The sequence below is a fragment of the Streptomyces tanashiensis genome (genome assembly GCF_014648895.1).
Taxonomy (GTDB): domain Bacteria; phylum Actinomycetota; class Actinomycetes; order Streptomycetales; family Streptomycetaceae; genus Streptomyces; species Streptomyces tanashiensis.
Genome location: NZ_BMRZ01000010.1, coordinates 57,672 through 115,342, shown reverse-complemented (window position 1 = coordinate 115,342; position 57,671 = coordinate 57,672). Strand labels below are relative to the sequence as shown.

Genomic DNA, 57,671 nt, shown 5'->3' with positions numbered 1-57,671 from the left:
GCCCCGCGTCGACAAGCTCCGGCACTACTTCAACCACCCCGGCTTCGTCGAGCCGATGATCGAGGGCGTCCTCGCCTCCCTCGCGGAACTCGACCCGTCCGTGCGGGACGGCGCCCACCTGGCCTTCACCACCCACTCCATCCCCGACTCCGCCGCCGACAGCTCCGGCCCGGTCACCGAGCACGGCGAGGGCGGGGCCTATGTGCGCCAGCACCTCGACGTGGCACGGGTCATCGCCGACGCGGTCCGCCGGGAGACCGGCATCGACCACCCCTGGCGGCTCGTCTACCAGTCCCGCAGCGGCGCCCCCCACATCCCGTGGCTCGAACCCGACATCTGCGACCACCTGGAGGAGCTGCACGGGGCCGGCGTGCCCGCCGCCGTCATGGTCCCGATCGGCTTCGTCTCCGACCACATGGAGGTCCTCTACGACCTCGACACGGAGGCCACGGCCAAGGCGGCCGAGCTCGGCCTGCCCGTGCGGCGCTCGGCGACCGTCGGCGCCGACCCGCGCTTCGCCGCCGCCGTCCGCGAGCTCGTCCTGGAGCGCGCCGCGAACGAACGGGGGACCAGGGCCGAGCGGTGCGCCCTCGGCGCCCTCGGCCCCTCCCACGACCTCTGCCCGATCGGCTGCTGCCCGGCCAGGGCGGAGCGGCCCGCCGCGGCCGGCGCCGACAGCCCGTACGCCTAAGGAGCCCGCGTGACCGCCGTATCCGACCCTCTGCTCACCGAACTGCTCGACCTCGCCCTGGAGGCCGCCCGGCGGGCCGGAGCGCTGCTGCGCGACGGCCGGCCGGACGACCTGGCCGTGGCGAAGACCAAGTCGAGCCCCATCGACGTGGTCACCGAGATGGACATCGCCGCCGAGAAGCTGATCACCGGCTTCCTCTCCGAGCACCGCCCGCAGGACGGCTTCCTCGGCGAGGAGGGCGCGTCGAGCCCCGGGACCAGCGGGATCCGCTGGGTGATCGACCCGCTCGACGGCACCGTGAACTACCTGTACGGCCTGCCCACCTGGGCGGTCTCGATCGCCGCCGAACGGGACGGCGAGACCGTCGTCGGCGTGGTCGAGGCCCCGATGCGCGGCGAGACCTACCGGGCCGTCCTCGGCGGCGGCGCGTACGCGGGGGAGCGGCGCCTCGCCGTCCGCCCCTCGCCCCCGCTCGACCAGGCCCTCCTCGGCACCGGCTTCGGGTACGTCCAGTCCCGCCGCGCCCACCAGGCGGACGTGGCGCAGCGGGTCATCCCGCGCGTCCGCGACATCCGCCGCGGCGGCTCGGCCGCCATCGACCTCTGCGACGTCGCGGCCGGCCGCCTCGACGCGTACTACGAGCGCGGCCTCAACCCCTGGGACCTCGCGGCGGGCGCGCTCATCGCCCGCGAGGCGGGCGGCCTCACGGGCGGCCGCCCCGGCGAGCAGGAGTCCGGCGAGCTGACCGTCGCGGCCTCCCCGGGCCTCTTCGCGCCGCTCCAGGAGCTCCTGGAGGAGCTGGGGGCCTGGCACGACTGACGGGCCGGGAGGCGGACGCACGGAGGCCCCGGTGCCGGGACGGCGCCGGGGCCCACGCGTGCGTACGGGTCGAACAGGTGGGACGGGTCAGACGCCCGGCGCGGAGACCTCCACGCCGTGCTCGGCGGCCAGTCGGTGCAGGTCGTCCAGCTCCGCCTGCTCCATCTCCGCCAGGTAGTCGTCGCCCGTCTCACGGGCCCGCGTGAGGTCTGTCTGCGTGGTCCTGATGCGGTGCAGCAGTCCTGCGGTGAAAGCGTCCATCGTGCGCCCCCTCCTCGTGGGTCCGGTGGCACGGGGGTGTGCCGAGGGTGGGTGGATCACACACTGCGAACTCTGGGGGACAGAGAGCGGTAGGTGGCGCGCCACATACAGGGCGTGATCACGGGGTGTGCAGTCGTCCTCCCCAGCCCCTTCCTCAGAGAAACCTCAACTGGCCCGAGAATCCGGTGAATTCTTCGTTCCGGCCCGCGCGCCCCATCGCGCGCCCCCCGCTCACCACCCTCCCGCCCCCGGCCCCCGACCGCCGTCTTACAGCCGGTTTACGCGCGTACGGGGCAGGATGGACGCGCACAGTCAGTGCTCAGGTTTCAGCCGGTCCCCACCCCGGACAGCGGCTCAACGGGAAGGATGTACGACGTGCGCGTACTCGTCGTCGAGGACGAGCAGCTGCTCGCCGATGCGGTGGCCACCGGACTGCGCCGGGAGGCCATGGCCGTCGACGTCGTGTACGACGGCGCCGCGGCGCTGGAGCGCGTGGGGGTCAACGACTACGACGTCGTCGTCCTCGACCGCGACCTCCCGCTCGTCCACGGCGACGACGTCTGCCGCAAGATCGTCGAGCTCGGCATGCCCACCCGCATCCTGATGCTCACCGCCTCCGGCGACGTCAGCGACCGCGTCGAGGGCCTGGAGCTCGGGGCGGACGACTACCTCCCCAAGCCCTTCGCCTTCACCGAGCTCACTGCGCGCGTGCGTGCCCTCGGCCGCCGCACCACCGTCCCGCTCCCGCCGGTCCTGGAGCGCGCCGGCATCAAGCTCGACCCGAACCGCCGCGAGGTCTTCCGCGAGGGCAAGGAGGTCCAGCTCGCGCCCAAGGAGTTCGCCGTCCTGGAGGTCCTCATGCGCAGCGAGGGCGCCGTCGTCTCGGCCGAGCAGCTCCTGGAGAAGGCCTGGGACGAGAACACCGACCCCTTCACCAACGTCGTCCGCGTCACCGTCATGACCCTGCGGCGCAAGCTCGGCGAGCCGCCGGTCATCGTCACCGTCCCCGGTTCCGGGTACCGGATCTGACCTGATGGCCACGACTCCCGCGCCCCACCCCCAGGCGCCGCCGAAACCGACCTGGGACCCCCGGGACCCCGTCCGGCCGCTGCTGCGCCCGACCATCCGGATACGGCTCACGCTGCTGTACGGCGGCATGTTCCTGATCGCCGGCATCCTGCTGCTGTCGATCATCTACCTCTTCACCGCCCAGGCACTCAGCGACAGCACCTCCCAGCTGCCCTTCAAGGTCGTCAACGGCACCGTCCAGCCCACCACCTCCTGGTGCAGGCTGCCCGAGTCGCCCACCGGCGACCAGCTCAACGACGCCGTGACGCTCTGTCTGCGGCACCAGAGCGACCTCGCCCTCGACGACCTCCTCCGGAGGTCCCTCTTCGCCCTGCTCGGCCTCAGCATCATCGCCTTCGCCTTCGGCTACGCCATGGCGGGACGGGTGCTCTCCCCGCTCGGCCGGATCACCCGGACCGCCCGCCAGGTGGCCGGCTCCGACCTGTCGCGGCGGATCGAGCTGGACGGCCCCGACGACGAGCTCAAGGAGCTCGCCGACACCTTCGACGAGATGCTGGACCGCCTGGAGCGGGCCTTCACCGCCCAGCAGCGGTTCGTCGCGAACGCCTCGCACGAGCTGCGGACCCCCCTCGCGATCAACCGCACCCTCCTGGAGGTCCACCTCTCGGACCCAGGGGCGCCGGTGGAGCTCCAGCAGCTCGGCAAGACCCTGCTCGCCACCAACGAGCGCAGCGAACAGCTCGTCGAGGGCCTGCTGCTGCTCGCCCGGAGCGACAACCAGATCATCGAACGCAAACCCGTCGACCTCGCCGAGGTCGCCGAGCGGGGCGTCGACCAGGTGCACGCCGAGGCCGTGGCCAAGGGCGTCGAGATCCGGCGCGAGCTGGATCCCGCCGTCGTCCAGGGCAACGGCGTCCTGCTGGAGCGGATCGCGCTGAACCTGCTCCAGAACGCCGTGCGGTACAACGTGGCGGAGGACGGCTGGGTCGAGGTCACGACCGAGACCAAGGACGGTCAGGCGGTCCTGGTCGTCTCGAACACGGGGCCGGTGGTCCCCGCGTACGAGATCGACAACCTCTTCGAGCCGTTCAGAAGGCTCCGGCAGGAGCGGACCGGCAGCGACAAGGGGGTCGGTCTCGGCCTGTCGATCGCGCGGTCCGTGGCCCGCGCCCACGGCGGCCGTATCATCGCGGAGCCGCGCGAGGGCGGCGGACTCGTGATGCGCGTCACTCTGCCGATCTGACACACTGCACGAGCCGACCGGTTCCGTTCGCTTTGCGCGGAATTCCGGAGCCCCGATCCTGAGACGCTCATGTGTGATCGATCACAGGAGAGGGTGTCCGGCCCTCCACTCTCCGTGACCGAGAAATCCCTCGGAAAACCAGGAAAAGTCCGGGTTTCCGGGGCCCGGAATGACGGGAAGTACACGGGGTGGCGCCCGTGAGGGCCGCCCGGAGGACCGTGTACGGTCCGGTTCGCCACCCGAAGCCGATCACTCGCGAGAGTGCGCGACGGGTGTCGATTGAGTAACAGACCTTGATGTGAGGCAAAATCTCCGCCTCAGGTCGGGCACAAGTCCGACCTCTCACGCGTTACGTGCGCTGGAGACACCGCAACCACCCAGAGGGGGAGAGCGACATGGCAACGGATTACGACACCCCACGCAAGACCGACGACGACGTCGACTCGGACAGCCTTGAAGAACTGAAGGCCCGCCGGAACGACAAGTCGACCTCGACCGTCGACGTCGACGAGTTCGAGGCCGCCGAAGGCCTGGAGCTTCCCGGCGCCGACCTCTCGAACGAGGAGCTGGCCGTCCGGGTCCTGCCCAAGCAGGCCGACGAGTTCACCTGCATGAGCTGCTTCCTCGTGCATCACCGCAGCCAGCTGGCCCGGGAGAAGAACGGCCAGCCGATCTGCCGCGACTGCGACTGAGAACGCTCGGCCGTGGCAGGCGACACACCGTCCCGGAAGCGGCGTCTACGGCTCCCCAGGAGCCCGGAGACGTACAAGGGCGGCTCAGGCCCGGCAGAGGGCGCCCAGGAGGCTCCTGAAGCCGAGCACAGCGCCTCCCTGCCCTCCCTCGGCGCACGTGACGACGAGCGAGGCCTCCCGGCCTCGCTCGAGGCGGTCATCGAGGTCGCCGAGGAGGATCCGGCGCGCCTGCCGGTTCCGCAGGGACAGGGTGAGGCGCCGGCCGGGACGCGGCGGGGCGGACGCCTCGGCGCCGTCAGGCGGCTGGCCGACCCCGCACGGACACAGCTCGACCGGATCAAGATCGACTCCGATCGGATCGACGCCGTCCGGCGCGGCGTCACGCGCGGCGTCCGGCAGGGCGTGAAGCGCGGCGGAGAGAGCGCCAAGGCCGGCCTCGGTCATCTGGCCGACCGGCTGATCGACCTCGCCCCGCGGATCCCCGTCCGCGACCTGGCGACCCTGCGCAGACAGTTCCCCGGGCTCGGCCCCGAGGAGCTCGCCGACAAACTCGTCGCCGGAGCGGCGAACGCGAGCTCGACCGTGGGCGCGGGCGTCGGCGCCGCCGCCATGCTCCCGGTTCCCCCGGCCATGCCGGCCGAACTGGCGGCCGAGATCACCGGCGTCGCCGCCGTGGAGCTCAAACTCATCGCCGAACTGCACGAGGTCTACGGGCTGCGGCCCCCCGGCCGGCTCCCCCAGCGCTCGGCGGCCTATCTGACCTCCTGGGCCGAGGAACGGGGCATCGACCCCACGAAGCCCACCACGGTCAACGCGGCCCTCGGCGGTCAGCTCAAGCGCGAACTGCGCCAGCAGATCATGAAACGCATGGTGCGCAACCTGCCGAACCTCATGCCCTTCATGGTGGGCGCCACCGTCGGCGCCGTCATGAACCGCCGCGACACCAAGAAGCTCGCCGGGCACATCCGCAAGGACCTCCGCGGCCGGCAGGTCCCTTGGGACGCCCTCACGGAGCTGCCCCCGCTGGAGCAGCCGGAGAACCCCAAGGAACTGGGCTTCTAGCCCGAAGGCGGGCTTCCAGCCCCGGCGGACGGCCGGGGCCGGGCTGAGCCGCCGGGACGGGCTGACGCGCCGGGCCGGGCTGAGCCGCCGGGACGCGCGGACGCGCCGCTCGGGGCTGACGCGCCGGTCAGGCGCGCTCCGCCTCCAGGGCGGCGACCAGCGCCTCCGGCACTCGGCTGGACAGGTACACGTACGGCGTCGGGTCCGCCGGGTCCGTCACCGCGACCCGTACCGCCCCCGGCACGTAGCTGCGCATCAGCATGAAGGCGCGCGGGTCCGCCTTGTGCGTGCGCCAGGCGCGCGCCTCCTCGGCGTCGAGTACCTCGGCCGCCCCGAGCGCCGTGACCGGGATCCGGGCGTCGCCCGCCACCAGGGAACCGGCCACCACGCGGATCCGGGCGGAGCCGTACGAGGAGACCGCCACCCCGGCGAGCACCGTCGCCGCGATCAGGCCGCCCAGCGTCGGGACCGTGCCCAGCGGGAACATGATCAGGCCGCCGGAGAGACCGAGCAGACCCACGATCGCCCACCACGAGCGGGGCGCCGTCAGCCGCTCGTCGAAGCGCGGCGCGGCGGAGGGCGCGGGGGAGGGGGCCGGGGACGATGCGGAAGGCTGCATGCGTCCAAGCTTGGCACGGCGCGACCTGCGCCCATCCGCGCGGGTAAGGTCTGCGGCTGTGACTGCAACATCTGCCGCCCTCACCCCGCCGGCCGACGCCATACCGCCGGTACGCCACCCCGACGCGCCGGCCCCCGGCGAGCTGCTCGGAGCGCACTACGAGTACTGCTTCGGGTGCGGCGGCGGGCAGCCCCACGGCCTCCACCTGGAAGCGCGCGCGGGCGAGGGCGTGACCGTCACCGCCGAGTTCACGGTGACCCCCGACCACCAGGGCGCCCCCGGCCTCGCGCACGGAGGCGTGCTGGCCACCGCGCTCGACGAGACCCTCGGCTCCCTGAACTGGCTGCTGCGGGTCATCGCCGTGACCGGACGCCTGGAGACGGACTTCGTGCGGCCCGTCCCGGTCGGCACGGTCCTCCATCTGGAGGCAGCCGTCACGGCCGTGCACGGCCGCAAGATCTACTCGACCGCCGTCGGCCGGATCGGCGGGCCCGAGGGCCCCGTCGCCGTCCGCGCCGACGCCCTCTTCATCGAGGTCAAGGTCGACCACTTCATCGACAACGGCCGCCCGGAGGAGATCCAGGCCGCCATGTCCGACCCCGACCAGGTCCGGCGCGCCCGCGCCTTCGAGGTGAACCCCTGATGCGCAACCCTGTCGACGTACTGATCCGGCGAGTGGACCCGGAGGTGCCGATCCCGGCGTACGGGCATCCCGGCGACGCCGGGGCCGACCTCGTGACCACCGAGGCCGCCGTGCTGGCCCCCGGGGAGCGCGCCGTGCTGCCCACCGGGGTCTCCATCGCCCTGCCGGACGGGTACGCGGCCTTCGTGCACCCGCGCTCCGGTCTCGCCGCCCGCTGCGGAGTGGCGCTCGTGAATGCCCCGGGGACGGTGGATGCCGGGTACCGTGGAGAGATCAAGGTGATCGTGGTCAATCTCGACCCGCGCGAGGACGTGCGGTTCGAACGATTCGATCGGATTGCCCAACTTGTCGTCCAGCAGGTCGAGAAGGTGCGCTTCCACGAGGTGGCGGAGCTTCCCGGTTCGGCGCGGGCCGAGGGGGGCTTCGGGTCCACCGGCGGTCACGCCGCCGTGGACGGCACAACGGGTGGGAATCGATACGCTTCGGTCGTATCCGACCGGGAAGGACAGTGACGTGTTCGGACGTCGCAAGAAGAGCGGTGCCGCCGAGGACGCGGCGAGCGAGGCCGAGCAGGTCGTCGACGCGGTGGAGGACGAGGACGGCGCCGAGGCGCCGCGCCGCGTGAACCTTCCGCCGGCGCCCCGGCCCGACGGGCCCTGGGACATCTCCGAGGTCGCCAAGCCCGACGAGGGCCGCGTGGACCTCGGCGGGATCTTCGTGCCCGGAGTCGAGGGCATGGAGCTGCGGGTGGAGGTGGCGGGCGACGCGATCGTCGCGGCCACCGTCGTCCTGCGCGACAGCGCCGTACAGCTGCAGGCCTTCGCCGCGCCCAAGAACGAGGGCATCTGGGGCGAGGTCCGCGACGAGATCGCCACCGGCATCGTCCAGCAGGGCGGTGTCATCGACGAGGTCGAGGGCCCGCTCGGCTGGGAGCTGCGTGCGCAGGTCCCGGTGCAGCTGCCGGACGGCAACCGCGGCGTGCAGCTGGTCCGCTTCGTGGGCGTCGACGGACCCCGCTGGTTCCTGCGCGGAGTGATCTCCGGGCAGGGCGCGGTCCAGCCCGAGGCGGCCGGCCTCCTGGAGCAGATCGTCCGGGACACCGTGGTCGTCCGCGGTGAGGGCCCGATGGCCCCGCGGGACCCGATCGTCCTCAAGCTGCCGAACGACGCGCAGATGGTGCCGGACGGCGTGCAGCAGGAGGAGCAGGAGAACTCCCGCTTCTCCGGTGGCATGGGCCAGCTCCAGCGCGGTCCGGAGATCTCCGAGATCCGCTGAACCCCGCCGGACCGCCCCCGGGCGGCCCGGCGTGATCGAGACAGGGCCGGTGGGCCGCTTCCCGTACGAGTGGTACGGGAAGCGGCCCACCGGCGTTTTCCACAGGTCCCGGGTCCGGCTCTGGTTTTCGGGACCGGCCGCGGACCATACTGGCGGCGCACATGTTCGAGGAGGGGGAGCACAGGGTGAGTGAGAGCAGCACCAGGTCCGCTACTGCCGTCGTCGAGAACCCGGCCGGACCGCCGATGGTCCGTGTCGAGAATCTGCGCCGCTCGTACGGCACGGGCGAGGCCGCCGTCCACGCCCTGCGCGGAGTCTCCTTCGACATCCCGCGCGGCGAGCTCGTCGCGCTCAAGGGCCGCTCGGGCTCCGGCAAGACGACCCTGCTGAACCTCGTGGGCGGCCTCGACAGCGCCGACGGGGGCCGCATCGTCATCGACGGCACCGACCTCTCCACCCTCGGCGAGAACGGCCTCCTGGAGCTGCGGCGCGACCGGATCGGCTTCATCTTCCAGTCCTTCGGACTGCTCCCGATCCTCTCCGCCGCCGAGAACGTGGGCGTGCCCCTGCGGCTGCGCAAGGCGGACCCCAAGGAGCGCGAGGAGCGGGTCGCCCTGATGCTCGGGCTCGTGGGCCTCGCCGACCACGCGAACCAGCGGCCGGGCGAGCTCTCCGGCGGCCAGCAGCAGCGCGTCGCCATCGCCCGCGCCCTGGCCAACAAGCCGGCGCTGCTGATAGCCGACGAGCCGACGGGCCAGCTGGACGCGGAGACCGGGCTCGCCGTCATGCAGCTGCTGCGCGCCGTGGTGCGCAGCGAGGGCTGCACGGCCCTGGTCGCCACGCACGACCCCCAGCTCCTGGTCCTGGCGGACCGGGTCCTGGAGCTGAGCGACGGCGAGATCATCGAGCACTGAGCCGGCCGGGTCCGGGCGGCGCGCACCAGTGGTTCGGTGCGGGCCGGCGGGAGGCGAGCGCCGCCGGGGTCCGGTGCGGGCCGGCGGGCAGGGAGCACCACAGGCGGGTGCACGCCACTGGCCGACGCCCGCCAGGGGCGCGCCGTCGGGTCCGGTGCGGGCCTGTCCGGTGCGGTGCGGGCCTGTCCGGTGCGGTGCGGGCCCGTCCGGTGCTGGCCCGTCCACGACGTGACCGCACCGGACTTCCGTACCTCCGCTCACGCCTCCGTCGGGGGCGCGGACATGACCTCGCGCACCTCGATCGGCATGTTGATCGGCGCGCCGCCCGGGCCGGGCGCCGCCGAGACCTCGGCCGCGATCTCCAGGGCCCGCTGCTGCGAGGGGACCTCGACGATCCACCAGCCGGCCAGGAACTCCTTCGTCTCGGCGAACGGGCCGTCGGTCACCACCGGGGCACCGCCCGCGTCCGCCCGGACGATCAGCGCCGTGTCCGGCATCGCCAGCCCCTGAGCGTCGACGAGCTCGCCCGCCGCCGCCAGCTTCCCGTTCGTGGCGATCATGAAGTCGATGTGTGCCCGGACCTCCTCCGGCCGCCACTCCGTGATCGAGGGGACGTCGAGCGTCCGCGAGCTGAACTGCATCAGCAGCATGTACTTCATGAAGTGCTCCTCGAGTGTGCGCCGCGGCGGCCCGGTGGCCGGCCGTCGCCCGGTGGTCGGAGCCGGGTGCCCGTTCTCGACACGGGGTCCGCCATCAGAATCACGTCAATACCGCACCGGGCCCTCTCCCCGCGTACGGAATGTCCGATTGGCTGGACGTATGGTCGTCCCATGGGACGCGGCAAGCTTCGGATCTACCTCGGCGCTGCGCCGGGCGTCGGCAAGACCTACGCGATGCTCTCCGAGGGCCACCGGCGGGTCGAGCGCGGCACGGACTGCGTGGTGGCGTTCGTGGAGCACCACGGACGGCCGCGCACGGAGGTCATGCTGCACGGCCTGGAGCAGATGCCGCGCCGCACCCTGGAGTACCGGGGGACGACCTTCACCGAGATGGACATCGACGCCGTCCTCGCCCGCCGCCCCGCGGTCGCCCTCGTCGACGAACTCGCCCACACGAACGTCCCGGGATCCCGGAACCCCAAGCGGTGGCAGGACGTCGCCGAACTCCTCGCGGCCGGCATCGACGTCGTCTCCACCGTCAACATCCAGCACCTGGAGTCCCTCGGCGACGTCGTCGAGGCCATCACCGGCGTGCGCCAGCGGGAGACAGTCCCCGACGAGGTGGTGCGCCGGGCGGACCAGATCGAGCTGGTCGACATGTCCCCGCAGGCCCTGCGCCGCCGGATGGCGCACGGCAACATCTACACCTCGGACAAGGTCGACGCGGCCCTCTCCAACTACTTCCGCCCCGGCAACCTCACCGCCCTGCGCGAGCTGGCCCTGCTCTGGACCGCCGACCGGGTCGACGAGTACCTCCAGCAGTACCGGGGCGAGCACAACATCCGCTCCACCTGGCAGGCCCGCGAGCGCATCGTCGTCGGCCTGACCGGCGGCCCCGAGGGCCGCACCCTCATACGGCGCGCCACCCGGCTCGCCGAGAAGGGCGCCGGTGGCGAGGTCCTCGCCGTCTACATCGCCCGCAGCGACGGGCTCACCGCGGCCTCCCCGAAGGAGCTGGCGGTCCAGCGCACCCTCGTCGAGGACCTCGGCGGAACGTTCCACCACGTCATCGGCGACGACATCCCCTCCGCGCTCCTGGAATTCGCCCGCGGGGTCAACGCCACCCAGATCGTCCTCGGCTCCAGCCGCCGCCGGACCTGGCAGTACATGTTCGGCCCCGGCGTCGGCCAGACCGTGGCCCGCGACTCCGGGCCCGACCTCGACGTCCACATCGTCACCCACGGCGAGGTCGCCAAGGGCCGGGGCCTGCCGGTCGCGCGCGGGGCGCGCCTCGGCCGCTCCCGGATCCTCGGCGGCTGGATCGTCGGCGTCGCGGGGCCGCTCGGCCTCGCCCTGCTCCTCACGCACGTCGACGCCGACCTCGGGCTCGCCAACGACATGCTGCTCTTCCTCGCCCTGACGGTCGCCGCGGCGCTCCTCGGCGGCTTCCTGCCCGCGCTCGCCTCGGCGGCCGTCGGCTCCCTCCTCCTCAACTGGTTCTTCACCCCGCCCCTCCACCGGCTGACCGTCGCCGACCCCCTGAACATCGTCGCCATCGCCGTCTTCTTCGGCGTCGCGATGTCGGTCGCCTCCGTGGTGGACCTGGCCGCCCGGCGCACCCACCAGGCCGCCCGACTGCGTGCCGAGTCCGAGGTGCTCTCCTATCTCGCGGGCAGTGTGCTGCGCGGCGAGACGAGCCTGGAGGCCCTCCTGGAACGGGTCCGCGAGACCTTCTCCATGGAGTCGGTGGCCCTCCTGGAGCGCACGGACGAGGTCGAGCCGTGGACACGGGCGGCGAGCGTCGGCACCCACCCGGCGGCACGGCCGGAGGACGCGGACGTGGACATGCCCGTCGGCGACCACCTGGCCCTCGCCCTGACCGGCCGGGTGCTGCCCGCCGAGGACCGGCGGGTGCTCGGCGCCTTCGCCGCCCAGGCCGCCGTCGTCCTCGACCGCCAGCGGCTCGTCGGCGAGGCCGAGGAGGCCCGGAAGCTGGCCGAGGGCAACAAGATCCGTACCTCCCTGCTCGCCGCCGTCAGCCACGATCTGCGGACCCCGCTCGCGAGCATCAAGGCCTCCGTCTCCTCCCTCCGCTCCGACGACGTCGAGTGGTCCGAGCAGGACCGGGCCGAGCTCCTGGAGGGCATCGAGGCGGGCGCCGACCGCCTCGACCACCTCGTGGGCAACCTCCTCGACATGTCCCGCCTCCAGACCGGGACCGTCACCCCCCTGATCCGTACCGTCGACCTCGACGAGGTCGTCCCCATGGCCCTCGGGGGAGTACCGGACGGCAGCGCCGAGCTCGACATCCCCGAGACACTGCCCATGGTCGAGGTCGACAAGGGCCTCCTGGAGCGGGCCGTCGCCAACATCGTGGAGAACGCCGTGAAGTACAGCCCCGGGGGCGTCCCCGTCGCCGTCGCCGCCAGCGCGCTGGGGGACCGGGTCGAGCTGCGCGTGGTGGACCGCGGCCCCGGCGTCCCCGACGAGGCCAAGGACGGCATCTTCGAGCCCTTCCAGCGCTTCGGCGACGCCCCGCGCGGCTCCGGCGTCGGCCTCGGCCTCGCGGTCGCCCGCGGCTTCGTCGAGGCCATGGGCGGGACCCTCGGCGCCGAGGACACCCCCGGCGGCGGCCTCACCATGGTGCTCACCCTGCGGGCCGCGCCGGGCGGGCCCCTGGCCACGGCCACCGACCTCCCGGCCCACGCCGTGACCTGACCGTCGTGACGTGACCGCCGTGGTCTGACCGCCGGGTCCGCAACCGCAACCGCAACCGCTCCCGTAGGCGTATCCGTACGCGTACGGACATCCGTAACCCCCGACACGACGAAGAAGGTAGGCCCCCTCCATGACCCGGGTCCTCGTGGTCGACGACGAGCCGCAGATCGTCCGCGCCCTGGTGATCAACCTCAAGGCGCGGAAGTACGAGGTCGACGCCGCGCCCGACGGCGCCACCGCCCTCCGGCTCGCCGCCGAACGCCACCCCGACGTCGTCGTCCTCGACCTCGGACTGCCCGACATGGACGGCGTCGAGGTCATCAAGGGCCTGCGCGGCTGGACGAGGGTGCCGATCCTGGTCCTCTCCGCCCGGCAGACCTCCGACGAGAAGGTCGAGGCGCTCGACGCGGGCGCCGACGACTACGTCACCAAGCCCTTCGGCATGGACGAGCTGCTCGCCCGGCTGCGCGCGGCCGTGCGCCGCGCCGAGCCGGTCGGCGGTGCCGAGGACGGCGTCGTCGTGGTCGAGACCGAGGACTTCACCGTCGACCTCGCCGCGAAGAAGGTGCACCGCGACGGGCGGGACGTCCGGCTCACCCCCACCGAGTGGCACCTCCTGGAGGTCCTCGTCCGCAACAGCGGCCGGCTCGTCAGCCAGAAGCAGCTGCTCCAGGAGGTCTGGGGACCCTCGTACGGCACGGAGACCAACTACCTGCGGGTGTACATGGCCCAGCTCCGCCGCAAGCTGGAGACCGACCCCTCCCACCCGCGCCACTTCGTCACCGAACCGGGCATGGGGTACCGCTTCGAACACTGAGGCGGGAGCCGTACGGAAGGGTGGCCCGGGGCCGCCTCCGGTGACAGCGGTGGCCGGTACGCTTTCTGTATGAGTGCTGCACCGCGTACAGAGAAGCCGGCCGGAAGGTTCCGCCGGATGCTCGACCGGCTCTCCTCCTCCCCGGAGGACCTGGAGTCGGAGGAGCTCCAGGAAGACGCCGAGGCCTCGGGGTGCACGCGTATCTGCGACTGCTCCGACCGCCAGATAGTCAAGGTGACTGGTACCTTGCGCACGGTCACGCTGCGTCCCCGGGCCGGTGTGCCCGCGCTGGAGGCCGAACTCTTCGACGGCACGGCACCGCTCGACGTCGTGTGGCTCGGACGGCGCTCCATCGTGGGCATCGAGCCGGGCCGCAAGCTGATCGCCTCCGGCCGGATCTCGATGAGCCACGGCCGGCGGGTCCTCTTCAACCCCAAATACGAGCTCCGACCGCTCGGACAGGAGTAGCCGGTGACGTCCCTCGACAAGCCGACCGCGGACCGGTCGACCCCGGACCAGGACGCCCAGGCGGACAAGGCCGTGACCGAGGCCGCGCTCTTCGAAGCCTTCGGCGGCGTGCGGGGCATGATCGAGACGGTCGTGCCCGGCCTGCTGTTCGTCACGATCTTCACGATCAACAAGAACCTCCAGGTGTCGGCGATCGCCGCGCTCGCGGTCTCGCTGGTCCTGGTGGCCGTCCGGCTGATCCGCCGGGACACCGTCAAGCACGCCTTCAGCGGGGTCTTCGGCGTCGCCTTCGGCGTGGTCTTCGCGATGATGACGGGCAACGCCAAGGACTTCTACCTGCCGGGCATGCTCTACACCCTGGGCCTCGCCCTGGCGTACATCATCACCGCGCTCGCCGGAGTGCCCCTGATCGGCCTGATCCTCGGCCCGGTCTTCAAGGAGAACCTCTCCTGGCGCACCCGTAACCCGGGCCGCAAGAAGGCGTACACGAAGGCCAGCTGGGCCTGGGGCCTGATCCTGCTCGGCAAGTGCGCGATCCTCTTCCCGATGTACTGGTGGGCCGACACCACCAAGTTCGGCTGGGTGCTCGTCGCCCTGAAGATCCCGCCGTTCCTGCTCTCGGTCTACCTCACCTGGGTGTTCCTCGCGAAGGCCCCGGCGCCGATCGACGTCTTCGCCGAGATGGAGGCCGAGGAGCGCGCCGAGAAGGAGCGCAAGGCGGCCGCCGCCGCGCAGAGCCACCCGGAGGCCTGAGCACGCGGGCCCTCGGACGGTACGCGGAAGGGCCCGGACCTGTTCGCAGGTCCGGGCCCTTCCGCGTACGCACTCCGGAGATCAGGACTCGGTGGTCTCCCGGCGGACCTGGAGGAGGTCCTCCAGCTGCTCCTCACGGGCCTGCGCGGCCACGAACAGCAGCTCGTCGCCGGCCTCCAGGGTCTCCTCGGGGCTCGGCGTCAGCACCCGCGAACCGCGGATGATCGTCACCAGCGAGGTGTCCTGCGGCCAGGCCACGTCCCCGACGGAGGTGCCGGCGACCGCCGACTCCGGCGGGAGCGTCAGCTCGACCAGGTTCGCGTCGCCGTGGCTGAAGCGGAGCAGCCGGACCAGGTCGCCGACGCTCACCGCCTCCTCGACCAGAGCCGACATCAGGCGCGGCGTCGAGACGGCCACGTCCACGCCCCAGGCCTCGTTGAACAGCCACTCGTTCTTCGGGTTGTTCACCCGGGCGACCACGCGCGGCACGCCATACTCGGTCTTGGCGAGCAGCGAGACGACCAGGTTGACCTTGTCGTCACCGGTCGCCGCGATCACCACGTTGCAGCGCTGCAGCGCCGCCTCGTCCAGCGAGGTGATCTCGCAGGCGTCGGCGAGCAGCCACTCCGCCTGCGGCACCCGCTCCACCGAGATGGCGGTCGGCGCCTTGTCGATGAGCAGGACCTCGTGGCCGTTCTCCAGGAGCTCGCCCGCGATGGACCGGCCCACCGCACCCGCGCCCGCAATAGCGACACGCATCAGTGACCGCCCTCCTCGGGACCCTCGGCGAAGGCCGCCTCGACCTTCGCGATCTCGTCCGTACGCATCATCACGTGCACCAGGTCACCTTCCTGGAGCACCGTCTGCGAGGTCGGCAGAATCGCTTCGCCCAGCCGGGTGAGGAAGGCGACACGGACGCCGGTCTCCTCCTGGAGCCGGCTCACCTTGTGGCCGATCCACGCCGGGGAGGTGTGCACCTCGGCGAGCTGCACCCCACCGCTGGGGTCGCGCCACAGCGGCTCCGCGCCCGAGGGCAGCAGTCGGCGGAGCATCTGGTCGGCGGTCCAGCGGACCGTGGCGACCGTCGGGATCCCGAGGCGCTGGTAGACCTCGGCACGCCGCGGGTCGTAGATCCGCGCCGCCACGTTCTCGATGCCGAACATCTCGCGCGCGACCCGCGCCGCGATGATGTTGGAGTTGTCGCCGCTGCTCACCGCGGCGAAGGCACCGGCCTCCTCGATCCCGGCCTCACGCAGCGTGTCCTGGTCGAATCCCACGCCCGTGACCCGCCGACCGCCGAAGCCCGAGCCCAGGCGGCGGAAAGCCGTCGGGTCCTGGTCCACGACCGCGACGGTGTGCCCCTGCTGTTCGAGGGTCTGCGCGAGAGCGGCTCCCACTCGCCCGCAGCCCATGATGACGATGTGCACGTCCCCTTACCCCGCACTCCTGATCGCCTTGCTGACCTGCGAAAACACCCTGCTCACAACTTTCCTCGCCCGATCGGCCCGGGCCGTGGCGGACGACGCCCTGACGGGTCGCCCGGTCCGAGCTTAAGCGGCAACGCTGGCGGGGACCGCATCCGAGGTGGTACTCAGGGAGATTCGGTGCGGATCGGGGGTGCCGGTGCGCGTGGCTCTTTTCGAACGCTTACGATCCTCTCCGTGTCCAAACTGACCGACGTGCCCAAACGGATCCTGATCGGGCGGGCCCTGCGCAGCGACAAGCTGGGAGAGACCCTTCTCCCGAAGCGGATCGCCCTCCCCGTCTTCGCCTCCGACCCGCTGTCCTCGGTGGCGTACGCGCCCGGCGAGGTGCTGCTCGTCCTCTCCGTCGCCGGCCTGTCGGCCTACCACTTCAGCCCGTGGATCGCGCTCGCGGTCGTCGTCCTGATGTTCACGGTGGTCGCGTCGTACCGGCAGAACGTGCACGCGTACCCGAGCGGTGGTGGCGACTACGAGGTCGCCACCACCAACCTCGGGCCGAAGGCCGGACTCACCGTCGCGAGCGCCCTGCTCGTCGACTACGTCCTGACCGTCGCCGTGTCGATCTCCTCGGGCATCGAGAACCTCGGTTCGGCGGTCCCCTTCATCGTCGAGCACAAGGTCGCCTCGGCCGTCGCCGTCATCCTGCTGCTCACCCTGATGAACCTCCGCGGGGTGAAGGAGTCGGGCAGCCTCTTCGCCATCCCGACGTACGTCTTCGTCGCCGGTGTCTTCATCATGATCGTCTGGGGCGCGTACAAGGGGATCGTCCTCGACGAGACCATGAAGGCCCCCACCGCGGACTTCGAGATCAAGGCCGAGCACCAGGGTCTGGCCGGCTTCGCGCTGGTCTTCCTGCTGCTCCGCGCGTTCTCCTCCGGCTGTGCCGCCCTCACCGGCGTCGAGGCCATCTCCAACGGTGTCCCCGCCTTCCGCAAGCCGAAGTCGAAGAACGCCGCCACCACCCTGGCCCTCATGGGCGGCCTCGCCGTCACCATGTTCTGCGGCATCATCTTCCTGGCCATGGCCACCGACGTCCGGATGGCCGAGAAGCCCGCCGAGGACCTGCTGCACAACGGCGTCCCGGTCGGCGAGGGCTACGTCCAGGACCCGGTCATCTCCCAGGTCGCGGCCGCCGTCTTCGGCGACGGGACGTTCTTCTTCATCGTCCTCGCCGCCGCCACCGCGCTCGTCCTCTTCCTGGCCGCCAACACCGCGTACAACGGCTTCCCGCTCCTCGGCTCGATCCTCGCCCAGGACCGGTACCTGCCGCGCCAGCTGCACACCCGCGGCGACCGCCTCACCTTCTCCAACGGCATCGTGCTCCTCGCCGGCGCCGCCGCCCTCCTCGTCTGGGTCTACGGAGCCGACTCCACCCGGCTCATCCAGCTCTACATCGTGGGCGTCTTCGTCTCCTTCACGCTCAGCCAGATCGGCATGGTCCGGCACTGGAACCGCCACCTGGCGACGGAGCGCGACCCGGCCAAGCGCCGCCACATGATCCGCTCCCGCGCGATCAACGCCTTCGGCGCCTTCTTCACCGGCCTCGTCCTCGTCGTCGTCCTCGCCACCAAGTTCACGCACGGCGCCTGGGTCGCCCTGCTCGGCATGGTGATCTTCTACGGGACGATGACCGCGATCCGCAGGCACTACGACTCCGTCGCCGACGAGATCGCCGCCGCTGAGGAACGCCCCGACGAGTACGTCCGCCCCTCCCGCGTCCGCTCGGTCGTCCTCGTCTCCAAGCTCCACAAGCCGACCCTGCGCGCCCTCGCCTACGCCAAGCTGCTGCACGCCCACGAGCTGGAGGCGCTCACCGTGAGCGTCGACCCCGCCGAGACCAAGGCGCTCAAGGAGGAGTGGGAGCGGCGCGGCATCAACGTCCCGCTCAAGATCCTCGACTCGCCGTACCGCGAGATCACCCGCCCGGTGATCGAGTACGTCAAGAACATCCGCCGGGAGAGCCCGCGCGACGCCGTCTCCGTCTACATCCCGGAGTACGTCGTCGGCCACTGGTACGAGCACCTGCTCCACAACCAGTCCGCACTCCGCCTCAAGGGCAGGCTGCTCTTCACCCCCGGCGTCATGGTCACCTCGGTCCCGTACCAGCTCCAGTCCTCCGAGGCCGCGAAGAAGCGGGCCAGGAAGCGCCAGGAGTGGAACGCGCCGGGCTCGGTCCGCCGCGGCCCGGTGGAGAAGCGCCAGAAGGAACCGGCGGCGAAGAACAACTAGAGCCGTCGGGCCCGCGCCCACCCGCCGGGAACCCCGGGCGCCAGGAACATCTCAAAAAGAACAACTAGACTGGTGGGCTGCCGTCCAAACGGCAGCCCACCATCGCGTCCCCTTGGAGCTTCCCCACCATGCAGAACACCCCTGTTTCGTCGTTGGTCGGGGAAGAGTACGAGGTCGAGGTCGGTCCGGTCGCGCACGGCGGCCACTGCATCGCCCGCACCGAGGCGGGCCGCGTCCTCTTCGTCCGCCACGCACTGCCCGGCGAGCGGGTCCGGGTGAAGGTCACCGAGGGCGAGGAGACCTCCCGCTTCCTGCGCGCCGACGCGATCGAGATCCTCGACGCCTCCAAGGACCGCGTCGAGGCCCCCTGCCCCTTCGCCGGCCCCGGCAGGTGCGGCGGCTGCGACTGGCAGCACGCCAAGCCCGGCGCCCAGCGCCGCCTCAAGGGCGAGGTCATCGCGGAACAGCTCCAGCGCCTGGCCGGGCTCACCCCCGAGGAGGCGGGCTGGGACGGCACCGTCATGCCGGCCGAGGGCGACAAGCTCCCGGCGGGCGAGGTCCCGCAGTGGCGCACCCGCGTCCAGTACGCCGTCGACGCCGAGGGCCACGCGGGCCTGCGCAAGCACCGCTCCCACGAGGTCGAGGTCATCGACCACTGCATGATCGCGGCCGCGGGCGTCTCGGAGCTCGGCATCGAGAAGCGCGACTGGCAGGGCATGGAGGCCATCGAGGCCATCGCGGCCTCGGGCTCGAACGACCGCCAGGTCATCCTCACCCCCCGCCCGGGCGCCCGCCTGCCCCTGGTGGAGCTGGACAAGCCCGTCTCGGTCATGCGGGTGGAAGAGAAGGACGGCGGAGTCCACCGCGTCCACGGCCGCGCCTTCGTCCGCGAGCGCGCCGACGACCGCACCTACCGCGTCGGCAGCGGCGGCTTCTGGCAGGTCCACCCGAAGGCCGCGCAGACCCTCATGCTCGCCGTCATGCAGGGCCTGACCCCCCGCAAGGGCGAGACGGCCCTCGACCTCTACTGCGGCGTCGGCCTCTTCGCGGGAGCCCTCGCCGACCGCGTCGGCGACCAGGGCGCGGTCCTCGGCATCGAGTCCGGCAAGCGCGCGGTCGAGGACGCCCGCCACAACCTGGCCGGCTTCCCGCGCGTCCGCATCGAACAGGGCAAGGTCGAGGCGGTCCTCCCGCGCACCGGCATCACCGAGGTCGACCTCATCGTCCTCGACCCGCCCCGCGCGGGCGCCGGCAAGCAGACGGTCCACCACCTGGCAGGCCTGGGCGCCCGCCGCATCGCCTACGTCGCCTGCGACCCGGCAGCCCTGGCCCGAGACCTGGCCTACTTCGCGGAACGGGGCTACAAGGTCCGGACACTGCGCGCCTTCGACCTGTTCCCGATGACGCACCACGTGGAGTGCGTGGCGATTCTGGAGCCGGTGAAGAAGGACGCGTGACCTGGGGTTTTGCTGGGGTGCTTTATGGGCGGTGTGGGCGTTACGGGCGATATCTTGACGCTGAGATGACGCTCGTGACGCTCGTTCTGATGGGGCGTCAGTCGATTGTCGGGGAGGGCCGGGCTGCGGCGCGCACCGATGAACAGACGCGCTGCGGCGAAAGCGACGGAGCACGGCGAGCGAGGCTCGTCGGCTCCGTTTCGCTCTTGTGCGCTCGATGAGGAAGCGTTGCCGACCATTGCCTGAGAAGGCAGTGCCTATCGCCTCGACGCGCGGCTAATATCCAGCTCTCAGGTACCGGCATGCGTCCGGCCTTTGGCCTGCTGCACGTCTGAAGGAGATCGGAAGCCCGGTGAGCAGTGCTCGTTCTGGTGGGCGGGTGCTGGCTGCCCACCCCGGTGACCCCAAGCGCGTCGGCCCCTACCGGATCATCGGGCGCCTCGGCTCAGGGGGCATGGGCACGGTGTTCGCCGGCCTCGACGCCGCCGGTCTGCGGGTCGCAGTCAAGGTCGTCCACCCTGCCCAGGCGGACGACGCGGAGTTCCGGGCGCGCTTCCGCCGAGAAGTCCAGCTCTCCGCCCGTGTCCAGGGCCCCTGCCTCGTACCCCTGATCGCGGCTGACGCCGAAGCACCGTCACCGTGGCTGGCCACTGCCTATGCCCCAGGGCTCACCCTCGATCGGTACATCGCCGCGCACGGGCCGCTGGCCGGTGGAACCCTCTACGCCTTTGCTACGGGCACAGCCCAGGCCCTCGCGGCCATTCACGCCGCGGGTGTCGTCCACAGGGACGTCAAGCCGCAGAACGTCATCCTGACCCCGGTCGGTCCCCGAGTCCTGGACTTCGGCATCGCCCATGCCGCCGACGGCACATCCGTGACGCGCACCGGCATTCTGACCGGCACCCCAGGATGGATCAGCCCTGAGCACTACCGCACCGGTACGACGGGTCCCGAGGGCGACATGTTCGTCTGGGGCGCCCTCGTAGCCTTCGCGGCCACCGGTCGCGCGCCCTTCGGCGGGGGAGCCCCCGACGCGGTCGCCTACCGGGTCATGTCCGAGGATCCTGATCTGCGTGGCCTTCCTGGCGAACTCCACGCCATCGTGAGCAGCGCTCTCGCCAAGGAGCCGCGGGACCGAGCCACCGCGTGGGACGCTGCCGAGACATGTGCCGTCCTCCTCGCAGCACAGGCCACACAGGTCGCGCCGACGGGTGCGGAGCCGACACTGGTGGGCGATCTCGTCGCTGCCCAGTGGGCCGTCCCCACTCTGGACGACCCGAACTGGAGACGTCCTGCCCGTTCCAGCAGACGACTCGTCGGCATCGCGGCGGTGGTGGGCACTGTCATAGGTGGCCTGGCGGGTGGAGCGCTGGCCCTGCAGCCCGACAAGATGGAGACGGCTTCGACGAGTTCCCGTCCTCCCGCCAGCGCATCCCCCAGCAAGACTGCCACCATGCCGGCTTCCGCTTCACCCGCAGCAAGCTCCCAGGCTGTGGTGGAAGCCGCGTCATCCCCTACTCCTGCGAACGCGGACGAGGCGACGATCGCCACATGGCGTGCAGTTCGTCGGGCCAAAGGAGAAGCGGAGATCGAGACCGAGGCCGCACTCGGGCACGACCTCAGCTACGGCATGGGCGAGGACTACAACTACAGCGGTCAGTACGACGTGGGCTACGCCCCGGCCCGGAGAGAGCTCTACATAGCCATCAGCGGCCCGGCCGTGGAGTCACGCGTCGTGCAGGGAGTGGCCAAGAACGCCTGCCTCACCTTGCGCATGATGGCGGACATCTACAAGTCCCTTCCGTATGACGAGTACGTCCTGGTCGACAACACCACGTCCACGGCGCCGGCGATCGTGTGGGAGGACGACTTCCGTGCCAACACCGGCTGCATCACGCAGACCATCGACCGCACTGCCGCCGACCCCGGGCAGGAGCCGAGCTGGCACCCCACCGAAGAAGGACTGGCCGCGGCCCAGATCCCCAGCGTCGACAAGCGTGAAATCAGAGTGGCAACCGAGGCGGTCCACCAGCTCTTTGTCGACTGGAACGCCAACTCCCGCCTGGTCGAAGACCCCCGCTATATCAGCGACGAGAACACCAGCATCGGCTTCGCTCCGCACGAAGGCGTGATGTACGTGTGGGCCACGAAGCCCGAGTGGGACCAGAGCACGCGAGAGGAGTGGGCAGAGGCCGCCGCCGGCGTGGCCTGCCGGACTGTTCTCGCGGAATCTCGCGCGGGGCAAGGATGGGGCTACGCACAGTACGCTATGGCGGTCCTCGACGGCGCTGGAAGTGCGGAGTTTCTTCGCTGGGGCACGGCCGGCAGCTGCACGAGCTGACCTTCCCTCGGCCCTCCATGGTTGCGTCCGGTCGAGGTCAGCCGAACGCGACGTTTGTAGAAGCCGAACGCAGGACCTTGGGCCTGTCAGCTCAGCGAGTGCACCCCGCTGGGCTGGCATTGAGGTTCGGTGAGGTTCCAATTGGGGTCTTACACGCCTTTGACGTGCCGCGCAGCTTCGCTGCAGAGTGCTGAGAAGGCACTTGGTGATGGTGGAGGGGGGCGCCTATGACCTGCGGGTGCGCTCTCGAATGCTGGCTGCTGCCGAAAACTTTGGGCCTTTTCGGGACGGTCGAGCTGCCAGCGGTGGGGGCTTGCGTGCGTTGCATGGGGGCGAAGGCGACGCTACTGGCGCACGCGGACAGAGACGTGGCCTCGGCGCGCAGGCCATTGGCGAGCTGGTAAGCGAGTGCACGTCGGCGGTTCGTCCGGGTGCTCCCGGGCTCGGGCAGTCAAGACTTGCTGGCCCTTCGATGCAGTCTGCCCCTGGCTGGACGCGGTGACCGGATGCATGCGCCCTGGCGTCGGGCTGATGTCTCTTGCCCCCTGCCGTCTCAGGCTGTCCCTAGACTGTGATCAGCAACGTGGCAAACGGTACTGGGGGCAGCAGACATGGATGAGACAGAACGCAGGGCCGCGACGGCCCCCATCCGAATTCACCAGGTCCGCACTGCGCTTCTGAAGCAGTATCAGGGACTCATCTACGATGCAGACCTCAAGGGATATGACCAGAAGGGCTATGAGCAGCGCTTCCTCTCTCGGGCGCTGACGGCTGCTGCCGTGCGGGAGGTGACGGGTTGCGATCATAAGACCGCTGGCGCTTCTGTCATCGACGGTGAAGACGACCAAGGCATTGACGGGGTAGCCGTCACCGAAGGCACACAAGAGGTCTGGCTCGTTCAGGCCAAGTGGAGTGATGACGGGAAGGGCAAGCTCGACACCAATGCGGCGCACAAGCTCATCGCTGGCCTTCGCCTCATCGAGCAGCGGAGTTTCGACCGCTTCAACGAGCGGCTTGAGCCGATCGCTGCTCGAGTCAATGCTGCGATGCACGATGCCCGTCTCAAAGTGACCCTGGTCATCGCCGTCATGGGTATGGGGACGCTCAGCAAGGAGACCGCAAACGTTCTTGACGACGCCCGGCGAGAGTTCAATGGTCTTGGCCCGGTCCTTGAGTACCGTGTGGTCCACGCTGCGGACATCCTGCGTCAGATCCGTGAGGACCTGGCCCCCGACCCTGTGCGGGTGACCGTGCGGATGACGAACTGGATCCGGCGGAACACACCGCTCGTCGCCTACCAAGGAACCGTCCCGGCGAGCAACGTCGCTGACTGGTATCAGGAGCATGAAAGCCGGCTGTACGAGCAGAACCTGCGTCAATCTCTCGGTACGACCCGCGTGAATTCAGGCATGCTTGGCACCCTGGTTGACGAGCCGGAGAACTTCTGGCTCTTCAACAACGGAGTGACGGTGCTGTGTGATCGACTGGAGGAGAAATGGCCGGGACGCCGTCGTCCGGACGAGCCCGTGCATCTGCACCTCTCTGGGGTCAGCGTCGTAAACGGTGCACAGACTGTCGCGGCCGCCCACCGTGCCACGAAGACAGCTCCAGATGCGGTCGAAGATGCCGAAGTTACGGTCAAGGTGATCGTCGTCGACAAAGGCATGCCAGATCTCGCGCAGCGGATCACCGAGACGACGAATACGCAGAACCACGTGGAACAGCGCGACTTCATCGCCCTGGACGAGGTGCAGGCGATGATCCGTGAGGACTTCATGCTGTCCCTGCAAAGGTCCTATGTGTTCAAGCGTGGTGAGCCTGACCCGGCGCCCGACGAGGGTTGCTCTGTGGTGCACGCTGCCATCGCCCTGGCTTGTGCGCACCGCAACACTGAGCTCGCCGTACGAGCAAAGCGGGACACTGACCTTCTCTGGGAGCGCGGAAGTGGAGGCGCCTACCCTCGCCTTTTTGGGGAGCGGCCGGGAGCCTTCCAGATCTGGCGCTCTGTACTCGTGCACCGCGCGGTGGGTACTGCCCTCAACGAGGAACGCAAGAGGTTCCAGAAGCGAGCGGCCGACGTGAGTCAGCGAGGTGACCTGCTCGTCACGCATCTGGTCTTTCAGCTTCTTGATCAGGACCGCATCGATGATCCGGAGTACGACTGGGACGTGGCCCTTCGTGAGGTTCCCTCACTCACCAATCGCGTCCTGTCCTGGCTAATCCACCACATCGACTCCGAGTACGGACAGACCTCCTTCCTCAGTGGGACGCTCACTGACGCCGGGCGCTGCAAACGCCTCGCGGAGCTGGTGCTGCGTGACGCCCAGCGCGAAGGAGTCATCCCCGACCTGCCGGCCGTCTATAGCGCCACCAGGGGCAGCAATCGCAAGCCGCGCCGCCCTAACGCTGTACCCACCCTGGTGGACTACGGAAGGATCGCGGACGGGACGCCGGTTCGCCTGCGTTTGTCGAACAAACCTGAGATCGACGCGCTCACCCCGTGGCTTGCCGAGGACCCCAGACGTGGTCAGGCAACCTGGGTAAACGACCGAACGCGGTGCCTCGTGTGGGCGGTTGACGGGCGCGCTTACTCTCCGACGCGCTTGGTCCTGAACTTGTACGAGTTTGCGGGCTGGGACGAAGCTCCTGTGGCTGTCCAGGGACCTGCACGTTGGACGCTGGACGGTGTTGCGACTCTCTCGGAGCGAGCGCGGGCATTGCTTGACGAGCAGGCCGAACAGGAGTGAGCGTCTGTCCCTTGAGGGCAGCCACTGAGCGTAGGTGCGTCATGGCTGCTTACTCACGCCATGGCGGACGCCAGTCCAGCTTCGGACCGTCAACTGTGCCGACCTCGGCGCGATGAGAAGGTGTTAGCGCGCCGTCAGGCATGCCCCCAAGACGTGATGGGGCACCCGAGCAGTGCGACGAGGCCCGGCACCAGCACGGGTGCCGGGCCTCGTCGCGTTCGTCAGTCGACGAGGTAGTGGGCCTCGATGTAGGCGACGGTGGAGTCGTACGGTTCCCCGACGGGCTTCAACATGTACCGGCGGAAGACCGCGGCTGTGGCGCGCCGGGCGCCCCGATTGCGGGCGTCCGCGTTGTCCCATGCCTGGGCGAGGGTGCGAGTGACCACTTGGTCGATCTCTTCGGCCAGGTTCCTCTCCGTGACCGTGAGTCCAGACGGCGCGTGATCGAGGATGATCCGTGACAGCACGCCCACATGGTCGTCGTCGAGCACGACTGCTTCGTCAGGGTGCTTCTCGGCATTCACGATGGCGCGGGCGATCCGAAGTGCCTCGGACAGGAACTCCAGGGCGTCCTGTGCGTTCTGGATGATCCGATCCCGCAGCTGCTTGATCCGCTCCGCAAGGGCCGTGTACTTCGCGGACCCCGGTTCGACGCCCTTGTCGAGGGCGGCCTTGATGTGATCCAGGATTTCCGCCGCGGATGGTGGCCTCTTGTCCTCGCCGCCGTCCTTGGTGGACTTGGGGCGGACGAGGGTCAGCAGCTCCTTGAGTATGGCGATGCCCTGGGCGTCCAGGACGAGGGCCTCCTCCTGGGAGGCGACCACGGAGAAGGAGTGGACGTGGGCGTTGATGATCTCCAGGACCATCGGCCCCAGCTCGGCCAGCCGTTCCTTCCTTTCCTCGTCGGACGACTTCTTGAACAGGGTCGTGTAGACGGATCCGAACAGCGCGAAGCCGTCCCGATACTTGGCGACCCGCTTGTCGGTGTTGATGAGCGGGTACAGGCGGGCCAGGAGTCGGTAGTCCTTGGAGAACACCTCGGCGGCGCCCGGGTTGGAGTCCAGGAAAACGTTGATGGCTCGCACGGACTCGTATCCGTGGACCGCGAGGTCCAGATCGTCCACGTCTACGAAGAGGTCTTCGATCCGGGCGAAGACGGTGCGGAATTCGGCGACCAGCTCAGACAGGTCGGTGACGAACCCGCCACCCTTGCCGGCCCCCGTCGCGGTGGGGTCGGCAACGGCCCGCTGGACTTCTTCGGCCAGGCCGATGTAGTCGACGACCACGCCCGAGGTCTTCACGAACCCGGTCGGGGACACCCAGGTGCGGTTCGGACGGGTGATCGTCTGGAACAAGGTGTGGGCCTTCAGTGGCTTGTCCAGGTACAGGACGCCCTCGTTGGGGGCGTCGAACCCAGTCATCAGCTTCGCGGTCACCACCAGGAAGCACAGCGGGTCGTCGGCGGCGAGGAACCGGCGCTTCTGCTCCTCCTCCTCGGTCTCCGAGAGCTGGTACGGCCGCATAGCGGGGTCTTCGTCCTTGGAATCCGAGACGGAGATGTTCACCTCGGCGGTGATCCGCTCATGCTTCCCGACCTCGGCGAGCACCTGCGACGCCTCGAAGCCCGCCAGCAGCTCGTTGATCTTGTCCGTGTACGCCACGGCCAGCTCGCGGTTGAAGGCGACGACCTGGGCTTTGAGGCCGTTGCGGTACGCGCCGGCCAGGTAGTGGTCCACGATGTCCTGGCAGACCGCTTGGATGCGGTTGGGGTTGGCGAACACCGAGGTGAGCCGCCCGAACTTGCGGGACAGGGTTTCACGGTCGGGATCGTCGAGGTCGAAGTCGTCTGCGAACTGGTCGAACTCGGCCTGCAACGCCTGGTCGTCTATCTCGAACGAGACGGGGTGCGGGTCCAGCATGACCGGGACGGTCGCCTCGTCCAGCAGAGACCGGGACACCGAGTAACGGTGCAGCACCCTGCCCGGGTCGGCCTCCTCACCGAAGAGGGCGAAGGTGTCGGTGGCGAGGTTTCTGATGGGGGTGCCGGTCATGCCGAAGAACTTCGCGTGCGGCAGCGCTGCGCGCATCTGGCCGGCCAGGGACTTCGACTTGGCGGACTGTGTGCGGTGTGCCTCGTCGATCAGCACGATGATGTTGTCTCGGGTGGACAGGTTCTTGCCGGCGTCGGCGAACTTGTGGACGGTCGTGGAGATGACGCCGCGCACATCGTCGGCCAGCAGGGCACGCAGTTCGGCGCTGGTCGCGGGCTTGTGGAAGTAGGCGTCCCCCATCGCGGAGGTGAATACCCCAGAGGTCTGCCGCACGAGCTGGGTCCGGTCCGAGAGCAGGATGATCGTGGGAGACTCGGTTCGGGTGTCGGCCAGCAGCAGCGAGGCGGCGAACACCATTAGCAGGGTTTTCCCAGACCCTTGGTGGTGCCAGACCAGTCCCTTGGACCCGCCCTCCAGGACCCGATCGTGGATCAGGTGCGCGGCCTCCATCTGCGGATAGCGGGGAAGGTACTTCTTGTCCGCCCCGCCCCCGGAGGTGTCGAAGAGAGCGAAGTTGGCAAGCATGTCCAGGACCGTCGCCGGGTTGAGCAGCAGCTGTACGGAGCGCTGCACGTCAGCCTGTCCGGACAGGTTCTCGTCGTCGGCGGTAGACCGGAACGGCTGCCACAGGTTCGTGGGAGCGCGAACGGCACCGAACCGCAGCTTCAGCCCATCGGAAGCGACGGCGAAGACGTTGGGGGTGAAGAACCATGGGTACTCGGTGGCGTACACGTCGTTGATCTCGCGGGCGGCGTCGGCCCACCCAGACTTCGCGGTCGGGGACTTCACCTCGACCACTACCAGGGGCAGGCCGTTGACCCAGTACACGAGGTCGAACCGGCGGGAGGTCTTGCCGGGGACGGTTATGGTCACCTCGTCCGACACGACCAGTGAGTTGGCAGTCGGACGCTCGAAGTCGATGACCTTCAGGGGATGCCACACACCGTCGGCATCCCGGAACTCCTTATGTCCGCGCAGCAGGCGCAGCACCTGCTCGTTGGCACGAACCAGTCCGCCTTCGACGGCGTTGACGGTGGAGATGATCTCGTCGACCACCGCGTTCACGTCGAATCCGTCGATCACTTCGGGATTTAACCGGATTATAGTGTCCCGCAACTGACTGTTAATTACCGTCTGTGTCGTCTCGCGCAGTAGCGACCTGCCCGCTACGAAGTCCCAGCCCATTGGGAGGGACCACTGGATCATCAGGTTTTGGAACTCACGCTCCCGAATTCCTTTCGCCACGGCTCAGACCTCCAACTCGGGGGATTCGATGTCGATGGTGCGGTCCAACAGCCCTGACAGCAACCCTGCCCGAACCGTGCCGAGCCTGGCGGCCTCGGCTCGGATCGCAGCGATCTGACCCTCAATCGCATCCAGAGCCTCCGCTGCCTGCTCTTGCTCACGCCGGGACGGAACGGGAAGCACCACCGACAGGAGCTGGTCAGGATTGAGGCGCTTACGGCGCTGCACGGTGCCGACGACCCTGCTCTGCATCTCAACCCACAGGCGAGGTGTCCGACAGACGTGCTTCATCCACCCCGGGACGATGTCACTGGCAAGGGTGAAGGTCGGGAACTCATTGCTCGCCACGAAGCCGTCGAACTCCGCAGGGACCACGGTGATCGGCCCCTCCCAAGCAGTCAGCTTCCGCATCACCACCTGGTTCTCCCGAAGGACATTCATAGCGGCGTACTCGGTGTCTGCCCCGTCGAATTCATCCTTGTCTACGAGTCCCTTGCCGGCGTTGAGCACTCCAGCGAGGTGGTAGGTCGTCCCCGATTCCATCGGTGTTCGTGTGATGTCGAGGTGCATTACCTCGCCGAGAGGCCGCGACTCGGCCTCATCGCCCTGAGAGGTACGCCAGAGCAGAGATGCCGCGGCCCGATACACACCTTGCAGTGCCACAGCCTCAGCTTCGAGCGCGGTGATCTGGCCGTCGACAGCACCGATGACTTCGACGATCCGCTCCTGCAACGGCATTGGCGGCAAGGCAACGCTAATCTCGTAAGCCCGGCTGCGGGTCAGACCAGGAACGCCGGTCTGGGTGGCGAGCTCTGTCAACTTTGCGTTGACGAGTAGGAGGTGGGCGAACTCCATTCCAATCTGGGCGGAGTTCTTGACCGAAACGTAGAAAGCGGTGTCGATAGGGGAAAAGTCGCCTTGGCTGAAGTTGACAGTGCCTGAGGAGCCCGTCCCCTTCCGTCCAACGATGACGCCAGGTCCCTTCACTAGTGGCTGAGAGTGATAACCGACGATGCCGTTGCTCCCGTAAACGGGGAATCCTTGACCGTCTCGAGCCTTCTCGGGTAGCGGCTTGCCGTACTCAAGGGTCAGCAACTCACCGACCGTCGTCTGCCACCAGTCACTCATCGAAGCCCTCGATTCCAGCGTCGGCGAGAACGGCGAGCATGCGCTGCTCGGTCTTCTGGCGCTCAGCGCGGGCGATGTTGTAGGCATCGATGAGGGTGCCGAGGTCTTCCTGCTCGGCGGCGGCCTGCTTGACGTACCGCCCGATGTTGAGGTCGTACCCGCTCGCCGCGATCTCCATGGTGGGGACGAACCGAGCCGAAAGGCCGGCCTCTACGACGGGGTCGACCGGGTTGCCGCCGGCGTCGAACTTTGAGTGGTAGGCAGCCACCGTGTCAGCGATGTCCGCCGCGGCCAGGATGTTGCGGTTCTTAGCCTTGGAGAACCGCGTGGAAGCGTCAATGAACAGCACGCCGCCCTGACGCTCCGGGGCCTTGGTGCCGGGGGCACGGAACACGAGGATGCAGGTCGGGATCGTCGTGCTGTAGAAGAGGTTCGAGGGTAGCCCGATCACGGCTTCCAGGAGGTCGTCGTCCAGGACGCGCTGACGGATGGCTGCTTCCTGGCCGCCGCGGAAAAGGACGCCGTGGGGCAGGACGACGCCGGCACGCCCCTTCTTCGGGTCCATGCTGGCGATCATGTGCTGCACGAACGCCCAGTCCGCCGACGACTGCGGGGCGACCCCGCCGATGGCACGCGGGTCGTTGCTCCAAGGCTTCCACTTCAGGCTGTAGGGCGGGTTAGCGAGGATCACGTCGAACTGCGCGACCGTGCCGTCCGGCTTCGTGAAGCGCGGGTCCTTCAGGGTGTCGCCGACCTCGACTTTGAACTGGGTGAGGTTGTGCATGAAGAGGTTCATGCGTGCCACACCCGCAGTGTCCGGTACGGACTCCTGCCCGTGCAGCTTGAGGGTGTAGCCACGCCCACCGTGGGCCTTCAGCAGGCTCGCGGAGGCGATGAGCATGCCGCCCGACCCGCAGGTTGGGTCGTACACCGACTCGAAGCTCTTGGGCTCCAGAACCTCGACGATCAGCTCGACGACCTCGCGCGGAGTGAAGAACTGGCCGGCGCGGGTGCCGGACCCGTCGGAGAACCGCTTCAGCAGGTATTCGTACGCTCCACCGAGCACGTCATGGGACATGTTGCCCTCGTGCATCTTCGGAGTGCGGTCCATCGCCTGCATGACCGCAGCCAACACCTCCCCCGCCAACACCTCTTCGGAGGCCCAGGCCATGGATCCGAACAGGCGGGAGAACTTGTCAGGGTTGGCCGTCTCGATGGCCTGCAGGGAGGCGCGGACCCGCTGCCCCAAGCCGGGCTGGGTGACGGTGGCCAGGATGGACGACCAGGAGGCACGGCGCTCGGCGACGGTGCCAGGGTGGATGGAGGGGATCTTGAACGTCTGGTAGGTGCGGTACTCGACCTCGTTGGCTTCCTCGGCTGAGAGGCCGAGGTCCTCGTTCTCCTCGAGGAAGGTCTGGTGGTTGTGCTCCCAGGTGTCCGACAGGTACTTCCAGAACATCAGAGGGAAGACGACCGAGGAGTATTGCGCCTCGGGCATCGCCACGCGCAGCTCGTCGGCTGCGTCCCACAAGCGGTTCTCGATCTCCTGCTGGGTCACTGCCATCAGTCGGGGGTGTCCTTGTTCGTCAAAGGGCGGCGGCCGAGGGCCGTGGTAGTCCCTCTGTCCACCCAGTGCTGGCGTGCTCGGCATGTACATGCCGAGCACGCCAGCACTGGGTGGACACGCGCGGGGCGTCGCATGCCTGTGTGGGCGACTCGCCAACGATATCCCTCCCCAGGGCCATGAAATTCGGCAAGCGGCCCGAGCGAACGACGCGGCCAGCAGTGGGTGGACGACCCTGCTTGTTGATCTTTCCCGCTCCAGCGCGCTGCCGGTCCGCTCCCCCATGACATCGACCTGATCACCATCCGCGGTGGTCATGCGGGCTGTGCCGCCGCCCGCACGGCCACTGGCGTAGGCATGCCCAGCATGTCTGGGCAACGGGTTCACTCCATGGCAGGCCGAGAGGGTCCATTGCGTCTCATGCCGTCCCGTCGCCGGTTGGCGGTCATTGCGCTCACCTTGCGGCCGATCTCTCGATTGCGGAACGGAACCAGCCCACTGTCGCCGCGATTCCCTTCTGGATCGGCGGTGGTGTCACCGTGGGGAACAGTGCTTTTAGGCGTGCACTGTCCGCCTGAGAGTGGGGGACGTCACCGGCGCGTGGGGCTTTATTCTCCCGGTCGACGAGCTGGCCGGTCGCCGACTCGATCTCCTGGATCAGGGCCAGCAGCGAGATGCGGCTTCCGAAGGCGAGGTTCACCGGGCGGGGGTCCATGACCCGGTGGAGGAGGGCGTCGGTGAGGACGTCGCAGACCGTGCCCACGTACGTGAAGTCGCGCGTCTGGGTGCCGTCGCCGTGGATGGTCACCGGCTCGCCTGCGAGGGTGGCGCTGATCCACTTCGGGATGACGGCGGCGTAGGCGTGGTCGGCGCGCTGGCCGGGGCCGTAGACATTGAAGAAGCGGAAGGGGAGGACCGGCAGGTCGAAGCTGTGGTGGTAGGCGCTCAGGTACGCCTCCGTCGTGAGCTTGGTGACCGCGTACGGGCTCATCGGGGCGGATGCGAGGTCCTCGTGTTTCGGCAGATGGGGGTTGGCGCCGTAGACGGAGGACGAGGAGGCGGCGATCACGTGCGGGCCGCCGGCGCGGCGGGCGGCTTCGAGGACCTGGAGGGTGCCGGTCGCGTTGGCGTGGTGGCTGGCCAGGGGGTCTCGCAGGGAGCGCGGTACGGAGGGGAGCGCGGCCAGGTGGACGACGGCGTCGGCGCCGCGGAACGCCCGGTCGAGGAGGGCGGCGTCCTGGACGTCGCCCTCGAAGAACTCCACGTCGAGGCCGGCGAGGTTCGCCTTGTCCCCGGTGGAGAGGTTGTCGACGACCCGGAGTCGGGAGACCTGGGGCTGTTCGGTCAGGGCGCGGACGAGGTTGCTGCCGATGAATCCGGCGCCGCCGGTGATCACGATCTTCACGATGGTTCCCTTCGGAGAGATCAGAGAGAGTCGACGTGGGCGCCGGTGAGCCGGCGGCGGCAGTCGAGGATGTACGGGGAGTGCGCGCTGATCAGGGGATAGTCGAAGGCGTCGTGGTCCGCGAGAAGGACTACGGCGTCGGTCGTCGCGAGCAGGTCGGAGGTCACCTCGACCCGCCGGAGGCCCTCCAGACCGGCGGCGCGGGGGTGGGCGTCGTCCAGGACGTGGGGGTCGGCGGCCTGGACCTCGGCGCCCATACCGGTGAGGAGTTCGGCGATGCGGGCCGCCGGCGTCTCGCGGGCGTCCCCGGTGTTGGCCTTGTACGCCAGGCCGAGCAGCAGGATCCGGGAGTCCTTGAGCGGCTTCCCGTGTTCGTTGAGGCCCGCCACGAGACGCCGCACCACGTAGTCGGGCATGTGGTTGTTCACGTCGTTCGCCAGCTCGACGAAGCGGAAGTTCTGTCCCAGGGTCCGTTCGACCCGCCACGAGAGGTAGGAGGGGTCGACGGGCAGGCAGTGGCCTCCGACCCCGGGGCCGGGGGCGAAGCGCATGAACCCGAAAGGTTTGGTCGACGCGGCGTCGATGGCTGCCCAGACGTCGATGCCCAGGTCGTGGGCGAAGATCGCCAGCTCGTTGGCGAGGGCGATGTTCACGTGCCGGAAGGTGTTCTCAAGGAGCTTGGTCAGCTCCGCTTCCTTGCAACTGGCCACGGGCACGACCGTGTCCACGAGGGAGGCGTAGAAGTCGCGGACCGACTCCAAGGAGGACGGGGTGATGCCGGAGACGACCTTGGGCGTGTTCTCCAGCCTCCAGGTGGGATTCCCGGGGTCGATGCGCTCCGGGCTGTACCCGAGGTGGAAGTCCCGGCCGGCGGTCAGACCGGAGCCTCGTTCCAGGAGCGGGCGGAACACCTCCTCGGTCGTCCCGGGGTACGTGGTCGACTCCAGGACGACGGTCGCTCCACGGGTGAGGTGACGGCTGAGCGTCCGTGCCGCATCCTCGACGTGCGACAGGTCCGGCGCGCCGTCGTGCAGTGGCGTCGGGACGGTGACGACCGCCACGTCGAACCCGGCGCAGTCGGCAGGGTCGACGGTCGGCCGGTAGACGCCGGCGGCGAGGAGCGGTGCCAGCCGCTTGTCCGAGACGTCCTCGACGTACGACTCGCCGAGCACGAGCCGCTTGATCCGGCCGGCGTCAACGTCGAGGCCGACGACGCTGTGCCCCATCTCGGCGGCTCGCACCGCGAGCGGGAGCCCGACGTACCCCTGCCCGACGATGACGACGCGGAGTCGACGGGGCTCGTGGTTCCTGGTCATGCGGTCCACCTCGCTGTGGTTCGGGATCGGGACTGGGGTGGTGGGGGCGTACTCGCAGTGCGAGATCCGGCATGGGCGGTGGCCGTAAGATGGGGAGCGCCTCGGCCGTCCGGGACTCGCTTGGCCGCCTGTCCCGGACGGCCGAGTGCTTTTCGGGCGCGATAGGAAGGGGCGGGAAAACCCACCGGCTGGCCCCATCCCCGGTTCGATACGATGACGGTGGCTTGCAGTCCCGTTCCGTCACCATGAGTGACGCCGACGTGCGATCGGAGTGATCGCGTCGGCTGCGGCCTCCCGACCTGGGCCCGCCGTGGCAGCGCCACCGGCGCCGTACGTACGAAATGGAGCATCCAAGGATGGCTCGACACCTGGTAACCAGCGCGCTTCCCTACATCAACGGGATCAAGCACCTGGGCAACATGGTCGGGTCGATGCTTCCGGCGGACGTGTACTCCAGGTACCTCCGCCAGCGTGGCCACGACGTCCTCTACATCTGCGCCACCGACGAGCACGGCACGCCGGCCGAGCTGGCAGCCAAGGAGGCCGGGCTGACGGTTGCCGAGTTCTGCGCGCAGGCCCACGACGCGCAGAAGGCCGTGTACGACGGCTTCGAGCTCGCCTTCGACTACTTCGGGCGCAGCTCCTCGCAGCAGAACGTCGAGATCACCCAGCACTTCGCGCGGAAGCTGAACGAGAACGGCTTCATTGAGGAGCGGGCGATCCGCCAGGTCTACTCGCCGGTCGATGGCCGCTTCCTGCCGGACCGGTACGTCGAGGGCACCTGCCCGCACTGCGGCTACGACAAGGCCCGCGGTGACCAGTGCGAGAACTGCACCCGTGTCCTGGACCCGACCGACCTGATCAACCCGCGCTCGGCGATCAGCGGTTCCACGGACCTGGAGGTCCGCGAGACCAAGCACCTCTTCCTGCTGCAGTCGAAGCTCCAGCACGAGGTCGAGGAGTGGATCGCCACCGTCAGCGACCAGTGGCCGCACCTGTCCACGTCCATCGCCCGCAAGTGGTTGACCGAGGGCCTGAACGACCGCGCCATCACCCGCGACCTCGACTGGGGCGTGCCGGTCCCGGCCGACACCTGGCCGGAGCTCGCGGCCGAGGGCAAGGTCTTCTACGTCTGGTTCGACGCCCCGATCGAGTACATCGGCGCGACGAAGGAGTGGGCGGACGCCGCCTCCGACGGTGAGACCCGCGACTGGAAGTCGTGGTGGTACGAGGCCGACGACACCGTCCGGTACACGCAGTTCATGGCCAAGGACAACGTCCCCTTCCACACGGTGATGTTCCCGGCCACCGAGCTCGGCGTGCGCGAGCCCTGGAAGAAGGTCGACGTCGTCAAGGGCTTCAACTGGCTGACGTTCTACGGCGGCAAGTTCTCCACCTCCCAGAAGCGCGGCGTCTTTACCGACGCGGCCCTGGAGATCCTGCCCGGCGACTACTGGCGCTACTTCCTGATCGCCAACGCCCCCGAGTCGGACGACTCCTCCTTCACGTGGGAGCACTTCACCGCCACGGTGAACAAGGACCTGGCGGACACCCTCGGCAACTTCGTCAACCGCGTGCTGTCCTTCTCCCGCAAGCGGTTCGGTGACGACGTCCCGGCCGGCCACGAAGCCGGCGAGGCGGAGACCAAGCTGGGCGAGGAGATCGCGCGTCTGCTCGGCGAGTACGAGGAGCAGATGGAGGCCCTGCAGTTCCGCAAGGCCGCCGCCGCCCTGCGTGCGCTGTGGTCCGCGGGCAACTCCTACCTGGAGGAGAAGGCCCCCTGGCTGGAGATCAAGACCGACCCCGAGGGCGCGGCGCTGACCCTGCGCACGGCGATGAACCTGATCCACCTGTACGCGGTCGTCTCCGAGCCGTTCATCCCGACCTCGTCGGCAGCCATGCGCGGGGCCTTCGCCCTGGAGAACGACACCGCGACCTGGGTGACCGCGGAGCAGGCCAGGTCCCTGGACACCGTCCCGGCCGGCACCGCGTTCACGGTGCCGCCGGTGCTCTTCGCGAAGATCACGGAGGAGGACCTGGAGTCCTACCGTGAGCGCTTCGGCGGCGCCCCGGAGGCCTGACAGACATCCCCGCACCCGTACCGTCCCGACTCTCATCGGGCGGTACGGGAGTGGAGGAAGACGGGCAGGTCCGCGGGCGAGACGTTCATGAGCCGCACGCGAGGAACCGGGCCGCCGATCTCCACGCACGTGACCCCGGCGGACCCGGGCACGTGCTGGAGATACCGGTCGAAGCCGTTCCCGGTGAGCCACAGCAGCAGGCAGGCGATGCCCCCACCGTGCCCGACGAGGACGGTGGTTCGCCGCTCGCCGGAACAGACCTCGTCCCAGAGATCCACGTAGCGGGTCTGGACATCCTCCGACGACTCGCCGCCCGGCGTGCGGAGCCGGTGGATCGGCACGCCGTGGCGAGCGGCCTCGGCGGCGGCGAGTTCCCTGGGCTGGCCCCCGAGGTGACCGCTGTCCTTGGCGGCCAGACGCTCGTCGACGCGGACGTCTGCCGGGGCGAGCGCGGCGGTGAGGAGCTCGGCCGACTCCCGGCAACGGGACATCGGGCTGACGAGCAGCTGATCCACGGTGACCCCGGCCGCCGCGAGGCAGGCACCGACCCACCGTATGTCGGCACGCCCGCGCTCGCTGAGCCGGCCGCCGACCGCGCGGCCCTGGTGGATGCCCTGGAGGTTCTCCTCCGTCTCGCCGTGCTTGACCAGGTAGATGCGCTGGGTGTTCATGGCGTCGTGTCCCTTCACTCCGGTCAGTCCCAGTGGCGGACGTCGACGCGTGCGGAGACGGCGGCGGCGACCTCGTCGTGCTCGGCCCGGCTCATGGCGGGGAAGCGGTCGTGGTGCCACTCGACGTAGAGGACGGAGACGAGGTCGATCGTCCCGTCGACGAGCAGCTTCCTGAGCACGGGGTACTCGGCGCCCTCGATGTCCATCTTCACGACGACGTGGTCCTCCGGCGTGGCGGTCCGGCGGAGCCAGGTGCTGAAGTCCACCGCCGGCACGGCGACGGGGGAGCTGTAGTCGATCTGCTGGTCGTATACGGGCGGTACCCGCTTGCCGGGCATCACGGTGGAGCTCTCGTGGTGGCCGAGGAAGAGGTCGATCGTGCCGTCCTCGGTCCACACCGCACTGGGGGAGACCTCGACCAGGCCGGCGTGCTGGGCCTGCTCCACGTTCGCCGTGATGGAGGGGAGCAGGGACGGGTTGGGCTCGAAGGCGTAGAAGTCGTGGTCCGGGAGCTCGTGAATGAAGCGCCTCAGCACGATTCCGAGGTTGGCGCCGCAGTCGACGAAGATCTTGCGCATGTGAGTCAGTCCTCCAGGTGGGTCATCGGAGCGCTGAGGTCGATCTCCCGTACGACGCGATCGGCGAGCAGGACGAAGTCGCCGGTCTGGGGGAGGTAGCAGCGCTCCTCGTAGCGGATGGTGATGCGGCGGACGGGTTCCTCGCCGCGGTAGGCGGGCAGATCGCCCCACCGGTAGAGCTGGCCCCCGGGCGCCTTGAGGCGCCGTAGCCACAGGGGCAGGGGGCTCTTCCGAGCACCGGCGTTGAGCCGGGTGAACATGGCGGTCAGGAAGGCGACGTGCTCGGCCGAGCGTTCCTCGTCCCTGTGCGTTCGGCCGTACATCTGCTTGAGCGTGTGCAGCTGGTCCCGGTCCCGGCCGGCCTGGACGAGGAGATCGCGGATCCGCCGGTCCCAGACGATTCCGAGGTGTCCGTGGAGGACGGGCTCGTCCGTCAGGAAGTAGCCCTCCACGCGACCGAACTCGCGCTCGTACGGGCACATGTAGTCGTTGTAGAGCCCCCGCGTCGCGCCGGACACGGTCTCCACCTGCCAGTGGACGCGGGCGGTGAAGGGCGTGTCCCACCACCCCAGATGCCAGGGCTGCCACAGCAGGTCGGCGGTGCTGAGCAGGATCACGGTGAGCGCCACCAGTGCGGCGGGCCACCCGAAGGCCGTGTTGTACCCCGTGTCGGGAAGCAACCCAAAGGTCGTCGCGAGTCCGATGTTGGCGGCGATGTTCTCCCAGAAGAGGATGCCGGAGGCGAGGGCGACGGCGAGGTTGAAGAGTGCGGTCGTCACCAGGACCGCGATCAGCAGTCGGCGGTCGAGAAAGGCGACCAGCCCGGCGGCCTCCACGACCATCGTGAGGATGTTGACGGGGCGGTCCACGACCCTCGCCCGGTGCAGAAGCCGAGACACCTTCCCGGACGGGAGGAAGCGCGCCCAGCCCCAGGAGTACGCCGAGGCCATGAGGTAGTGCGTGCGGTTGTGCCAAGCCCAGGACCAGGGGCGCGGCCCCAGACGTGCTTTGCTCCAGGTCGGCTTGACGTAGTGGGACAGCGAGACACAGCCGAGCACCAGTACCAGGCCCGCCGTGGAGTCGGACGGGGGCGGGGTGAGGACCGCGGTCACGAGGAACCAGGCGAGGTACCCCTTCAGCAGCCTCACCGACATCATCGCGTGGTGCTGCCAGCCACGCAGCCTGCCGCAGAACACGGCGATCCACGCCAGCAGGGCGGGAGCCCAGAGGCAGGACGCGACGGCGAGGAGCAGGAGGATCAGCTTGTCCCGACGCTGGGGACCGATGGGCAGCGTGACGTCGTAGTCGCTCGTGGCGCCTCGCCAGGTGAGGAGGGCGATCACGGAGACGACGAACCAGCGCAGCTGCTCGGGGAGAGGCGACGGACGGAGAGCCAAGGGGGCGATGACCGCGACGGCCGTACCCATGGCCAGTGGCGTGGGGCGCCGAGCGAGAGCCCGTACCGCGGGGGAGACCCCGAATCGGTAGCAGGTCACCGCGGCGGCCACGACCGCCGCGGTCACCACGTAGGAAGGAACTGGGGGAGTCGGCATGTCGACTACCCCGCGATCGGCGCGGGCATCGGCCGGTCGCCGGCTGGCAGGCTCTCCAGGTACGAGGCGATCCGTTCCCGGGGATCGGCTGCGAGGTACAGGTCGCGGTGGCGTACGACGTTGTCGCGGAGCACCGGCCGCCTCGCGAGGAAGTCGAGGACGGTTCGCCGCTCGACGCGCGGGGCGGCAGTGCCCAGCCCGGCCTCGTCGACGACCTTGGCGCACCAGTGCTGGTCGTAGGTCGGCAACGGGACGAGGTGGACCGGTTTGCCGAGGACGAGGGCCTCGCTGATCAGGTTGAAGCCCGCGTTGGAGAAGATGGCCTCGGAACGGGCCATGTCCGCGATGAACGCCTCGCGGTCGAAGGCGCGTATCTCGATTCGGGTGTCGGAGTACCCACGCAGCGACTTCAGCTCCCTCGGCTGTGCGTAGATCCGCAGCGTGCGGTCTGGTACGGACTGGCGGAAGACCGAGGCCAGTTCACGGACGGACTCCTCCGGACCGTAGTCGAAGTAGCGGGAGAAGTAGGCCGTGGCGAGGGGCTCGGTGGTGACCGGCGCCGACCTGACTAGGTCGGGGACGACCGGGGATATGAACTCCACCCTCTGGTCCTCGGCACCCAGAGGGACGTAGGAGCAGACGAACGACCGGTCCACGCGGGGTGCGAAGTACCGCAGTCGCTGTTCGTCGGCCGTTCGGGCGTACCGGCCGACGGTGGGGAGGTCGAGGTGGCGGTACTTGCTCTGCTGGTCGATGGAGACGAGCGGTCGACCGAAGTGGTAGGCGAGCCGCGGGGTGTTGGGCTCGTAGTCGGTGACGAACACGTCCGGGACGCCGCTGTTCCTGACGGCCCTGCGCAGCCGGAGATGACGGAGGAGACCTCCGGGCGCCTGCCGGATGTTCGCGCGTACGGCGTCGCGAGCGTGGATCCGGTCGTCGCGCGCGAGCAGCGTCGGCATCCAGGCGTCCCAGGCGGGGAAGCCGAGGTCCCTGAAGTACTCGACCCTGCCCTGGCCGTTGGTGACGATCCGGACCCGATGTCCGCGGTCGCGGAGGTACTGGGCGACCACGCTCTGCCGGACGGTGTGTCCCATTCCGATGCCGTTGACACCGATGATGACGTCGAGCGGTCGTACGTTGCTGGTTCCGTTTCCGGGCACGACGATCCCATCCCTTCGGTCAGGAGAGCCGGGTGATGACGTTGCGGGTGACTGCGACGACCTGGGGATCGGTCGCCAGGAGGCGCGCCCAGTCGGTGGTGGCGGCCGTGAAGACCGTGCCGCCGGTGGTGAAGACGCCGAGCGTGGCGGCCCGGGGGTCGGGCATCGGCTCCCGGGCGGCGAAGTTCCAGTCAGAGGGGAGCTCGGCGATGCCGAGGATCTCGAAGTCCTTCGGCGTTCCGTCCTGGCCGGTGGGGCGCGGTCGGCCGGTGGCGTCGTATTCGAACGCCGCGCCGTCGCACTCGTAGCCGATCAGTGCCCCGCCCTGTCCCAGGCTGTCTCCGGTCCTGAGCTCCGTGCCGGCGAAGGCCCAGTGGCCGGCGTCGGTGACGACGAAGCCCTGGGAAGCGCGGGTGCCTTCCCAGTGGCCACCGCCGTTGCGGTAGCTCACGCCCAGGAGGGTGTTCTCCGGCTCCGACTCCCACCAGTGGTCCGGGCACCCGTAGGAGCTGTCAGGGTCGGTGCCAGCGGGCGCTCCGGGCGGGAGCTTGTCGCAGGACAGACCGGTTCCGCCCGGGGTGACGTCGACACGCCACCAGCAGGTGTTGGCACCGAAGTTGGCGATGTGGCCGCCGGCGTCCCGGAAGGCGGTCACGTGGCGTCGGAGGTCGGTGCTCCAGTACTCGTCGTGACCGGCGGCGACCAGGAGGCGGTATCCATCGTGCAGGAACAGCCCCTCGTGGAGGTCCAGGTCGGTGCAGTAGTCGGCCTCGATCCGGTTCCGCTCCATCCAGGCGATGAAGGGGGCGTCCCAGTGGGCGAACGTCTGCCGGGGCGATGACGGGTCGTACGCGTCCGGCAGGCCCTTCACGGGCCCGCCGACACCACCCCCGGGACGGCGCGTCGTGACCTGGGCGGCGCTGTAGAGGCTGCCGCCGCCCGCCGTGTTGTACGCCTGGTATGTGAAGGTCGGGATCTTGTACAGGATCCTGCGGCCGGAGGGCGCGGAGGGGGTGACAACCAGGAGGATGCGTGCCTCGCGGGCGTCCAACGGCGGTATGCCGGACCCGCGCTCCGTGCTCAGCACCGCGACGTAGACACCGGACCGCCACTCCGGGGGCACGAGGAACTCGTACGCGGGCCACTGCCAGTCCTCGTCGAAGTTTCCAGGAGACGCGGCACGGCCGGGCCACTCGACGTGCCCCGCGTGCTGCGGCTCAGCTCCCCACCGGTAGAAGTCGACGTGGAAGCGGGGCGCGGTGACGGAGATGTGCAGACGTACCACCTCGCCGGCCCGGACGCTGGGCCGGGCCGCGTAGCCGTTGACGGTGGTCACGAGCCCTCCTTGGCGCGGGCCACGCCGGCGAGGTGGAACGGGTCGATCGCCTCGACGCGGGCGTCCCAACCCAGACCGCTCAGCTGGGAGGTGAGGTCGGTGGAGTCTCGGAGCACCTTCACGGTCATGTGACGGGAGCCGTCAGAGAGGGTGCGATGGACGGTCGGCACGGACGCCGCTCCTGCCTGGTCCTCGATCTCAGCCTTCGCCGGCGAGTCGTCGAGGAACACCACGCGACCGCCGGGCACCAGAGCCCACCTGAGCAGGTTCCAGAACGCTTCCATCTCCACCGGCGGCACGTGGCTGAGCCAGAACGCGAAGAACACCGTGTCGTACTGGCGGTCCGGCTCCCAGCCGAAGACGTCGGCTTCGATGAAGCGGGTCTCGGTTCCTCGCATACGGTCGCGGGCCCGGCGGAGCATCTCCGGCGCCGCGTCCAGCGCGGTCAGGCTGCGGGCCCGACGAGAGAGCAGCCGGGTCCACTGGCCCGTGCCGCAGGCGATCTCCAGGACGTCACCGCCGACCGGCAGCGAGTCCAGGGCCTTCGCGAGCCGCGGCATGTCCATGCGGGTGCCGTAGGTGGCGTCGTACTCGTCGGCTCGCGCCCGGTAGTAGGCGATCTGCCCTCCGGACCAGTCGCCCGGATCGCCCTGTCGTTCTTCCGTTCCGGTCACGCTGTGACCACCCCTCTCGACTGCCCACGGAGCCGTGGTGCTCCGTGCCGAGAAGACTGCCGAGCGGCGCTGGTCAGCGGGCTGTCGTGGTGTCGCACCCGCGGTGCAGCGCCGCCGCTGTCCGGGGCGACGGGTGTGCCTCGGTCGGACCTGGCCGGAATGGCCCGGGTGCTGCATCCGTGCTGAACTCCCGTCGCAGCGAAGGCCCTACGCCGCTGGTCAGGCCGCCCTACCCTGTTACCGTCGTCGGTGTCGGTCGAAGGAGCTCAGGTGGCCACGGTGCAGCGCTGGACCGGACGGGAGGCGCGTGCTCTGCGGCTCGCGACGCGGCGGAGCGTGCGTGGCTTCGCGTCCTACCTCGGCGTCAGCGACCGGACGGTGTCCAGCTGGGAGGCCCGGGGCGAGGAGATCGTCGTCGCACCGGACTCCCAGGCGTTACTCGACACGGCGTTGGAACGGAGCGACGCGGAGGTGCGGCAGCGCTTCTGGGACTCCGTCGGTGCTCCGACGCCCGAGGTCGCGCCGGCGCCGGACGAATACCGCCCCATACCCGTTCCGGAGCCCGGCTTGGTGCACAGGTCCGAAGATCTCGAAGGACTCGTCTCCGTACTCCGTGAGGCGGCGCAGGACGACACCGTCGCCACGGTCGCTCTGTGCGGCCCCGGCGGGTTCGGAAAGACGACGCTGGCCACGCAGGTGTGCCACGACCCGCGTGTACGGGACTCCTTCTCGGAGATCCTCTGGGTGGAGACCGGCGAGGGATGCACGGCCGCCAGGGTCGTCGAGCTGATCTCCGACCTGTGCGTCCACCTCGACGGCAACCGTCCATCGCTTGCCGATCCGGAACAAGCCGGCTTCCACCTCGCCCGCCTGCTCCAGGGACGACGTGCGCTCCTCGTCGTCGACAACGTCTGGTCCGCCACTGACCTCGGCCCCTTCCTGCTCGGCGGCGAGGACTGTGTACGGCTCGTGACCACGCGGAACGTGCGCGTCTGCCCCAGCTCCGCCCGAGTCGTGCGCCTGGGGCCCATGGCCCCGGGGGAGATCCGCGAGCTGCTCGTCCGCAACGTCGGTGCCCTCGGCGATGCCGAGGCCGCGCGCCTCGCAGGCGTGTGCGGGGGCTGGCCGCTCCTCGCGTCGATCGTCGGCGCGAACGTCTCTCAGGAGGTCGGTTTCGGTGCCCCGGCCGACCGCGCCGTCACGGAGACGAACGCGGCGATCCGCGCGTACGGCCCGCAGGCTTTCGACGTCTGGGACTCCGACCAGCGCAAGAACGCCATCGGGCAGGCGCTCGAATCCAGCCTCCGCAGTCTCGCGGAGAGCGTCTCGATCGCCGGCCGCACGGACCTGCGAGACCGGTACCTGTCCCTGGCGGTGTTTCCTCCATCGGTGCCGATCCCCATGTCGGTCCTCACCCACTGGTGGGGCACCGCGAACGGGTGGGCCCCTCACGTGGTGCGCCAGTTCTGCCGGGTGCTGTCCGACCGGTCCCTGATCGGCGCCTACCTCGCCGACCGGAACGCCATCGTGCTGCACGACGTGTTCCGGTCCTATCTGCGCCATCTGATCGGCGACCAGTGGGCGACCCTTCACCGGTCCCTGATCGAGGCGTACCGGCAGAGCACGGACGGTGCCTGGGAAACGCTCGCTGATAGCGAGGGATACCTGTGGCGTCACCTCCCCTACCACCTGCGTGAGGCGAGCCTCGACGCCGAGCTCGTCAGCCTGCTGGCCTCGCCGACGTACGTCATGCGCAAGGTCGCGCTGGTCGGGCACCAGTCGTTGACCGCGGACGCCGCCGTGCTCGACGCCATGCCCGAGCGCCACGATGCCGGCCACCCGCAGCACCAGGTGTGGGCCACCGCCCGGGCCCTGACCGGTGCCGGGTATCTGCTGAACGGGCTGGAGAGCCCGGCCGACATCGCCTCGACCCTCTCGATCGTGCTGCGGCGGGCATCCACACCCGAGGCCCCCCGAACCTTGGAAGGCGCTGCGGGGGAGGGAACGGTGCTCGCCCCGCGGTGGCTGTTGCCGCCCCCTGAGGTGAGCTCCGAGGCGGTGACGGAGCGCGGCCACATCGGTGCGGTCGTAAGCGTTTCCGCCGTCCGCGACCTCGTGGCATCAGGCGGCGAGGACGGGGTGGTCAGGCTGTGGAACCTGAACACGGGCAGGCTCCTCCGAGCCCACGAAGCCCATACCGGATGGGTGTTCGCAACTGCGCTCTCTGGGGACGGGATGGTTCTCGCCTCAGCGGGGGACGACGGAGCGATCCGCCTGTGGCGCACGGACACCGGCGAACCCGTCGGGGTGCTGCCCGGGCACAACCGCCGCATCCGCAGCCTCGCCTTCTCCTCAGCCGACCCGGTCCTCGTCTCCGGTGCCGAGGACGGAGCCGTATGCGCGTGGGACCTGGAGCGGCTGGTGCTCCTGCGTACGATGCGGGCCGCCGGCACCCCCGTCTGGTCCGTGGCGATCGGCGGGGACTCCGACTCGCTCGTGGCCGTGGCCGGAGAGGACGAGTTCGTCCGGCTCTTCGACCTGCGCACCGGCCGCCTCCTCGACGAACGTGCGGAACACCAGGATTGGGTCCGTTCCGTGTCCTTCGCCCCCGGCTCCTCCCTCTTGGCCTCGGGGTCTGGTGACCGTTCCGCAGCTTTGTGGGACACGGCCGACGGAAAACTCGCGCTCGTCCGCCGGATCACCAGCCTCAAGGCGCGCGTGCGCGCCGTCGCCTTGTCCCCGCATGACGACGTCCTCGTCGCCGCGACCGAGGAGCCGAGGATCCAGGCGTTCTCGGCGGAGACGCCCGTAGGTGAGACGCAGCTCCCGCGGGGCGTCGACTGGGTGCGCTCACTCGCCAGAACGGGTGACGGCACCGTGGTCGCCGGGTGCGAGGACGGCGCTGTCCGTGTCTGGGCCGTGGGAAAGGGCAGGCTCAGGACCCTGGTCGGTGGCTCGAACACCGTGTGGTCCACGCAGTTCGCGGCCGGCGGACGTACCGCTGTGGTCGGTGACGGGGACGGCGGCGTCGCCGTCGTCGACACAGCGACGGCGGCGGTCGGCCGGCGGCTGCCCGCCGCCCATGGACGCGTCTGGTCCCTGGCCTGCGGCGAGGAGCACGTCGCCGCGGCTTGCGGCGACGGGGCGGTCAGGGTCTGGTCACTGCCTGACCCGGCCTGGTCGCTCACCCTGAACCAGGACACTCCGCGAACGTGGGCTGTGGCGATGGCCCGTTCGACGCCTCGTATCGCTGCGAGCACGGGTGACGGACACATCCGGTGCTGGGATCTCCCCACGGGGACGCTGTTGTGGACTCAGGACGTGCACGCCGGTCGGCTGCGGTCGCTCTCGTTCGACGACAGCGGAGACGTCCTGGTTGCCTGCGGTGGTGACGGCTCGGTGCGCGTGTGGCACGCGCCTACAGGGGATTTCAGGAGCCGGTTCAGCAGCCCCAGCGGGTGGGCCCGTGCCGTCACCGTGGACGGTCCAGGCGACCGCGTGGCGGTCGGGTCGGGAACCGGAGACATCGCGGTACGACATCTGGGGACGGACCGGTTTACCTCCCACCTCTCCGGTCACACGGGCCGCATCCTCATGCTGGGCTTCATGCGCGACGAGGACCGCCTCGTGTCAGCTGCGGCGGACGGGACGGTGCGCGTGTGGTCGCTCGACGAGCAGCGGCAGATCGCCGAGGTCCGAGTGGACGCCTCACTGCACTGCGCGGCCTTCGAGCCGGCGACGGGTGAGGTGCTGGTCGGGAGCGCGGCTGGCGTCGTGGCCCTGGGGATCATGGACACGTGAGCGACATGCGAAGGGCTTTGGACACGATGACAGAGAAGACCTCCCACGACTCGGGCGATGCGGCTGGAGCGCCGGTCATCCTGAGCAACGAGCCCGGCTCGTTCTCCTGGGGCGTGCTGGCCAAGCGCCACCCTGCCCTCATCCAGCAGGTACGAGACGCCTTCCCGTATGGCCGCCGGCAGCACGAGGCCCTCGACGCCCTGCTGGACGGGATCACCAATGGCGTCATCGAGCCGCTCGCCCCTGGAGAGCACGACCGTGAGCGCTGGGCGGACTGGGGGCAGGAGCACTTCGGGCGCTCCTGGTACGACGCCCCGTTCCTGTGGGCGGAGAGCTACTTCTACCGCAGGCTCCTCGGCGCGGTCGGCTACTTCGGCACCGGGCCGTGGCAGGGAGTCGATCCGTTCGCGCCGTTCAAGCGGGCCGAGCTGCGCGGTGAGGCCGTGGAGGAGGAACTACGGGCCCTGGACGCGCTCGCGAGCGTTCCGGCGGACGAGCGGGCTGCTGCCCTGCTCCACGCGTCGCTCTGGGGCAACCGGGCGGACCTCGGCTTCCGCGTCTCGGCGGGGGAGCCGGCGGCCGGTGACGCCGCTGCCTCCGCGCTGGTGGCCGACGACAGCGCCCTGCTTTGGCAGCTGCTGCCCGTCGGGGGTTCCTCGACCGTTGCTGTTGTGGCGGACAACGCAGGACGAGAGCTGATTCCGGACCTGATCCTCATCGATCACCTCCTCAAACAGCGGCATGCCGAACAGGTCGTGCTGCACCTCAAGCCATACCCCTACTACGTCTCCGACGCGATGACGGCCGACGTCGTCGACTGCCTCCGCCGCCTCACCGAGGCACCCGGCGAAGCCAGTGCGATCGGAGGCCGGCTGTGGAAGGCGATGGCGGCAGGGGGCCTGGAGGTCCGCACCCACCCGTTCTTCTGCGCTCCGCTGCCGTACGAGGACATGCCCGAGGACCTCCGCGGCGAGTTCGAGAGCGCCACGCTCACCATCTTGAAGGGCGACCTCAACTACCGGCGCCTGGTGGGCGACCGGCTGTGGGACGCCAAGGCGTCCTTCGCCGATCTCACCGCGTACTTCCCGGGGGCCGTCGCAGCGCTCCGGACCCTGAAGTCCGACGTCATCGTCGGTTTGGAGCAGGAAGTGCTGGACGGGCTCGAACGGTCTGGGGCTGCCTGGCGTACGAGTGGAACGCACGCGCTGATCCAGGTGCGACGGTAGGGGATCTCTGTGACCACCGAGGCCCAGAGAGCAGTTGCCGCTGCCGTCGTCGTGCGGGGCGAGCGAGTCCTGCTCGTGCGGCGACGTGTGGCGGAAGGGACGCTCTCATGGCAGTTCCCGGCAGGGAAGATCGAACCCGAGGAGACTCCCGGGGAAGCCGCAGCACGTGAGACCGAGGAAGAGACCGGGCTCCTGGTGGTGCCCCAGAGTGTGCTGGGACAACGGGTGCACCCCATGACAGGCCGGGAGATCCACTACATTGCATGCCGCCCCGTCGGCGGCCAGGCGGTCGTGGCGAGTGCTGATGAGGTGGCCGGCCTGGCCTGGGCCACGCACGGCGAGCTCCCGCAGTACGTGCCGTACGGGTTGTTCGGGCCGGTGCAGAACTACCTCGATGAGGCTCTGCTCTCGTGAGCTCCGTCGCGTCCTTGAAGTGCGAGGTGCGCGTTGTTGTTGTCGGGGCTGGAGTGGCAGGGCTCACCACCGCTGTCGTCCTGGCCGAGGTCGGAGCCTTGGTGCACGTGATCGCCGAGCAGGTGCCAGGCGTCACCTCGCTGGCGGCCGGGGCGGTGTGGGGGCCGTACCTGGTCGAGCCGAAGGACAAGGTCGATCAGTGGGGGCAGCGGTCCCTGGAGATCTTCCGCAAGCTGGCGGAGGACCCGTCCACGGGTGTCCGGCTCACCAGCGGCATCGAGGCGTCTCGTACGGCCGAGGCACCACCGGAGTGGGCCACCACCCTGCCCGGCTTCCGGCCGTGCGAGCCGGCCGAACTGCCGGCCGGGTTTTCGGCCGGCTACCGGTTCATGGTGCCGCTGATCGACATGCCCACCTACCTCGCCTACCTCCTGCGCCGGCTCGACGCCGCTGGAGGAACGGTCGAGCGGCGGCGCCTGGTCTCGCTTGCGGACGCTGGCCCCGCTGCCTTGATCGTCAACTGCACGGGCCTGGGAGCCCAGGAACTGGTCCCGGACCATGACCTACGGCCCATCCGCGGCCAGCACGTCGTCGTCACCAACCCGGGGCTGACCGAGTTCTTCTCCGAGGACACCGGCCTCTCACAAGACCTGCTGTGCTTCTACCCCCACGGCGACACCGTCGTCCTGGGCGGCACCGCTCTCGACGGCGAAGGCAGCCTTGCCCCCGACGAGAAGGCGGCAGTCGGAATCCTCGCTCGCTGTGTCGAGGTCGAACCCCGTCTCGCCAAGGCCCGTGTCCTGGAGCACCGGCTCGGCGCCCGGCCGACCCGGGCCATGGTGCGCGTGGAGGCGGAGTGGGCGGAGGACGGCACTGTGGTGGTGCACAACTACGGGCACGGAGGCGCCGGCGTCACGCTCTCGTGGGGCTGCGCCGAAGAGGCTGCGAGCTTCCTGGCCGCCGACAGGGCAGACAGGCCCTGAAGGACCAGATGGAGATGCCTTCCCGCACGTCCGCCTCACTCGCATTACGGGCGACACCCACCAGCTGATCGGTGCCCTGGGCGGGTGCCTCCGACACGAACGGCAGCCGCGGATGATCCCGGCTGCCGTTCGTGTTGTGCGAGGTTCCCAGGCCAGCCTGCTGTCGGGTCGACCGGTGCTACGGGTTCAGGTGCCTGGGGCTGGTGTTACTGCTCGTCGGGGACGAACCCGTTCATCACGTAGGCGAGGCGCTCGATGTCGGAGGGGCCGTCCTGTGGCCGGTGGGTGATCACGTCTCCGAGCGTGAAGTCCTCGTTGGGCTGGTCGTCGTACGGGGCCAGGACGATGTTCAGTCCGGCGGTTCCCACCTTCTTCTGGATCTCGGTGTCGATGAGGAGACGGACCTCGAGGGTTGCTTCGAGCTCGTCCCGGTTGGCCAGGAGGACGGTGGCCTGTTCCTCGTCGGTGAAGGGGCGGCCGTCGTAGTGGGAGAAGGTGCCGGTGTCGGGACGGAGCCGGAAGTCGGTGTCGACGAGCAGGGTGAAGACGTCGGCGCGGAGGTAGGAATCGGTTTCGGGCAAGGGTGTACTCCTCACATGGTGGGGTGGGTGCTGATAGGTCCATGGTGCGGAGAATCCCCGGTTAGGCTAACCGGGGATTCTCGGCTATGTTGCGCCGTTCGACCTGCGGTTTAGCGTCGTCGGACGGGGCCGTTTGTGGTGCCGGCTCCCAGCGCATCGACTGTCGCTGGCACGGCAGAATCACGCTGGAGGCTGGCAGCGGCCACGTACTCGGGATACGAGTCGGCGGGCAGATCGGCCATCCTCCGTACGCGCCACACCAGTACGTCGCTGACCGACTCTGCGGTGCCCAGCTCGCGGCGTCCTGCCACGCGGGCAAGAAGGCCGGTGGAGATGTGGCCGACGGCCTCGGCGTCAGCGAGTGTGGCGGCGAGGGACGGCCAGCCGGGCTCAGCCAGTACCTGCTCAGCCAGCTCCGGCATCGCCGCCCGCACGGCGTCGGCCTGTCTTTCCAGCAGTGGGCGGGCGAGGTTCCGACCGCGCTGGTGGAGGACGGCGAGCGGCTGCTCGGCGGCGACCCGGTAGGCGCCACGTAGGTGCTCGGCGGCCCGGTGGGCCGCTTCGGCCTGTTGGGCGTGGCCCTTCCTGGCATGCCAGTGCGCGACGGCGGTGATCAGGAAGAACAGCATGTCGATCGCCATGGCCGTGGCGGCGCCGTCCTCGCCGCGGCCGAGGGCCGGCCCGCCGCGGACGAGTTCGCGGGCGGCCTGCCGCAATGCCTGGTCGTGTCCGCGTGCGGCGCGGATGTGGGAGCGGGAGCCACGCTCGAATGCCTTAGCAGCCTCACGTAGTTGGTGGCGGGTGTGGGCGGCGGAGGTCTTGGCGAGCGCGTCGAGGATCTCTCCGGCGGCGCTTATGTGCGCGGCAGCGACGGCGTCCTCGCCGTTGTGGACGACGAGGACCGCATCTGAGAGCGCAGCTGCTGCACGCCGACGTGCGGCGGACGGTGCCACCGGCCCGGGAGGCGGCGGAGACTCGGGCTGGTCCATGGACCAGCGTTCCCGGATCCGGGGCAGGGAGAGGTCGGGGGCGAGGCGGGCGCCGGGGTAGTAGACGGGCTCGCCGTCCTTGTTGCGGTCGTCGGGCAAGGCGACCTTGTAGCCGAGCAGGTCGCCCGAGGGGGCGACGCGCTTCCTGACCAGGAGGCCGGCGGCGGCCAGGCGGTCGAAGAACTCCTCGTCGCCGGTCGCGCCGGCCACGGCCCGTCGTACGGTCTCGCGGAGTTCCTCGCGGGCGGTGCGCTCGCGTCCCTGACGTTCGGCCTTGTGCCGTTCGGCGCTGGTGGGCCGCTGGGCGGCGGTGCCGTCGCCGGGCGCGACCTGGTGCAGGCTGAATTCCTTCTCGATGAGCCGGGCCTCGGCCTGGGCGCGTTTGCCGGAGCGGAAGTCGTCGGGCCGGGTGCCGTCCTCGCACACGAGGGTGGCGACGATGTGGATGTGGTCGTCCGCGTGCCGTACGGCGGCCCAGCGGCAGCCGGACTGTCCGTCGCCGGGGTCGATGCCGGTGGCGGCGACGATCCGGCGGGCCACCTCGGCCCACTCCTCGTCGGACAGCGTCCGGTCTCCGGGCGCGGTGCGGACGGAGGTGTGCCAGACGTGCTCGGCGGGACGGGCGTGCTCCGGCAGCGCCTGTACTGGCTGGTCCAGGAGCTGCTGGAGGGCCTTCAGCGTGGTGTTCGGGTCGCGGCCGGGGTCGGGGGCCATGCCGTCGAACGAGGCGACGAGGTGCGGGTCGACGTGCTCCTCGCGTCTGCCGGGGCCGTAGAGGTAGGCGAGCAGGCCGATGGTCCGGTCGCCGGGCGGGTTGATGCTGGGGATCACGCCGCCTGCCGTCGTTCGAGGATGCTGGTCGCGGCGGCGTGCACGGCGTCGGCGGCTCGCCGGACCGCTGCGGTGGCGGCCTCCAGCTGAGGTGTGTCCGCGCCTGAGTTGAGGGCCTTCACAGCCTGGTTGAGGTTGCTGCCGGCCCAGCCGAGCTTGCGCCGGCTGTCGAACAGCGCGGTGAGCATGTCGCGCTCGGTGGCGATCTCAGCGCTGGTGCGGCCGAGGTCGCGGGCTGCGGCGAGAGCGGCACGGGCGAGGAAGCCGGCGACGGTCAGATGGCACTGGGCGGCGGCGGTGGCGACGAGCGCGTACTCGTCGTCGTTGAAACGGGTCGAGTGCTGGTGATGACGCTTCTTCGCGGGCGGCTGACGCGGACGCTGACGGGCACGGCGCTCGCGACGGCGGGACTTCGGCTTCTCCTTCTTCCCCGGCTTCGATCCGCCCTCGGTCGAAGCCTCCAGGACCTGCGCCTCCTGGCGCAGGTCCTCTCCCGCCCCTTCGGGGGCGGGTACGGCGGAAGCACTGCTTCCGCCCCAACTTGCTCCGCCCGGGGCAGGGCCGGTGGGCACCTGCGGCGGTGCGGGCCAGTCGTTCGGCTGAGGCGGGACCGTCGAGGCAGGGGTGGGGTGCTGCGGGGCGGGTGCCATGTGGGGATCCTTCGGTGGGGCGGCGGGAGGGGAAGTCCGTGCTTCGTGGATGTCTCGACGGGGCTGGAGGCTGTCCGGCAAGGCGGAGGGGACGAGCCGGTCGGTCCGGGTTGCGGCAACCCGGGCCGACCGGAATGGGGTTGACCTGCGGTTATTTCCGGTCAGTGGTGCTCGGGGTTTCGGACGGCCCCTTGGGGACCGTTCCGTCGAGGCGGTTTACAAGCTCCGTGAGCCGTCCGTTGCTGATGGTGTGGCCGGCGGCGCGGAGGGTTGCCCGGATGGCCTTTCGGGTCTGCTCGCCCTCCATCTGCTCGACGATCCGCACGAACTCCTCGAGGTCTCCGGTCGGAGGGCGGCCGACCTTGCGCGGACGTACCGGGGGCTCGACGGCAGTGGCTGCCTCGGTGGCGCGGTCTGGGCCTTCGGCAGCGGACGGGGCGGGGACGGGATGCGGGCGGGGACGGTCCCCTTCCCGCGGGTGCTCGGTCACCGCAGGTCCGGCTACCCGAAGATGGCCAAGGTGCGCCTTACGGTTCGGGTAGGCGAGGTGCTGGTGGATCTGGCGCATGAGGACGCCGAAGGCGAGGAGCGCTGCGGTCGGGGGTATGGCGGCGACGACGTAGTCGAGGACGGGGACGTCGGCGGGATCACGGGTGCCGGTGACGCCGGCGACGTTGAGGGCGATGGAGCCGAGGGATCCGGTGGCGGTGAGGGCGATGGCCCACCAGTCGGGCCTGTGGTGCAGACCGGCCCGGAGCATGAGGAGTTCACCGGCGACGACGAAGGCGTCGAGGGTGGCGGGCCAGGCCCACATGCGGGCGGGGGAGTTGCCGAGGCCGTGTTCTCCGGCGACCTCGGCGAGGTGGGCGTAGGAGAGCCAGAAAGAGACGGCGGTGAGGGCGATGATCACGGCACCGGCGGCGAGGAGGACGTACCAGTCGGCGCGGTGCGGGGCAGGGGAAGGCGTGGGCAAGCGGAGACGCTCCAAGGGCAGGGCAGGGCAGGGCAGGGCAGGGCAGGGTGGTGAGACGTCCGTGGTGAGGGGCCGGACGGCTGGGGGAGGAACCGTGGCGTAGCGGCGGGCGTCAGGCGGCGGGTCTGGTGCGGCGGCGGTCGGGGCCGTCGAGAGTGACGCGCTCGGTCATCTGGGCCAGGCGGGAGGCGACGCGGTCGCCGAGGGCCGCACGCAGCGCGTCGGTGGCGAGGTTGCTGGTGATCAGGGTGGGGCGCAGGTGCTCGTACCGGTGGTTGATCAGCCGGTAGGTGAGTTCCTCGGTCCACTCGCTGGTCTTCGCCGCGCCGAGGTCGTCCAGGAGCAGCAGCGGGCAGCGCATCAGGCTCTGCAGGTCGCGCTCGCTGTCGGAGCCGGGGCGTGGGCGCAGGCGGGCGTACAGGTCGGCGGCGGTGACGGCTTCCCAGCGCAGGCGGACCCCGGCGGCCAGCAGGGTGCGGATGGCGCCGTATGCCTGGTGGGTCTTGCCGGTGCCGGTCGGGCCGACGATCCGCAGCGAGGGTCCCTCCGCGATGCCCGGTGCGCCGGCGGGGCCGGGGCGTCCGGCGCGGGCGATCGCGTCCGCCCAGGCGGTGACCTGGGGGTGGTCGGCGAAGGCGTGCCGGTAGCGGGCGGGGATACGGGCTTCGGCCAGTTGCAGCGCGGTGACCGGCTCGGGCGCCGGCTCCTGGGCGGCGGCGTCGGGGGCGATGCCGCGCCGGGCCAGGATGTCGCCGAGTCGGCCGGTGATCCGGGCGGGCTGCTGCGGAGCGCGGGTGAGGGCGGTGGTGGTCAGAGGTCGCCTCCGTAGGCAGCGGCGGTGTCGGCGGGGTTGGTCCACGGCTGGTAAGCAGCGGCGAGGGCGGGGGTGGCGTTCATGGCCTCGTGGACGAGGCTGGGCAGGGTGCTGGGGTGCAGGCCCTTGGTGCGGTGGCGGTCGAGGCCGGCGCGGATGTGGTCCGGGGCGATGCCCTCGGCGAGGAGTTTCTTCACCTCGCGGCCGAGGTGACTGAGCACGTCCTGCGGCGGGCGATGGGGGCACGCGGCGGCGTACTCGCCGATCAGGTCCTTCGCCGAGATCGAGTCGGGCGCGGGGGCGCTTGTGCCCCCCAACGGGGTAGATCCTAGATCCCTGTTCCTAGGTCCTAGATCCGGACGGTGAGGGCTCACGGAGGGCTCGGTGAGCCCTCCGTGAGGCTGCGGTGAGTGCTCGCGGAATCGGCTCTGACCTGCGGATTCGCCGTTCCCGGAGGGGTCCGTGAGCCCTCCCGGTCGTGTCACGGAAGGCTCAGTGAGCCCTCCCGGACGACTCGCGGAACTCTCCGCGAGGGCTCCCCGCATCTGCGGTGAGGGCTCACGCGGCACCCCGAGATCATGGTGCGGGCACGGGGGAGTGCGGACGCCGCTGGGCCGGTTGATCTTCTGGTGCTTGGCGAAGGTGACGATGTGCAGGTACCGCTTGCCGTCCTCACCCTCGTAACGGCAGATCAGCCCGGCGTCGTCGAGCTGGATGAGGTCGTCCTCGACCGCCTCCGGCCCGTGCTCGCGGCGCAGCGACCACAGCTGGCCGGCGATGACCGCTGCCTGATCGCGGAACCGGCCCTGGTCGTCCGCCTGTGTGAGTAGTCCGAAGAAGGTCCGCTCGGCGGACAGGGACACCGCCGCGAGGGACTCGGACGAGAACGCCTCGGGCTTGATAGTGCGGATACGGGCGATGACGATCGACCGCCTTTCGGGAGGGGGCGGGGGAATCCGGCTTCGCCGGGGTGCATGGCCAACACAGCCACACCCAGTGGGCAGAAGTCCAGACTTTTCTAGGAATTCTGAGCAACTCGCCGGCATGTCGTGCCGACGGGTCCGGCCACTGTAGGGGCGAATTCCCGGTCGACGAAATCACCGCCCAAAATCACCGCGCGATCGGCATCGCTCACGGCAGACAGGAATGCCCTTCCGGACCGGTCGGCGCGCAAGCTACAACACCACCCATGCCGCCACGACCCCTCGCCATCGGACCCGCCGGACACGCCGCCGCCCACGCCATCGAACGCACCCGTACCGCCCGCGGCTACTCCCAGCGCCAGCTCGCAGCCCGCGTCACCGCGCTCGGTCGTCCCATGACCTTCACCGCGCTCTCCCGCATCGAACGCACCGTCCGCCGCTGCGACATCGACGACCTCGTCGCCATCGCCACAGCCCTCGGAATCGCCCCGCAGGCCCTTCTCGCCGGCGACCTCACACCCTCATGGGCGGCCGAGGCGAGCGAAATATAGCCGACGATCCCCGGTTAGCGAAACCGGGGATTCTCCGGATGATTGTGGGTCCCGGAACGCCCGTCGTGCCGGTCTCTGCCAGAAGTCTGCCCACCTCCCCAGAGGACGCCTTGCTCGATTCGCCTACGCGCCGATTTCGTATCCCCGCCGCACACACGTAGCCCCGCTCACTTCCTCTTCTGCTCCGCTCGGAGATCCCGGCCGTACGTAGAAGCCCTATTCGACGATCTCGCAGCATCTGCTGGGCTTGTTGCCTCCCGTCCCAGCCAGATCTCTCAATTCTCGTCGCTCTTTCTCACGCAAAGGAACCGCCTATGACCCCGCGCCTGCTGTCCGTACCTGCCGTCGCCGCCGCTCTGGACGTCGACCGCCGAACGGTCTACCGCTTCATCGCCGCCGGCGAGCTGCCTGTCGTCGACCTGCGCACAGGACCGGCTCGCTCTCGTGTCCGCGTCCCCGCCGCGAGCCTGGACGACTTCATCAACAGCAGGGCGGTCGCGCCGCCGGCGCGGCGCCGCTGACCAGGACCAAGCCCGTCCGTACGCGAAACAGGAAGGAGCGGAACCACGTACCTCCGGAAGCTGAAGTCCGGCAAATGGCAGGCAACTGTCCGCAACCGGGTTGGAGACCGGTTCAGCGAGTCGTTTCCCCTCAAGGCGCAGGCCCGTGCCTGGGGTACCGAGATGGAGACCGAGTTCGCGCGTGGCAGCATGCGGGACCCGCGAGCGGGCGAAATGGCGTTTCGCGAGTGGCACGCCCGCTGGTGGCAGGCCCGCGTCGTCGAGCCCCACACGCTGCGCGGCGACGCCTCCAGCATCAAGAACCACGTGCTGCCCCACTGGGTCGACTGGGAGATGCGAGCCGTCACCCGCATGGACGTCCAGAGCTGGATCCGCAGGCTGGCCGAGAAGGGGGTTGGCGCCTCGGCGATCAGGAGGGCGTACAACCTGATGTCGTCCATCATGCGTGCGGCTGTCGACGACGATGTCATCGCGGTCAGCCCCTGCCGGAACATCGACCTGCCGCAGATCGCGATCAAGCCCCCGCAATGGTTCACCCTCGACCAGGCACAGAGCATCATCGACGAGCTCCCGGCCCCGTGGCGCACGATGTGTCTGCTCGGCTTCTACACGGGCCTGCGCTGGGGTGAACTCGCCGGCCTACATCGCCATCGGATCGACCAGCGCCGTTCCCGCTTGTTCGTGGTGGAGGTCAACACCAAGAGCGGCATCAAGGAGTACCCCAAGAGTTCGAGGAGCCGCCGGGAGGTCCCGCTCCCGCCACACGTCCTCGACGCCCTCGAACGACACGTCCACCCGCTCGACCGTGACGCCCTGGTCTTCACCACCATCACCAAAGGCCGAGCCGGCCGTCGCCTTGACGACGGCAACTGGCGCCGCCAGACCTGGTGGCCGGCCATCGAGAACGCCCACTACTTCGACACCGACGGCGAGCAGCTCCCCGTCCCGCACTATCCACCCCACTCCATGCGCCACACCTGCGCCTCGTGGCTCGTCCAGAAGGGAGTCTCCCTCTACGAAGTCCAGCACCTCCTCGGCCACGAGAGCTTCCAGACCACCCAGCGCTACGCCCACCTCCAGCCTGATGCCCACAAGGCCGTGCTCGGGGCGTGGGAGCGCCTGGACGTTCCGCTGACCATTGCTGCATGAGCCCGCGTGAGAGGTGTGTCCGCCCTAGCCTGCATGGTTAGGACCAGAGACGTCTGCGTGCTCAGGTGGCCTTGGGTTCCTCTCCAGGCTGCGATCAGCTCCTCCCTGCCTAGCTCGGGGACCGAGCACGTTCCCACTCTGGAGCCCCATTCCGAGGTAGCTAGGGAGCGTCTGGGCAAAGGCCCGAACGATACGGCTCCCCTCGCTGTACATCTCGCAGAACGGCTGCTTGGCAGCGCAGCTCGCTGGCATGATGGGCGTCCGGGGCGAGCTGCGATCGCGGCAAGGTTGAGCGAGGAGCAATGGGTGGGGACGACGATCAACGGCCGGTTTCTGTTGCTTGCTCAGGAGCCCCGGCGCGGGGGTCTGTCAGAGGTCCGTAAGGCGGTCGATGTCACCACCGAGGGTGGTGACTACGTCGCCGTCAAGCTGCTCAAGCAGCGCGATGACGCTGCTACGAAGATCTTCCTGGAGCGGGAGACGGGAGCGCTTAAGACTCTCAAGCATCCCAACATCGTGCGCATGCTCGACTCCGGCTGGGATCCCGAAAGTGAGCGGTACTTCATCGCACTGGAGTGGATCGAACGCAGTCTCAAGGATGAGATGGCGGACGGCCGACCTCTGGACTGGCAGGCGTTCTTCGCCCGTATCGGCAGGCCACTGGCCTCCGCGCTCGCGTATGCGCATGAGCACCAGATCCAACACCGCGACATCAAGCCAGGCAACGTGCTATTGAGTGGTGACGGCACGGTCAAGCTCGCCGACTTCGGAATCGCCAAGATCCTTTCTGCGGCAACACTCGTCACGGACGAGACAGTGGCCGACTTCCGTTCCAGCCTGTACGCGCCGCCGGAGCAGAGCGAGGCCATCCCGTACGTACGGGATGTCTACGCATACGCGGTTCTTGCGATCCAGGTGCTTTCCCGGAGCAAGGCCAAGGACTATCCCGAACTGTCCACCGTTCTGGACGGGTTGGAACTGGATGCGGAGATCCGGGCGATCCTGAAGTCCTGCATCGACTTCGACCCGCAGAAACGGCCGGCCAACGCCAGTGTTCTGGAGCACCAGCTCCTCGAGGCCGAGCGGGTCTGCGGCAACCGAGACGCACGCCGCCGCAACGGGCTCTGGCTGAAGATGACCCGACGTGCAGCCGAGAGCCTCAGCAATGCCCCGACTGGCGAGGAGATCGACTGGGTACGCGTGAAGGCAGATGTACTCCAGGACATTTCTGGCACCGTGCACGTCGACTACGGATACAACACGCAGACCCAGGAGGTCGACACCAGCACGGTACGGGTGTTCGGCCGGGCGCTGTTCCTGCGTTTGGTCAACGACGAGAACTATCCAGACCGGTGCGTGATCCTCTCTGCAGAGGAGCGGCCGGAGGAATGGATGGCCAAACGCCGTGCCTCAGCCCTCAAGCTCGGCCCTGTTCTGACCTGGACCTTCGACGATCCAGGCGAGGATCCGGCACACCTTGGGCTCAACCTCCTGCTGGACAGTCTTGACGCGCACCTGGAGGCGCGCGAGCAGCGGGACAATGCCCGCGCGAGTAACCAGCTTGGTGACTTGTTCGACGGCT

At 69.5% G+C, this 57,671-nt stretch carries 49 protein-coding genes (2 of these 49 cut by a window edge); 27 read left to right on the top strand and 22 right to left on the bottom strand.

The window, feature by feature from the left end; all coding sequences use genetic code 11:
- Together IE237_RS26490 and IE237_RS26485 are read left to right on the top strand one after the other, a co-directional pair.
- A protein-coding gene (locus tag IE237_RS26490; protein ID WP_189804629.1) for a ferrochelatase crosses the window boundary here: on the top strand, positions 1-691 show its 3' portion. The gene continues 437 nt to the left of window position 1, outside the view; the window shows 691 of its 1,128 coding nt (coding positions 438-1,128); the start codon falls outside the window, past its left edge; its stop codon occupies positions 689-691.
- Between the two features lie 9 nt (positions 692-700).
- Positions 701-1,510 (top strand): inositol monophosphatase family protein, encoded by an 810-nt coding sequence (locus IE237_RS26485; RefSeq protein WP_189804628.1) that lies wholly within the window; start codon positions 701-703, stop codon positions 1,508-1,510.
- An 87-nt stretch (positions 1,511-1,597) separates the two neighbouring features.
- Here the strand turns inward: IE237_RS26485 and IE237_RS26480 are convergent, their stop codons facing one another.
- Complete coding sequence (locus IE237_RS26480; protein ID WP_189804627.1) at positions 1,598-1,771, bottom strand: hypothetical protein; 174 nt, start codon at positions 1,769-1,771, stop codon at positions 1,598-1,600.
- A 375-nt stretch (positions 1,772-2,146) separates the two neighbouring features.
- On the opposite strand from IE237_RS26480, the gene IE237_RS26475 reads away from it, so the two are divergent.
- The 4 genes from IE237_RS26475 (at position 2,147) to IE237_RS26460 (ending at position 5,797) form a co-directional block, all read left to right on the top strand.
- Positions 2,147-2,800 carry a response regulator transcription factor gene (locus IE237_RS26475; protein WP_189804626.1) on the top strand — a complete coding sequence of 218 codons (654 nt, stop codon included), beginning with the start codon at positions 2,147-2,149 and terminating at the stop codon, positions 2,798-2,800.
- A gap of 4 nt (positions 2,801-2,804) precedes the next feature.
- The gene (locus tag IE237_RS26470) at positions 2,805-4,043 is read left to right on the top strand and encodes a sensor histidine kinase (RefSeq protein ID WP_189804625.1); all 1,239 of its coding nucleotides are present in this window, start codon (positions 2,805-2,807) and stop codon (positions 4,041-4,043) included.
- 395 nt (positions 4,044-4,438) lie between these two features.
- A complete protein-coding gene (locus IE237_RS26465; RefSeq protein ID WP_003955561.1) occupies positions 4,439-4,735 on the top strand; it encodes a DUF4193 domain-containing protein in 297 nt (98 codons plus the stop codon).
- Between the two features lie 12 nt (positions 4,736-4,747).
- The gene (locus tag IE237_RS26460; protein WP_189804624.1) at positions 4,748-5,797 is read left to right on the top strand and encodes a hypothetical protein; all 1,050 of its coding nucleotides are present in this window, start codon (positions 4,748-4,750) and stop codon (positions 5,795-5,797) included.
- 127 nt (positions 5,798-5,924) lie between these two features.
- Here the strand turns inward: IE237_RS26460 and IE237_RS26455 are convergent, their stop codons facing one another.
- The gene (locus tag IE237_RS26455) at positions 5,925-6,416 is read right to left on the bottom strand and encodes a DUF3093 domain-containing protein (protein WP_189804623.1); all 492 of its coding nucleotides are present in this window, start codon (positions 6,414-6,416) and stop codon (positions 5,925-5,927) included.
- 58 nt (positions 6,417-6,474) lie between these two features.
- On the opposite strand from IE237_RS26455, the gene IE237_RS26450 reads away from it, so the two are divergent.
- From IE237_RS26450 to IE237_RS26435, 4 genes are all read left to right on the top strand, one after another.
- A complete protein-coding gene (locus IE237_RS26450; protein ID WP_189804622.1) occupies positions 6,475-7,059 on the top strand; it encodes a PaaI family thioesterase in 585 nt (194 codons plus the stop codon).
- Positions 7,059-7,571 carry a dUTP diphosphatase gene (dut, locus tag IE237_RS26445; RefSeq protein ID WP_041134307.1) on the top strand — a complete coding sequence of 171 codons (513 nt, stop codon included), beginning with the start codon at positions 7,059-7,061 and terminating at the stop codon, positions 7,569-7,571. The genes IE237_RS26450 and dut overlap by 1 nt, the downstream gene beginning before the upstream one ends.
- Before the next feature lies 1 nt (position 7,572).
- Positions 7,573-8,334 carry a DUF3710 domain-containing protein gene (locus tag IE237_RS26440; protein ID WP_189804621.1) on the top strand — a complete coding sequence of 254 codons (762 nt, stop codon included), beginning with the start codon at positions 7,573-7,575 and terminating at the stop codon, positions 8,332-8,334.
- Between the two features lie 245 nt (positions 8,335-8,579).
- Positions 8,580-9,248, top strand: coding sequence for an ABC transporter ATP-binding protein (locus IE237_RS26435; RefSeq protein ID WP_229842919.1), 669 nt, complete (start codon positions 8,580-8,582; stop codon positions 9,246-9,248).
- A gap of 257 nt (positions 9,249-9,505) precedes the next feature.
- On the opposite strand, the gene IE237_RS26430 is transcribed toward IE237_RS26435, so the two are convergent.
- Positions 9,506-9,907, bottom strand: coding sequence for a YciI family protein (locus IE237_RS26430; protein WP_189804619.1), 402 nt, complete (start codon positions 9,905-9,907; stop codon positions 9,506-9,508).
- 171 nt (positions 9,908-10,078) lie between these two features.
- Here IE237_RS26430 and IE237_RS26425 point away from each other — a divergent pair, with 171 nt between their 5' ends.
- The 4 genes from IE237_RS26425 (at position 10,079) to IE237_RS26410 (ending at position 14,663) form a co-directional block, all read left to right on the top strand.
- Positions 10,079-12,625: a DUF4118 domain-containing protein gene (locus IE237_RS26425; RefSeq protein WP_189804618.1), complete on the top strand. Its 2,547-nt coding sequence runs from the start codon at positions 10,079-10,081 to the stop codon at positions 12,623-12,625.
- Positions 12,626-12,755: 130 nt separating this feature from the next.
- A complete protein-coding gene (locus IE237_RS26420; protein WP_189804617.1) occupies positions 12,756-13,442 on the top strand; it encodes a response regulator in 687 nt (228 codons plus the stop codon).
- A gap of 69 nt (positions 13,443-13,511) precedes the next feature.
- Positions 13,512-13,910, top strand: a complete 399-nt coding sequence (locus IE237_RS26415) for an OB-fold nucleic acid binding domain-containing protein (protein WP_073906407.1) — start codon at positions 13,512-13,514, stop codon at positions 13,908-13,910.
- A 3-nt stretch (positions 13,911-13,913) separates the two neighbouring features.
- A complete protein-coding gene (locus IE237_RS26410) occupies positions 13,914-14,663 on the top strand; it encodes a DUF3159 domain-containing protein (RefSeq protein ID WP_189804616.1) in 750 nt (249 codons plus the stop codon).
- Between the two features lie 81 nt (positions 14,664-14,744).
- Here IE237_RS26410 and IE237_RS26405 read toward each other — a convergent pair whose 3' ends face one another.
- A complete protein-coding gene (locus tag IE237_RS26405) occupies positions 14,745-15,422 on the bottom strand; it encodes a potassium channel family protein (protein ID WP_189804615.1) in 678 nt (225 codons plus the stop codon).
- A complete protein-coding gene (locus tag IE237_RS26400; RefSeq protein WP_041131658.1) occupies positions 15,422-16,090 on the bottom strand; it encodes a potassium channel family protein in 669 nt (222 codons plus the stop codon). The genes IE237_RS26405 and IE237_RS26400 overlap by 1 nt, the downstream gene beginning before the upstream one ends.
- A gap of 234 nt (positions 16,091-16,324) precedes the next feature.
- Here IE237_RS26400 and IE237_RS26395 point away from each other — a divergent pair, with 234 nt between their 5' ends.
- The 4 genes from IE237_RS26395 to IE237_RS26380 all read left to right on the top strand — a co-directional run bounded on the left by IE237_RS26395 (position 16,325) and on the right by IE237_RS26380 (position 24,921).
- Positions 16,325-18,376 carry an APC family permease gene (locus IE237_RS26395; RefSeq protein WP_189804614.1) on the top strand — a complete coding sequence of 684 codons (2,052 nt, stop codon included), beginning with the start codon at positions 16,325-16,327 and terminating at the stop codon, positions 18,374-18,376.
- A 128-nt stretch (positions 18,377-18,504) separates the two neighbouring features.
- The gene (locus IE237_RS26390) at positions 18,505-19,833 is read left to right on the top strand and encodes a class I SAM-dependent RNA methyltransferase (protein ID WP_189804613.1); all 1,329 of its coding nucleotides are present in this window, start codon (positions 18,505-18,507) and stop codon (positions 19,831-19,833) included.
- Positions 19,834-20,185: 352 nt separating this feature from the next.
- A complete protein-coding gene (locus tag IE237_RS26385) occupies positions 20,186-22,174 on the top strand; it encodes a serine/threonine-protein kinase (protein ID WP_229842905.1) in 1,989 nt (662 codons plus the stop codon).
- Positions 22,175-22,785: 611 nt separating this feature from the next.
- Complete coding sequence (locus IE237_RS26380; protein ID WP_189804612.1) at positions 22,786-24,921, top strand: AIPR family protein; 2,136 nt, start codon at positions 22,786-22,788, stop codon at positions 24,919-24,921.
- A 221-nt stretch (positions 24,922-25,142) separates the two neighbouring features.
- On the opposite strand, the gene IE237_RS26375 is transcribed toward IE237_RS26380, so the two are convergent.
- The 5 genes from IE237_RS26375 to IE237_RS26355 form a co-directional block, all read right to left on the bottom strand.
- Complete coding sequence (locus tag IE237_RS26375) at positions 25,143-28,217, bottom strand: type I restriction endonuclease subunit R (RefSeq protein WP_189804611.1); 3,075 nt, start codon at positions 28,215-28,217, stop codon at positions 25,143-25,145.
- Positions 28,218-28,220: 3 nt separating this feature from the next.
- Entirely contained in the window at positions 28,221-29,345 is a 1,125-nt protein-coding gene (locus tag IE237_RS26370) for a restriction endonuclease subunit S (protein WP_189804610.1), read from the bottom strand.
- A complete protein-coding gene (locus tag IE237_RS26365; protein WP_189804609.1) occupies positions 29,338-30,909 on the bottom strand; it encodes a type I restriction-modification system subunit M in 1,572 nt (523 codons plus the stop codon). Before IE237_RS26365 ends, IE237_RS26370 begins: the two co-directional genes overlap by 8 nt.
- 454 nt (positions 30,910-31,363) lie before the next feature.
- The gene (locus IE237_RS26360) at positions 31,364-32,314 is read right to left on the bottom strand and encodes an NAD-dependent epimerase/dehydratase family protein (RefSeq protein ID WP_189804608.1); all 951 of its coding nucleotides are present in this window, start codon (positions 32,312-32,314) and stop codon (positions 31,364-31,366) included.
- 20 nt (positions 32,315-32,334) lie between these two features.
- The gene (locus tag IE237_RS26355; RefSeq protein ID WP_189804607.1) at positions 32,335-33,630 is read right to left on the bottom strand and encodes a nucleotide sugar dehydrogenase; all 1,296 of its coding nucleotides are present in this window, start codon (positions 33,628-33,630) and stop codon (positions 32,335-32,337) included.
- Positions 33,631-33,986: 356 nt separating this feature from the next.
- Here IE237_RS26355 and metG point away from each other — a divergent pair, with 356 nt between their 5' ends.
- Positions 33,987-35,711 carry a methionine--tRNA ligase gene (gene metG / locus IE237_RS26350; RefSeq protein ID WP_189804606.1) on the top strand — a complete coding sequence of 575 codons (1,725 nt, stop codon included), beginning with the start codon at positions 33,987-33,989 and terminating at the stop codon, positions 35,709-35,711.
- A 32-nt stretch (positions 35,712-35,743) separates the two neighbouring features.
- Here metG and IE237_RS26345 read toward each other — a convergent pair whose 3' ends face one another.
- Genes IE237_RS26345 through IE237_RS26320 form a run of 6 tightly spaced genes read right to left on the bottom strand, consistent with a single transcriptional unit; the run spans position 35,744 to position 41,683 of the window.
- Entirely contained in the window at positions 35,744-36,382 is a 639-nt protein-coding gene (locus tag IE237_RS26345) for a histidine phosphatase family protein (RefSeq protein WP_189804605.1), read from the bottom strand.
- A 23-nt stretch (positions 36,383-36,405) separates the two neighbouring features.
- Positions 36,406-36,960 carry an FkbM family methyltransferase gene (locus IE237_RS26340; RefSeq protein WP_189804604.1) on the bottom strand — a complete coding sequence of 185 codons (555 nt, stop codon included), beginning with the start codon at positions 36,958-36,960 and terminating at the stop codon, positions 36,406-36,408.
- A gap of 5 nt (positions 36,961-36,965) precedes the next feature.
- Positions 36,966-38,513 (bottom strand): hypothetical protein, encoded by a 1,548-nt coding sequence (locus IE237_RS26335; RefSeq protein WP_189804603.1) that lies wholly within the window; start codon positions 38,511-38,513, stop codon positions 36,966-36,968.
- A gap of 5 nt (positions 38,514-38,518) precedes the next feature.
- Positions 38,519-39,673 (bottom strand): glycosyltransferase family protein, encoded by a 1,155-nt coding sequence (locus tag IE237_RS26330; RefSeq protein WP_189804602.1) that lies wholly within the window; start codon positions 39,671-39,673, stop codon positions 38,519-38,521.
- Positions 39,674-39,692: 19 nt separating this feature from the next.
- A complete protein-coding gene (locus IE237_RS26325; RefSeq protein WP_189804601.1) occupies positions 39,693-41,009 on the bottom strand; it encodes a N,N-dimethylformamidase beta subunit family domain-containing protein in 1,317 nt (438 codons plus the stop codon).
- Positions 41,006-41,683 (bottom strand): class I SAM-dependent methyltransferase, encoded by a 678-nt coding sequence (locus tag IE237_RS26320; RefSeq protein ID WP_189804600.1) that lies wholly within the window; start codon positions 41,681-41,683, stop codon positions 41,006-41,008. Before IE237_RS26320 ends, IE237_RS26325 begins: the two co-directional genes overlap by 4 nt.
- Before the next feature lie 270 nt (positions 41,684-41,953).
- Here IE237_RS26320 and IE237_RS26315 point away from each other — a divergent pair, with 270 nt between their 5' ends.
- From IE237_RS26315 to IE237_RS26300, 4 genes are read left to right on the top strand one after another with little or no spacing between them, the layout of a single operon-like run.
- Positions 41,954-45,484, top strand: coding sequence for an NB-ARC domain-containing protein (locus tag IE237_RS26315; RefSeq protein ID WP_189804599.1), 3,531 nt, complete (start codon positions 41,954-41,956; stop codon positions 45,482-45,484).
- Positions 45,485-45,510: 26 nt separating this feature from the next.
- Entirely contained in the window at positions 45,511-46,710 is a 1,200-nt protein-coding gene (locus IE237_RS26310) for a damage-control phosphatase ARMT1 family protein (RefSeq protein ID WP_189804598.1), read from the top strand.
- 9 nt (positions 46,711-46,719) lie between these two features.
- The gene (locus IE237_RS26305; protein ID WP_229842904.1) at positions 46,720-47,124 is read left to right on the top strand and encodes an NUDIX domain-containing protein; all 405 of its coding nucleotides are present in this window, start codon (positions 46,720-46,722) and stop codon (positions 47,122-47,124) included.
- Positions 47,125-47,138: 14 nt separating this feature from the next.
- Entirely contained in the window at positions 47,139-48,107 is a 969-nt protein-coding gene (locus tag IE237_RS26300) for an FAD-dependent oxidoreductase (RefSeq protein WP_189804753.1), read from the top strand.
- Positions 48,108-48,313: 206 nt separating this feature from the next.
- On the opposite strand, the gene IE237_RS26295 is transcribed toward IE237_RS26300, so the two are convergent.
- The 6 genes from IE237_RS26295 to IE237_RS26270 form a co-directional block, all read right to left on the bottom strand.
- The gene (locus tag IE237_RS26295) at positions 48,314-48,688 is read right to left on the bottom strand and encodes a hypothetical protein (protein WP_189804597.1); all 375 of its coding nucleotides are present in this window, start codon (positions 48,686-48,688) and stop codon (positions 48,314-48,316) included.
- 110 nt (positions 48,689-48,798) lie between these two features.
- Positions 48,799-50,508, bottom strand: coding sequence for a relaxase/mobilization nuclease domain-containing protein (locus IE237_RS26290; protein WP_189804596.1), 1,710 nt, complete (start codon positions 50,506-50,508; stop codon positions 48,799-48,801).
- On the bottom strand, positions 50,505-51,158 hold the full coding sequence (locus IE237_RS26285) for a hypothetical protein (protein WP_189804595.1): 654 nt from the start codon (positions 51,156-51,158) through the stop codon (positions 50,505-50,507). Before IE237_RS26285 ends, IE237_RS26290 begins: the two co-directional genes overlap by 4 nt.
- A gap of 151 nt (positions 51,159-51,309) precedes the next feature.
- Positions 51,310-52,131: a DUF2637 domain-containing protein gene (locus tag IE237_RS26280; RefSeq protein ID WP_189804594.1), complete on the bottom strand. Its 822-nt coding sequence runs from the start codon at positions 52,129-52,131 to the stop codon at positions 51,310-51,312.
- 112 nt (positions 52,132-52,243) lie between these two features.
- A complete protein-coding gene (locus IE237_RS26275) occupies positions 52,244-52,945 on the bottom strand; it encodes an ATP-binding protein (RefSeq protein ID WP_189804751.1) in 702 nt (233 codons plus the stop codon).
- A complete protein-coding gene (locus tag IE237_RS26270) occupies positions 52,942-53,865 on the bottom strand; it encodes a hypothetical protein (protein WP_189804752.1) in 924 nt (307 codons plus the stop codon). Before IE237_RS26270 ends, IE237_RS26275 begins: the two co-directional genes overlap by 4 nt.
- A gap of 269 nt (positions 53,866-54,134) precedes the next feature.
- Here IE237_RS26270 and IE237_RS26265 point away from each other — a divergent pair, with 269 nt between their 5' ends.
- The 4 genes from IE237_RS26265 to IE237_RS26250 form a co-directional block, all read left to right on the top strand.
- On the top strand, positions 54,135-54,419 hold the full coding sequence (locus IE237_RS26265; protein WP_189804593.1) for a helix-turn-helix domain-containing protein: 285 nt from the start codon (positions 54,135-54,137) through the stop codon (positions 54,417-54,419).
- Positions 54,420-54,733: 314 nt separating this feature from the next.
- A complete protein-coding gene (locus IE237_RS26260) occupies positions 54,734-54,940 on the top strand; it encodes a helix-turn-helix domain-containing protein (RefSeq protein ID WP_189804592.1) in 207 nt (68 codons plus the stop codon).
- A 213-nt stretch (positions 54,941-55,153) separates the two neighbouring features.
- Positions 55,154-56,089 (top strand): tyrosine-type recombinase/integrase, encoded by a 936-nt coding sequence (locus IE237_RS26255; protein ID WP_229842902.1) that lies wholly within the window; start codon positions 55,154-55,156, stop codon positions 56,087-56,089.
- Between the two features lie 306 nt (positions 56,090-56,395).
- On the top strand, positions 56,396-57,671 hold the 5' portion of the coding sequence (locus IE237_RS26250) for a serine/threonine-protein kinase (protein WP_189804591.1). 2,144 nt of this gene lie beyond the right edge of the window; only the first 1,276 of its 3,420 coding nucleotides appear in the window; the start codon lies at positions 56,396-56,398; its stop codon lies off the right edge, out of view.

Bases quoted from the DNA above. Each gene is read 5' to 3' on its own strand.
- IE237_RS26480 (WP_189804627.1), bottom strand. From the start codon at position 1,771: ATGGACGCTTTCACCGCAGGACTGCTGCACCGCATCAGGACCACGCAG.
- IE237_RS26470 (WP_189804625.1), top strand. From the start codon at position 2,805: ATGGCCACGACTCCCGCGCCCCACCCCCAGGCGCCGCCGAAACCGACC.
- IE237_RS26465 (WP_003955561.1), top strand. From the start codon at position 4,439: ATGGCAACGGATTACGACACCCCACGCAAGACCGACGACGACGTCGAC.
- IE237_RS26455 (WP_189804623.1), bottom strand. From the start codon at position 6,416: ATGCAGCCTTCCGCATCGTCCCCGGCCCCCTCCCCCGCGCCCTCCGCC.
- dut (WP_041134307.1), top strand. From the start codon at position 7,059: ATGCGCAACCCTGTCGACGTACTGATCCGGCGAGTGGACCCGGAGGTG.
- IE237_RS26435 (WP_229842919.1), top strand. From the start codon at position 8,580: ATGGTCCGTGTCGAGAATCTGCGCCGCTCGTACGGCACGGGCGAGGCC.
- IE237_RS26430 (WP_189804619.1), bottom strand. From the start codon at position 9,907: ATGAAGTACATGCTGCTGATGCAGTTCAGCTCGCGGACGCTCGACGTC.
- IE237_RS26425 (WP_189804618.1), top strand. From the start codon at position 10,079: ATGGGACGCGGCAAGCTTCGGATCTACCTCGGCGCTGCGCCGGGCGTC.
- IE237_RS26420 (WP_189804617.1), top strand. From the start codon at position 12,756: ATGACCCGGGTCCTCGTGGTCGACGACGAGCCGCAGATCGTCCGCGCC.
- IE237_RS26415 (WP_073906407.1), top strand. From the start codon at position 13,512: ATGAGTGCTGCACCGCGTACAGAGAAGCCGGCCGGAAGGTTCCGCCGG.
- IE237_RS26405 (WP_189804615.1), bottom strand. From the start codon at position 15,422: ATGCGTGTCGCTATTGCGGGCGCGGGTGCGGTGGGCCGGTCCATCGCG.
- IE237_RS26390 (WP_189804613.1), top strand. From the start codon at position 18,505: ATGCAGAACACCCCTGTTTCGTCGTTGGTCGGGGAAGAGTACGAGGTC.
- IE237_RS26380 (WP_189804612.1), top strand. From the start codon at position 22,786: ATGGATGAGACAGAACGCAGGGCCGCGACGGCCCCCATCCGAATTCAC.
- IE237_RS26370 (WP_189804610.1), bottom strand. From the start codon at position 29,345: ATGAGTGACTGGTGGCAGACGACGGTCGGTGAGTTGCTGACCCTTGAG.
- IE237_RS26365 (WP_189804609.1), bottom strand. From the start codon at position 30,909: ATGGCAGTGACCCAGCAGGAGATCGAGAACCGCTTGTGGGACGCAGCC.
- IE237_RS26355 (WP_189804607.1), bottom strand. From the start codon at position 33,630: ATGACCAGGAACCACGAGCCCCGTCGACTCCGCGTCGTCATCGTCGGG.
- metG (WP_189804606.1), top strand. From the start codon at position 33,987: ATGGCTCGACACCTGGTAACCAGCGCGCTTCCCTACATCAACGGGATC.
- IE237_RS26345 (WP_189804605.1), bottom strand. From the start codon at position 36,382: ATGAACACCCAGCGCATCTACCTGGTCAAGCACGGCGAGACGGAGGAG.
- IE237_RS26340 (WP_189804604.1), bottom strand. From the start codon at position 36,960: ATGCGCAAGATCTTCGTCGACTGCGGCGCCAACCTCGGAATCGTGCTG.
- IE237_RS26335 (WP_189804603.1), bottom strand. From the start codon at position 38,513: ATGCCGACTCCCCCAGTTCCTTCCTACGTGGTGACCGCGGCGGTCGTG.
- IE237_RS26310 (WP_189804598.1), top strand. From the start codon at position 45,511: ATGACAGAGAAGACCTCCCACGACTCGGGCGATGCGGCTGGAGCGCCG.
- IE237_RS26285 (WP_189804595.1), bottom strand. From the start codon at position 51,158: ATGGCACCCGCCCCGCAGCACCCCACCCCTGCCTCGACGGTCCCGCCT.
- IE237_RS26265 (WP_189804593.1), top strand. From the start codon at position 54,135: ATGCCGCCACGACCCCTCGCCATCGGACCCGCCGGACACGCCGCCGCC.
- IE237_RS26260 (WP_189804592.1), top strand. From the start codon at position 54,734: ATGACCCCGCGCCTGCTGTCCGTACCTGCCGTCGCCGCCGCTCTGGAC.
- IE237_RS26255 (WP_229842902.1), top strand. From the start codon at position 55,154: ATGGCGTTTCGCGAGTGGCACGCCCGCTGGTGGCAGGCCCGCGTCGTC.